50 protein-coding genes and 1 CRISPR repeat array (1 of these 51 running past the window's edge) are annotated in these 57671 nt (G+C 40.7%); of the genes, 17 read left to right on the top strand and 33 right to left on the bottom strand.

All coding sequences use genetic code 11. The annotated features are described in order from the left end of the window. Positions 1-281: 281 nt before the first annotated feature. The 3 genes from CDG77_RS09590 to CDG77_RS09600 form a co-directional block, all read right to left on the bottom strand. The gene (locus CDG77_RS09590) at positions 282-1196 is read right to left on the bottom strand and encodes a DUF1338 domain-containing protein (protein ID WP_094329163.1); all 915 of its coding nucleotides are present in this window, start codon (positions 1194-1196) and stop codon (positions 282-284) included. Between the two features lie 98 nt (positions 1197-1294). After that, positions 1295-2614 (bottom strand): acetyl ornithine aminotransferase family protein, encoded by a 1320-nt coding sequence (locus CDG77_RS09595; protein ID WP_094329164.1) that lies wholly within the window; start codon positions 2612-2614, stop codon positions 1295-1297. 922 nt (positions 2615-3536) lie between these two features. After that, entirely contained in the window at positions 3537-5540 is a 2004-nt protein-coding gene (locus CDG77_RS09600) for an amylo-alpha-1,6-glucosidase (protein ID WP_094329165.1), read from the bottom strand. Between the two features lie 184 nt (positions 5541-5724). Here CDG77_RS09600 and CDG77_RS09605 point away from each other — a divergent pair, with 184 nt between their 5' ends. Then, positions 5725-6237: a hypothetical protein gene (locus CDG77_RS09605; protein ID WP_094329166.1), complete on the top strand. Its 513-nt coding sequence runs from the start codon at positions 5725-5727 to the stop codon at positions 6235-6237. A 145-nt stretch (positions 6238-6382) separates the two neighbouring features. Here the strand turns inward: CDG77_RS09605 and CDG77_RS09610 are convergent, their stop codons facing one another. After that, the gene (locus tag CDG77_RS09610) at positions 6383-6880 is read right to left on the bottom strand and encodes a quercetin 2,3-dioxygenase (RefSeq protein ID WP_094329167.1); all 498 of its coding nucleotides are present in this window, start codon (positions 6878-6880) and stop codon (positions 6383-6385) included. A 340-nt stretch (positions 6881-7220) separates the two neighbouring features. On the opposite strand from CDG77_RS09610, the gene CDG77_RS09615 reads away from it, so the two are divergent. From CDG77_RS09615 to CDG77_RS09625, 3 genes are all read left to right on the top strand, one after another. Then, on the top strand, positions 7221-8498 hold the full coding sequence (locus CDG77_RS09615; protein ID WP_094329168.1) for a GAF domain-containing sensor histidine kinase: 1278 nt from the start codon (positions 7221-7223) through the stop codon (positions 8496-8498). Between the two features lie 87 nt (positions 8499-8585). Beyond that, positions 8586-9149, top strand: a complete 564-nt coding sequence (locus CDG77_RS09620; RefSeq protein ID WP_094329169.1) for an HD domain-containing protein — start codon at positions 8586-8588, stop codon at positions 9147-9149. A gap of 82 nt (positions 9150-9231) precedes the next feature. After that, positions 9232-9672, top strand: a complete 441-nt coding sequence (locus tag CDG77_RS09625) for a thermonuclease family protein (RefSeq protein ID WP_223269758.1) — start codon at positions 9232-9234, stop codon at positions 9670-9672. Between the two features lie 98 nt (positions 9673-9770). Here the strand turns inward: CDG77_RS09625 and CDG77_RS09630 are convergent, their stop codons facing one another. Next, positions 9771-10814 carry a threonine aldolase family protein gene (locus CDG77_RS09630; RefSeq protein ID WP_094329171.1) on the bottom strand — a complete coding sequence of 348 codons (1044 nt, stop codon included), beginning with the start codon at positions 10812-10814 and terminating at the stop codon, positions 9771-9773. A gap of 624 nt (positions 10815-11438) precedes the next feature. On the opposite strand from CDG77_RS09630, the gene CDG77_RS09635 reads away from it, so the two are divergent. Together CDG77_RS09635 and CDG77_RS09640 are read left to right on the top strand one after the other, a co-directional pair. Continuing rightward, positions 11439-12221, top strand: coding sequence for an ABC transporter ATP-binding protein (locus CDG77_RS09635; RefSeq protein ID WP_094329172.1), 783 nt, complete (start codon positions 11439-11441; stop codon positions 12219-12221). Positions 12222-12433: 212 nt separating this feature from the next. Then, entirely contained in the window at positions 12434-13873 is a 1440-nt protein-coding gene (locus tag CDG77_RS09640; protein WP_094329173.1) for an MlaD family protein, read from the top strand. A 254-nt stretch (positions 13874-14127) separates the two neighbouring features. After that, positions 14128-15604: direct repeats of the CRISPR family, unit length 36 nt; unit sequence CTTTACATAACCACTTCCCCTAACGGGGATGGAAAC. A 62-nt stretch (positions 15605-15666) separates the two neighbouring features. Here CDG77_RS09640 and CDG77_RS09645 read toward each other — a convergent pair. Next, positions 15667-16260, bottom strand: a complete 594-nt coding sequence (locus CDG77_RS09645) for a TetR family transcriptional regulator (RefSeq protein WP_094329174.1) — start codon at positions 16258-16260, stop codon at positions 15667-15669. A gap of 12 nt (positions 16261-16272) precedes the next feature. Next, positions 16273-17268: an aldo/keto reductase gene (locus CDG77_RS09650; protein WP_094329175.1), complete on the bottom strand. Its 996-nt coding sequence runs from the start codon at positions 17266-17268 to the stop codon at positions 16273-16275. A gap of 43 nt (positions 17269-17311) precedes the next feature. Between CDG77_RS09650 and CDG77_RS36365 the strand changes: the two genes are divergently transcribed. The 7 genes from CDG77_RS36365 to CDG77_RS09680 all read left to right on the top strand — a co-directional run bounded on the left by CDG77_RS36365 (position 17312) and on the right by CDG77_RS09680 (position 22372). Beyond that, positions 17312-17449 (top strand): hypothetical protein, encoded by a 138-nt coding sequence (locus CDG77_RS36365; RefSeq protein ID WP_181154269.1) that lies wholly within the window; start codon positions 17312-17314, stop codon positions 17447-17449. A 320-nt stretch (positions 17450-17769) separates the two neighbouring features. Continuing rightward, the gene (locus tag CDG77_RS09655) at positions 17770-19080 is read left to right on the top strand and encodes a Tudor-knot domain-containing protein (RefSeq protein ID WP_094329176.1); all 1311 of its coding nucleotides are present in this window, start codon (positions 17770-17772) and stop codon (positions 19078-19080) included. Between the two features lie 371 nt (positions 19081-19451). Next, complete coding sequence (locus tag CDG77_RS09660; protein WP_094329177.1) at positions 19452-20570, top strand: phosphotransferase enzyme family protein; 1119 nt, start codon at positions 19452-19454, stop codon at positions 20568-20570. Next, entirely contained in the window at positions 20567-21106 is a 540-nt protein-coding gene (locus CDG77_RS09665) for a DOMON-like domain-containing protein (protein WP_094329178.1), read from the top strand. The genes CDG77_RS09660 and CDG77_RS09665 overlap by 4 nt, the downstream gene beginning before the upstream one ends. A 73-nt stretch (positions 21107-21179) precedes the next feature. Beyond that, positions 21180-21854: a hypothetical protein gene (locus CDG77_RS09670; protein WP_094329179.1), complete on the top strand. Its 675-nt coding sequence runs from the start codon at positions 21180-21182 to the stop codon at positions 21852-21854. A gap of 74 nt (positions 21855-21928) precedes the next feature. After that, positions 21929-22174 (top strand): DUF1902 domain-containing protein, encoded by a 246-nt coding sequence (locus CDG77_RS09675; RefSeq protein WP_094329180.1) that lies wholly within the window; start codon positions 21929-21931, stop codon positions 22172-22174. After that, positions 22175-22372: a type II toxin-antitoxin system HicA family toxin gene (locus CDG77_RS09680; protein ID WP_094329181.1), complete on the top strand. Its 198-nt coding sequence runs from the start codon at positions 22175-22177 to the stop codon at positions 22370-22372. A gap of 99 nt (positions 22373-22471) precedes the next feature. On the opposite strand, the gene CDG77_RS09685 is transcribed toward CDG77_RS09680, so the two are convergent. From CDG77_RS09685 to CDG77_RS09795, 24 genes are all read right to left on the bottom strand, one after another. After that, positions 22472-23593 (bottom strand): glycosyltransferase family 4 protein, encoded by a 1122-nt coding sequence (locus CDG77_RS09685; RefSeq protein ID WP_094329182.1) that lies wholly within the window; start codon positions 23591-23593, stop codon positions 22472-22474. Positions 23594-23650: 57 nt separating this feature from the next. Beyond that, positions 23651-25081 carry a glucose-6-phosphate isomerase gene (locus tag CDG77_RS09690; protein ID WP_094329183.1) on the bottom strand — a complete coding sequence of 477 codons (1431 nt, stop codon included), beginning with the start codon at positions 25079-25081 and terminating at the stop codon, positions 23651-23653. A 154-nt stretch (positions 25082-25235) separates the two neighbouring features. Continuing rightward, positions 25236-26165, bottom strand: coding sequence for a glycosyltransferase family 2 protein (locus CDG77_RS09695; RefSeq protein WP_094329184.1), 930 nt, complete (start codon positions 26163-26165; stop codon positions 25236-25238). Next, the gene (locus CDG77_RS09700; protein WP_094329185.1) at positions 26083-27303 is read right to left on the bottom strand and encodes a glycosyltransferase family 4 protein; all 1221 of its coding nucleotides are present in this window, start codon (positions 27301-27303) and stop codon (positions 26083-26085) included. Before CDG77_RS09700 ends, CDG77_RS09695 begins: the two co-directional genes overlap by 83 nt. A gap of 131 nt (positions 27304-27434) precedes the next feature. After that, entirely contained in the window at positions 27435-28430 is a 996-nt protein-coding gene (locus CDG77_RS09705) for a glycosyltransferase family 2 protein (RefSeq protein WP_094329186.1), read from the bottom strand. Between the two features lie 63 nt (positions 28431-28493). Then, the gene (locus CDG77_RS09710) at positions 28494-29696 is read right to left on the bottom strand and encodes a glycosyltransferase family 4 protein (RefSeq protein WP_190233938.1); all 1203 of its coding nucleotides are present in this window, start codon (positions 29694-29696) and stop codon (positions 28494-28496) included. Between the two features lie 68 nt (positions 29697-29764). Next, positions 29765-30604 (bottom strand): hypothetical protein, encoded by an 840-nt coding sequence (locus CDG77_RS09715; protein ID WP_094329187.1) that lies wholly within the window; start codon positions 30602-30604, stop codon positions 29765-29767. A gap of 82 nt (positions 30605-30686) precedes the next feature. After that, a complete protein-coding gene (gene hepA, locus CDG77_RS09720) occupies positions 30687-32528 on the bottom strand; it encodes a heterocyst formation ABC transporter subunit HepA (RefSeq protein WP_094329188.1) in 1842 nt (613 codons plus the stop codon). 106 nt (positions 32529-32634) lie between these two features. Next, the gene (hepC, locus tag CDG77_RS09725; RefSeq protein ID WP_094329189.1) at positions 32635-33354 is read right to left on the bottom strand and encodes a heterocyst development glycosyltransferase HepC; all 720 of its coding nucleotides are present in this window, start codon (positions 33352-33354) and stop codon (positions 32635-32637) included. Between the two features lie 640 nt (positions 33355-33994). Further along, the gene (locus CDG77_RS09730; protein ID WP_094329190.1) at positions 33995-36223 is read right to left on the bottom strand and encodes a GumC family protein; all 2229 of its coding nucleotides are present in this window, start codon (positions 36221-36223) and stop codon (positions 33995-33997) included. A gap of 159 nt (positions 36224-36382) precedes the next feature. Beyond that, on the bottom strand, positions 36383-37483 hold the full coding sequence (locus tag CDG77_RS09735) for a glycosyltransferase (protein WP_094329191.1): 1101 nt from the start codon (positions 37481-37483) through the stop codon (positions 36383-36385). A 287-nt stretch (positions 37484-37770) separates the two neighbouring features. Continuing rightward, entirely contained in the window at positions 37771-39084 is a 1314-nt protein-coding gene (locus tag CDG77_RS09740) for an NAD(P)H-dependent oxidoreductase (RefSeq protein ID WP_094329192.1), read from the bottom strand. A gap of 109 nt (positions 39085-39193) precedes the next feature. After that, on the bottom strand, positions 39194-40435 hold the full coding sequence (locus CDG77_RS09745) for a glycosyltransferase (protein ID WP_094329193.1): 1242 nt from the start codon (positions 40433-40435) through the stop codon (positions 39194-39196). A gap of 157 nt (positions 40436-40592) precedes the next feature. Continuing rightward, positions 40593-41147 (bottom strand): dTDP-4-dehydrorhamnose 3,5-epimerase, encoded by a 555-nt coding sequence (gene rfbC, locus CDG77_RS09750; protein WP_094329194.1) that lies wholly within the window; start codon positions 41145-41147, stop codon positions 40593-40595. Next, positions 41144-41317, bottom strand: coding sequence for a hypothetical protein (locus tag CDG77_RS36370; protein WP_190233939.1), 174 nt, complete (start codon positions 41315-41317; stop codon positions 41144-41146). Before CDG77_RS36370 ends, rfbC begins: the two co-directional genes overlap by 4 nt. A gap of 53 nt (positions 41318-41370) precedes the next feature. Beyond that, positions 41371-42222 (bottom strand): phytanoyl-CoA dioxygenase, encoded by an 852-nt coding sequence (locus CDG77_RS09755; protein ID WP_094329195.1) that lies wholly within the window; start codon positions 42220-42222, stop codon positions 41371-41373. Between the two features lie 49 nt (positions 42223-42271). After that, positions 42272-43279, bottom strand: a complete 1008-nt coding sequence (locus CDG77_RS09760; protein WP_094329196.1) for a glycosyltransferase family 2 protein — start codon at positions 43277-43279, stop codon at positions 42272-42274. A gap of 200 nt (positions 43280-43479) precedes the next feature. Beyond that, a complete protein-coding gene (locus CDG77_RS09765; RefSeq protein WP_094329197.1) occupies positions 43480-44748 on the bottom strand; it encodes a class I SAM-dependent methyltransferase in 1269 nt (422 codons plus the stop codon). Positions 44749-44858: 110 nt separating this feature from the next. Next, the gene (locus CDG77_RS09770) at positions 44859-45887 is read right to left on the bottom strand and encodes an NAD-dependent epimerase/dehydratase family protein (RefSeq protein WP_094329198.1); all 1029 of its coding nucleotides are present in this window, start codon (positions 45885-45887) and stop codon (positions 44859-44861) included. Between the two features lie 278 nt (positions 45888-46165). Then, positions 46166-47380 carry an L-2-hydroxyglutarate oxidase gene (lhgO, locus tag CDG77_RS09775; protein ID WP_094329199.1) on the bottom strand — a complete coding sequence of 405 codons (1215 nt, stop codon included), beginning with the start codon at positions 47378-47380 and terminating at the stop codon, positions 46166-46168. A 137-nt stretch (positions 47381-47517) separates the two neighbouring features. Next, positions 47518-48291, bottom strand: coding sequence for a glucose-1-phosphate cytidylyltransferase (rfbF, locus tag CDG77_RS09780; protein ID WP_094329200.1), 774 nt, complete (start codon positions 48289-48291; stop codon positions 47518-47520). A 327-nt stretch (positions 48292-48618) separates the two neighbouring features. Beyond that, positions 48619-50787: a tetratricopeptide repeat protein gene (locus CDG77_RS09785; protein ID WP_094329201.1), complete on the bottom strand. Its 2169-nt coding sequence runs from the start codon at positions 50785-50787 to the stop codon at positions 48619-48621. 56 nt (positions 50788-50843) lie between these two features. After that, positions 50844-51626 (bottom strand): PP2C family serine/threonine-protein phosphatase, encoded by a 783-nt coding sequence (locus tag CDG77_RS09790; protein ID WP_094329202.1) that lies wholly within the window; start codon positions 51624-51626, stop codon positions 50844-50846. A gap of 52 nt (positions 51627-51678) precedes the next feature. After that, positions 51679-52353 carry a vWA domain-containing protein gene (locus CDG77_RS09795; RefSeq protein WP_094329203.1) on the bottom strand — a complete coding sequence of 225 codons (675 nt, stop codon included), beginning with the start codon at positions 52351-52353 and terminating at the stop codon, positions 51679-51681. A 737-nt stretch (positions 52354-53090) separates the two neighbouring features. Between CDG77_RS09795 and CDG77_RS09805 the strand changes: the two genes are divergently transcribed. From CDG77_RS09805 to vapC, 3 genes are all read left to right on the top strand, one after another. Beyond that, positions 53091-54497: a response regulator gene (locus CDG77_RS09805; protein ID WP_094329205.1), complete on the top strand. Its 1407-nt coding sequence runs from the start codon at positions 53091-53093 to the stop codon at positions 54495-54497. A gap of 91 nt (positions 54498-54588) precedes the next feature. Continuing rightward, entirely contained in the window at positions 54589-54789 is a 201-nt protein-coding gene (locus CDG77_RS09810) for a type II toxin-antitoxin system VapB family antitoxin (protein ID WP_094329206.1), read from the top strand. Beyond that, a complete protein-coding gene (vapC, locus tag CDG77_RS09815; protein WP_094329207.1) occupies positions 54786-55190 on the top strand; it encodes a type II toxin-antitoxin system VapC family toxin in 405 nt (134 codons plus the stop codon). Before CDG77_RS09810 ends, vapC begins: the two co-directional genes overlap by 4 nt. 56 nt (positions 55191-55246) lie before the next feature. On the opposite strand, the gene CDG77_RS09820 is transcribed toward vapC, so the two are convergent. Both CDG77_RS09820 and CDG77_RS36375 read right to left on the bottom strand, forming a co-directional pair. Next, positions 55247-55915: a leucine-rich repeat domain-containing protein gene (locus tag CDG77_RS09820; RefSeq protein WP_094329208.1), complete on the bottom strand. Its 669-nt coding sequence runs from the start codon at positions 55913-55915 to the stop codon at positions 55247-55249. 49 nt (positions 55916-55964) lie between these two features. Continuing rightward, the gene (locus tag CDG77_RS36375; RefSeq protein ID WP_181154271.1) at positions 55965-56114 is read right to left on the bottom strand and encodes a hypothetical protein; all 150 of its coding nucleotides are present in this window, start codon (positions 56112-56114) and stop codon (positions 55965-55967) included. A 60-nt stretch (positions 56115-56174) separates the two neighbouring features. Here CDG77_RS36375 and pheT point away from each other — a divergent pair, with 60 nt between their 5' ends. Next, on the top strand, positions 56175-57671 hold the 5' portion of the coding sequence (pheT, locus tag CDG77_RS09825) for a phenylalanine--tRNA ligase subunit beta (RefSeq protein ID WP_094329209.1). Its footprint extends 954 nt past the window's final position; the window shows 1497 of its 2451 coding nt (coding positions 1-1497); it begins with the start codon at positions 56175-56177; its stop codon lies off the right edge, out of view.

Here is a 57671-nt window from a genome sequence, read left to right on the forward strand (position 1 = left end):
AACCTCTAGCTGGCATGGCAGTAAATGCAATACTTATCCAATTTCTATTTTATGCAAATTAAAGGTACAGCAGCTTATGTGCGATCGCAATATCATCTTAAACTATAAAGCCGATCGCACTCTCTAAAATTAGAGCAAAAGCGATCGCACCATCATTTGAAATGATACAGGCGATCGCAATAATACCAAATCAATTAATGATTACACACATCCTCCTTGAGTAGAGACGGCGATTTATCGCATCTCTTGCCTTAACCGAACCTATGAAACATTACTCTGGGCTATTTAGATAGACGAGTCATTTCAAACAATTGTTGGGCATTACTTCCTAAAAAAGCATCGAAAAGTATCTGCTTCCCAGATTCAACTTCCACTAAATAGCGCTGGGCAATTTCATAATAAGCGTAAGTCCAAGGAATCTGAATTTCTTCGCCACTGTTATCATCTAATACTGTCACCATTTCTGTTACTGCTTGAGTTGCAGTTTGCCGCAAACCACAAGCAACATTTCCCTCTATCTCTGCTTTCATTGGTACACCCAGTTTAGCCAAACCACTAGCGGTAGTATCAATATCTGGATATTCTGGGGTGTTCTGTCTGTTGATATAGCCTGTAAAGTGGTTGACAGCATATCCGTGTAGTAACACCCAAGCCCCATACTGAGTAACCTGATTCACTTCTTCGACAACTGAACGCTGTGGGGTTTCCCAAGGACGGGTGAAGACTGGCTGGAGTTGTTTGGCGATGGTTTCAATGTTCCCGTCTTTTTGTAGAAGAGTAAGAGGTAAGGTTAGTTCCTGTGGGATTGCAGATACTGTTTTAGAGATGAGTTGGGCAATATTAGCAGGCAATTCATCAACAATCAACTCGCTAATAAAGAGTTTGGGTAAGTTAAATTCCTCTTGCTGCGGATGGCGATAATGACGGGCATACAGATGAGTTTGAGCAAAATTATACTCTCCAGCCGCCACATAACCTAAAGCTTCTGCAAGTTGTGCGAGATAGTCAATTCCTAAGTTAACTTGACCCTGCGGACTATCTACTAATAAACGTAAAGACCGAAAGGCGATGTGGTCGTTGGCGACAGTCCCACCCGCAGCAGTAATCATTTGCTGGTAGGTACGGGCATGATTTACTCTGGTAATGTAATTTTGCCAAAGTAATTTCCATAAATTAAGGGCTATTTCGGGTTTCATAAGGGTTGGGAATTGGGAATAGGGGATTGGGTATTGGGTATTGGGTATTGGGTATTGGGTATTCTCCTTGTCCCCAGTCCCCTATTCCCCGTTATCTTTTAAGAACTTAAAATCTCGCTAATAATTTGAAGGGCGATTTGAATTTGGTCGCTGTCGATAACTAGAGGGGGACAGAAACGAATTGCTGCTTTACCGCAACCTAGTAATAATAAACCGCGTAAAAAAGCTTCTTGAATAATGCGATCGCGCAATTCACGATCTAGATTACCTTGTTCATCCAATAAATCCACCGCAACCATCAAACCTTTACCTCGTGGTAACGATACTCTGGGAAATTTTTGATGCAACTGGGTAAGACTAGCTTGTAAAAATTCTCCCATCTGGGTAGCGTTTGCCATCAAACCACTTTCTAACAATCGCAGTGTGGCAATACCGGCAGCACAAGCAACGGGATTACCGCCAAATGTGGTAGCGTGAGAACCTGGAGGCCAAGTCATTAACTCAGGTCTGGCAAGTATCGCACCTAATGGCAAACCACTGGCGATACCTTTAGCAGTAGTAATAATATCAGGCATCACTCCCCAATGCTCGATCGCAAATAAGCGACCAGTCCGCCCCATTCCCGCTTGCACTTCATCCACTACCATCAGAATACCGTAGCGATCGCAAATCTCCCGAATCCGTTTTAAGAAACCATCCTCTGGTACGATATACCCGCCCTCTCCTTGAATCGGCTCAACTACGATCGCGGCTACTTCTTGCGGTGGTAAAATTGTCCCAAATAGCTGTTGTTCCAGATAATCTAAACTGGCGTGAGTGCCGTAGGGTATATGAGTTACCCCAGGAACTAAAGGGCCAAAATTCGCTCGTTGCACTGCTTTGGAACCCGTCAGAGACATTGCGCCATAAGTGCGTCCGTGAAATGCACCTAAGAAGGCCACAATTAGCGATCGCTTGGTGTAATATCTAGCTAGTTTAATCGCTCCTTCGTTTGACTCTGCCCCAGAATTGGTAAAAAATATTTTTGCGGGAAATGCACTGTTACTGTGTAGTTGAGGAAAAGGGGCGCGAATCGCTAATTGTTCCGCTAATTCCACCATCGGTTCATAATAAAAATCCGTCCCTGACATGTGCAGCAGACGCGCCGACTGTTCTTGAATTGCTTTGACGACTTCCGGGTGGGCGTGTCCGGTGGCGGTAACGGCTATACCTGCGGTCATATCGAGAAATACATTGCCATCCACATCTTCTACCATACAACCCTGACCGCGAGATACAACTAACGGGTAATCGCGGGTGTAAGAAGGGGAAGTTACGGCGCGATCGCGTTGTACAATTGCTTGAGCGCGAGGCCCAGGTAAGGAAGTTATTAAATTGGGTGTACGAGGTAAATTTAAGTTAATAGGTATACTTAACATTATTTTTCTAATTTTTAAAGATTACTGATGATTAAACGCTAAAGCTTGATTGGTTACAGTAGCATTTGATTCCATTAGTGGAGAAATTACGCATTTACCGAAAAAGCTTCATAGTCAAGATTTTGGTATTTTGTAAGACTTTGCCCGTGTTTATAACACAACTTCTGCGATCGCGTCATATTATATTTTTTGAAGCATAACAGCTTCACTATTTAGCGCTCTTCTATGACTCTCACGAGATAAAAATCAGAAACCTTTGTTGTCACTATTTTCTATAAATCTATGGGTAGGTTGGGTTGAGGAACGAAACCCAACGCCAATAATCCCTGCTTCTGTTGGGTTTCACGTTGTTCAACCCAACCTACAAATATTTTATTTTTTCTAAAGTAATAAAAGAGCGTTAGATGTCAGACTAGAAGCTAACGCTGTGTGCAACTTTCTCTCAAATATAACCCCCAACCCATACTAGGGAAGAGGTTGGGGGTTAGGTCTGTATTTAATACAATTGAGAACCGCTATATCCCACCTTCGGCAGGTGCGATCGTAAATGCTGTATTTTTGAAAATGACTTAAATGCTGCACTTTAGAAGCATGACAGTAAGCTAAACCACATCTAGTTTGCATATCTAAAATTTTTATAACTCTTGTGGGGTGGGCATCTTGCCCGCCCTAATTATGCAATTTAAATGTGGAACAGCTTATCACCATGTTTTATGTCGATTCACTTAGTCACTGTTGCTCAAACCAAGCAAATTACTAATTAGACTCCCGAAAGACACTGGATTCTCAACTTTTTTGGTTCCCCCTGTCGAAAATATTATCTGCTTTGCTAACCAACCTGCGGAATGTGGGATGGACGGCTGAATGTTTTGCTTAACTTTGGGTATGGTGAAAGGTAAGCAGTCCATAGTTATTCCCCGCATCAACTCTCTGTTGCAAACCAAGCGCGTAAAATCTCTGCCACTGTCCACGCTTGGGCAATACATCCGCGTGGAGTCATCGGGGCATCACCATCAAAAATTTCGCTAAGACTACCAAGACCATGTGCAGTAAGATGATTAGCCATTGGTTCTAAAAATTGACGAGAGCGATCGGGATTTTTGTAAACGCGCAGGTGTGCTAAGACAAACGGCCCCAACAACCAACCCCAAACTGTCCCCTGGTGATAAGATCCATCGCGTTGATACTGATTGCCACCATATTTACCTTGATATTTAGGATGGTCTGGGGCAAGCGATCGCAACCCATGAGAAGTTAGCAACGTTTGCCCGCAAGCTTCCACCACACCCCTTTGCTGGGCGGGTGTTAGCGGGCTTTCTGGTAATGAAACAGCAAATATTTGGTTAGGTCGCAATGCCGCATCATCACCATCAGGACTATCTAGAACGTCATAGCAATAACCTGTCTCCTCATTCCAGAAACGAGAAAATCTATATTTAGCCCGTTCTGCCATAGCCTCATATTCTTGGTGTGGTTTACCAAGGTGACGGGCAAACTTGGCCATTGTCCGTAAAGCATTATACCAGAGGGCATTAACTTCAATCGGTTTACCAATTCGGGGCGTAACTACCCAATCGTCAACTTTGGCATCCATCCAAGTCAGTTGTAGACCTGCAACACCTGCAAAAAGTAAGCCATCCGCCGGATCGAGATGAATGTTGTAGCGCGTACCGCGACAGTGCCAATCGATGATGTCTGCAAGTACTGGAAAGAATTCAGCAAGCAAATTATCATCATCCGTAGCGCTGTAGTAGGCGCGGACTGCTTCAAAGTACCAGAGAGTAGCATCGACAGTATTATATTCTGGTCGATCGCCTGCATCGGGAAAGCGATTTGGTAACATTCCTTGGTCTACGTACTTAGCAAAGGTGCGGAGAATTGAGCGTGCTACCTCTGGGCGACCAGTCGAAATTGTCAAACCAGGTAGACTAATCATCGTGTCGCGTCCCCAGTCGCCAAACCAGTGATAACCAGCGATGATGGTTTTGCCGTTGGGGTCTTCTGGCATTGGACGGTCAACAATAAACTGGTCAGCAGCTAGTATTAGTTGCTTGATCCAGATAGGTGATTCTTTCGTCTGGAGTGGTTGATTAGTTTTCCAAATTCCTGTGAGCTTCTGCTCTTGAGCGCGACGTAACTTAAGTGCAGCTTCGGCATTGAGATTTGCTTGCTTTTCTGTGCTGGCTACAAATACGTAGGTGCAGCCCGTCGTAGACATCGCTTCCCCAGGATTCAGTATAACTTCAAAAGTCGCAGCATGGAGATGGTCTTCTTTATCTCTCAATCCCCGATAGCGTTCAACAGCCAAGTCAAAGCCATAATACCAATCGCGAGCAACAGATGCACTCCCGCCATCGCTCAGTAGATACAGTGGTACAGCACCCGGATAAGCAGTTACACAAATCCCCTGTTCCACTTCCTCGACAGACATCTGCCAACCATTGCTTTGGGTATCGCTGTGATAATCGCGGTAGTTGACCATTGCTTTGAGTCTCAACTTCAGAGGTTGCGTAGCACGACGCAGAGTATATTGAACATAAGTTGTGTTAGCACCTTGTTGCATCCACACCCGTTTTTCTAACAAAGCATCGGCAACAGCAAAACGCCATAAGGGAATTGTACCTTCCAGAGAAAAACGTTCAATATTTTGATAACCGTGGGGGCTGACAACCCCATCTGCCCAACGATTGCTGTCTAGAGAATAAGAGCGATTGTCATACAGGACAGTTTCATCTAGTTTTGCCAGCATTAAGGTACGACCCAAAGGTGGTTTCAATGCTGCTACCAGTAGTCCGTGATAGCGGCGCGTCAATAAACCAGCCACAGTTCCAGAAGCGTAACCACCAATACCATTAGTAACTAACCATTCCCGTGACTCTGCCGTGTCGAGATTGCCGCAGATTTCCCGCCCAAATTCTATACACATAAGTCAACACTTTTCCTTGGAAGCAATATTTGGATTATCGATTATGAATCCTCTAGTGTGCTGAGAATGGTATTAAGAGTTCTAAAATCTTAACTGGCGATCGCGGTTAAATAAAATCTCCTATATTTAAGTAATATTAAATACTAGTATCTGGGGTAAGATATTTCTGGAAATAGAAGCTAAAATGCCTCTAAACCATTCTTTGACATTATCGAGTCTCAAGGAAGTAGGGAGATCAAAAGATCGTATTCATTTATTGCCACCGAGTTTTTTTATTCTGGCAAATCAAAAAGGGAAAAGTAGAGTGTTGAAAGATGTTGAACGTTATATTCCTTCAGAGGAAAAATATTTAGAGGCATTTCATTCAATTTATGAAGAATTGACTCCGGGACACAAAGCTATCTTGAATAAGTTGTATCAGCATTGTTACTTTATGAAAAACAATCGCAGATTACGCACTTGGGAGTTATCTGAAGCGGCAGGATATGATGGTGATTCTTCTGGTCAAATTGGTCATTTAGGTGAAAAGTTCTGCAAATTCTTTGGAGTAAAAGATGATGAATTTGGGCAACCAGCACTTGCAATAATTAGTTGGTTTCCAGATGAAATAAATGGGTATTGGTATATTGAGCTAATTCCTGAAGCAGCGAGAGCATTTAACCGTTTTCATCATGAAACTCTCCAATATAAATGTTAATTTTGTAATATTTCCGGGCTATAGTCATAATTTTAGTTACGAATTATTTTAATTTGGTTAATTCGTTTAGTTAGCGATCGCTCCTCTCAGGCTTTCCAGTACTGTTGTTTGGTGTCCAACTGCGATCGCTTGTAGTTATATTAGCTTATATCTGCAAAGATGCAGCAGACGGTGGAATAATTTTCAGACCATATTTTGAAGCAGCTGCCAACGCTTTTTCCATATCTGCGGGACTAACGCTAGGTAATCGCATTGTCTCTGAGACTGGCACACCTACTTCCATAAAAAACTTTTCTAACCCTGCTGGTGTGAACCAGCAAAGTAATTTTGCTGGCTTTGTACCGACATTTGAAAACCTGTGGAGTTGACCTTTAGGAGAGTGGAGAAAGGTTCCAGGAGTTGCTAAGATAATTTGCTCATCAAGCTGAAATTTTAATTCTCCTTCTTGAATATAGAAAGCTTCGTCTTCATGACTATGAATGTGGGGAGGTGTACCGTTTTGTGGTTGAACAGTAATCTCAATTAGAGCATAAGCTTGACCAGTTTCTTCACCTACCGCCTTAAAGGTATACAAATCGCCAAGCACCCAGTATGAAGAACCTTGTCCTGGTTGCTGCAATATTCCTTGCAGATTGATTGTCATAGAGATTCCCTTGTAAGATGTTTTCTATTATAGGATTTATCAGCAAAATCTCAATTTTTACTCTGTAATTAAATAGACATAAATAAGCGTAACTATATAACCGTAAATGGAGCAGACTGAAGTCAAGCAATATCTAAGATGAGTGAGTTATGCCTACTTATTCTTGCCTATTTAATTTTTGTATAGATTTAAATTAAATCAGGTAAAAATTCATCAGTTTTTTGTATATAAATAGCATATCTCTCTAGTAAAATATTTCTAGCAAATTAGTGCAACGCAGCCCAAATAACTATCCAGTCGCTTTTTGAAATTATTTTCACAACCCATGTTACAGGCATTCATGAGCAAAACCAGTGATGACGAAATATTGTTGCACAACCAAACTTGGCAGAGGGAACGGCAAATCATAATCCGTTTGTCTTCTTTAAACTATCGAACTGGCGAACTAGGCAGCTATTTGCACAATATTGCCTGCGGAGTCAGCGAACTTATTAGAGTTGATTGGACAGTTGTTACCTTTTGCCAAGAAGGGTTTGAAACTGTTCTAGCTAGTAGTCTTGAAATGGGCGAGGGTGAACATGTTTATTCATTACATGGTTTACTAACTGGTACTGTTATTAAAATGGGTCACTCATTAGCCGTGAAAGATGCTCAAAAAAACCCAGAATATGGACAAGCTCCAGAAGGTTATTGTGCATATTTAGGGATACCATTGCGGACTGCTGAAAATAAGGTAATTGGTACTATCTGCTCTTTTAATCATCAACCACGTGATTTTACAAAAGAAGACATCCAAATTGTGGAATTATTTGCTGAACGAGCTGCAACGGCAATTGACAACTATCATCTTTATCAACAACAGTGCAAATTTAATCATCTTTTAGAAGCCGAGGTAGAGAAACGTACCGCAGAACTGCAAACAACCCAAGCCAAGCTTTTAGAACAAGAACGACTGGCGGCTATTGGTGAATTTGCTGCCATGATTGTGCATGAAATTCGTAATCCATTGACTACAATGATTATGGGATTAAAGTATTTCCGAAAAACCATTTTAACTGAATCTGCTCAAGAACGATTAGCGTTGGCATTGAGCGAAGCTAGTCGTTTGGAGCGTTTGCTAAGTGAAATTTTGCTCTACGCCAAGCCCCAAGTATTAGAGCTTTATGAATTAGATGTGAATGAACTAATTTATGAGTTGTTGCTATGCATTCATGAAATGCCAGAAGCTGTGGAAAGGCAAATTGAATTTATTCCGGTGTTGCCTACGGTAAAAGTTTTGGGGGATAAGGACAAACTAAAGCAAGTATTTATCAATATTATTCGTAATGCTTGTGAGGCAGTTACAGCAGGAGATATTGTTAAGTTGAAAGTAGACTTTACCCATATAAATAAAGTCTGTATTAATGTCCATAATGGCGGCGAACCAATTCCATCAGAAGTTTTAACTAAGCTTTCTCAGCCATTTTTCTCCACAAAACCTGGTGGGACTGGGTTAGGTCTTGCTATTACCAAACGTATCGTCAATGCTCATAATGGGGAACTGTCAATCTGTTCTGACCTATTAACAGGTACTACCGTGAGTGTTCAATTACCTGTAGTTACTTTTCGGAACTTTTAATTGATATCAAGTGCTTCTTCTGCTATGGGTATATAATTTATGATTATGATATACAGTATTACATCACTTCATCAGAAAAATCGATAAATGGAAAGACATCAAATTAGTCCAATAAACTGGTCACAAGAAACTTACATTAAAGCTTTAAAGAAAGCAGCACGCGCACATCAAGGTCAGAAAATGGCAGGTTCCGAAATACCTTACCTTATGCACTTGAATCTTGTGAGCATGGAAGTAATTGCAGCCCTAAGTGTAGAAATAGAAAATGACGGAAATCTTGCCATTCAATGTGCTATTTTGCATGACACAATCGAAGATACTAATACAACTTTTGAGGAAATAAAAACTGAATTTGGTGAATCAGTAGCTAATGGTGTACTTGCACTGACTAAAGATGAAAGTTTAGCAAAACATCTCCAAATGGCAGATAGTTTACAAAGGATAAAGGAGCAACCACGAGAAATATGGATGGTGAAATTAGCAGATAGAATCACTAACCTCCAAGCACCACCACATTATTGGACTCAAGACAAAATTATTCGATATCGAGAAGAAGGTATTCAGATTTATGAAGCTTTGCAGGATGCAAGTCTATTTCTTGCTTCCCGCTTGGCAAAATTAATTGAAGATTACAAAGCGTTTATTAAGTAAATAGACTTTTGTGAGTCAAATCACACTAGCAATCTAAGCACTGCAATAACATTATCTACATGCATAAATTCTTACGTAGAAAATGATGGAATTACTTGAACTAATCTTGGTGCTAGCTACAGTAGTTGGTGTTACAGATGGAAACACAATTTTGGTTAAAGATAATGGCGGACAAACAATTCCAGTCAGGCTAGCGTGTATTAAAGCACCAGACGCGACTGGACAGGCGTATACTTTAGCGGCAACTCAAAGGTTAAAACAGCTACTACCACCTAAAACTCCTGTCGTGATTAGAAGCACAGAACAACTCGATGATGGTCGTACAGTCGGTGAAGTGTTCGTGGATAATCGGTCAGTAAATCTCCTTTTGGTACAGTCGGGTAATGCTATCGTTGACCGAGAATCTTTACAAAATTGCTACGAGAGCAAAACCCAGTTTTTAATTGCAGAAGCTAATGCTAAAAATAAACACCTGGGATTGTGGCAGCAATCAAAAGTTAAATTAAATTTTCATGCCAAGTAATATCAAGTCCAGTTGTTTGGGGCAACCTCAGATGTAATCGATATTATATACTCGACTTTTTAAATAAGTCGAATATCTGGACAAAGCGAATTTACCAATCACATAGCTATTTTGGCTTTTTTTATATCATCAATCAATTCATCAATCCTTGATTGAGTCGTGTTCCAAGAACACATAAAACGTACTCCTCCCACACCAATAAATGTATAAAACTGCCAGTTATTTGCTTTTAAGCTGTGAATAACTTGTTCAGGTAACTTAACAAACACGGCATTGGCTTCTCTGGGAAACATCAAATCAACGCCTTCTATATTTAATAGTTTATTTTCTAAGTATTCAGCGCATTGATTGGCATGTCTGGCATTTTTTAGCCAAGCACCAGTTTCTAATAAACCTAACCAGGGAGCAGAAATAAACCGCATTTTTGAGGCTAACTGACCTGCTTGCTTACATCGATAATCAAAATCTTCTGCTAACTGTTTGTTGAAGAAAAGAATCGCTTCACCTAATGCCATTCCATTTTTAGTCCCACAAAAGCACAATACATCTACTCCAGTTTTCCAAGTAATTTCAGCAGGGCTTTTATTCATCGCAGCAACTGCATTTGCAAAACGAGCGCCATCCATGTGAATCTTTAAGTTATACTTTTTCGCAACTTCTTTAATTTCTAGAAGTTCTTCAATAGAATATAAAGTTCCTAATTCTGTTGATTGTGTAATACTAATAACTTTAGGCTTGGGATAATGGATGTCAGTCCGTCTAGTGACAATTGCCTCTACCGATTCTGATGTTAACTTGCCATTTTTACCTTGAGCTAGTAACAGTTTAGAACCATTGGATGCAAATTCAGGTGCGCCACATTCATCTGTTTCTATGTGAGATGTTTCATGGCAAATGACGCTGTGATATGACTGACAAAGGGCTGCCAAAGATAAAGAATTGGCGGCTGTACCATTAAAGGTAAAAAATACTTCACAATCAATTTCAAAGAGTTCCCGAAAATAATCTGTTGCCTTTTGAGTCCATTCATCATTTCCATAAGCTGGAACACTACCTTGATTTGCCCTAATCATATATTCCAGCGCTTCTGGACAAATTCCAGAGGAATTATCACTTGCAAATTGCTCTAACTGGTTACTCATAATTTCTGCTTTGATTTTTCTTAGTACTTGTTACAATATTAGTGAATAATTTTAGTAACTGCCAACTTTAAGATTGAGTAAGAATGTTATTAGTTTCTCAAGTTATACAATGAATATGCTAATTAAAATAACTTCCAATGGGAATGAAATCAATTTTATCGAATAATTATAAATTACTTACAAATAAATATCAGCCCAGATATTAAGGTAAGTTGTTAGTCTGATAATTTTTATTTTTTAAACAAAATTTCTCTACTCACATCAGATGGCTAAATATTTTTTCTGTAGCTTTTTTCTGAGTAGTTATAGCCTCTCATAGGATGAATATATTATTAAATGAATCTGCGAATGTCCACAGAAAACTGGAGTTTTAGTTTGCATTTACTGAGACGTTAAGTTACTTCGGTGTATTCCTCAGCCTTAGGTTCAGGGGATTCTGGGACATCAAGAATGGCAAATAACTAAATATTATGCTAGAAAAATAAAGTTTGCTAATTAAAACGCTAATCATATACTTATAATGTACTATACAATGCCCTGCCAGTAACTTACTTCCTGGTAAGAGTACAAATTGGGGAACCCGCCCAAGGCACTGGCTCACCAATGACTAATGACTAATAACTAATGACTGAACCATTGATTGAACTGAAAGGTGTTTCTAAGTCCTTTGGTAGCCATAAAGTTCTAGATAATGTAGACTTAACCATTTACCGGGGAGAAGCACTGGGGATTATTGGGCCATCAGGGACTGGTAAATCAACAATTTTACGGGTAATGGCGGGGTTACTTAGTCCAGATGAAGGAGAAATTTATGTGCAAGGGGTGCGGCGAGACGGTTTGATTGAGGATGGTGGCCAGCAGGTTGGCATTGGTATGGTGTTTCAGCAGGCGGCGCTATTTGATTCGCTGACGGTGGAGGAGAATGTGGGATTTTTACTTTATCAAAATTCAAAGCTGCCGCGATCGCGTATTCGAGATTTGGTACGAGAAAAATTGGAGATGGTAGGTTTGCCATCAATCAGCGATCTTTATCCAGCCGAACTTTCTGGGGGAATGCGAAAACGGGTAAGTTTTGCCCGTGCAATTATGTCTAACCCTGATAATCCCTCAGAAGGCCCAGAAGTTCTACTATACGACGAACCGACAGCCGGACTCGATCCCATTGCCTCAACAGTAATCGAAGATTTAATCCGCTATTTGCAATGTCTACATGGAGTTTGTAGTACCTATGCTGTTGTTACTCACCAAGACAGCACTATCCGCCGGACAGCTGATAGACTTATATTTCTCTATGAAGGCAAAGTGCAGTGGCAGGGTACAGTTAGTGAGATATACAACACAGAAAATCCGTTGATCAAACAATTTATAAGTGGAAGTGTGAAAGGGCCGATTCAAGTTGTCGGTTAGAAAGTGAGAAGTTAGGAGTGAGGAGTTAAAAGTGAGAAGTTAGGAGTGAGGAGTTAAAAGTGAGAAGTTAACAATGAGGAGCGAGGGTTAAATTAAACTCATAACTCATAACTCATAACTAATAATTTCCAATTCCTAGCCCCTGACTCCTAGCTCTCAATTCATAACTCCTAATTTCCAACTCATAACTAATTATTGGGTGGAGGAAAAAAATGCGAGGTCTGATGACAAGCCGCTTCGCGTCTGGGCGAACATTTAGAGAAGGCTCTGTGGGGTTGTTGCTCCTGCTAGGAATAGGGGTATTTGGGTTACTCTTTCTGTGGTTAAATAGATTTACTGCTGCTGGCCGTTCATACAAAATTATTGTAGAATTTGCTAACGCTGGCGGAATGCAAAAGGGAGCAATAGTTCGCTATCGAGGTGTTAAAGTCGGAACTATTGACAAGATTCTACCAAAGGCGAATGCTATCGATGTAGAAATTGAAATTGCCCAAACTGACTTAATTATGCCCCGGAATGTACTGGTGGAAGCTAATCAAAGTGGATTAATTAGCGAAAGTATTATCGACATCACACCAAAAACAACATTACCTACTGGGGGTGTGCTTGCTAAACCCCTAGATAGAAGTTGTGATACCAGTCTCATTGTCTGTAATGGCTCTCGCTTAAAAGGTCAGATTGGCATCAGTGTTGATGAACTAATTCGCAGTTCAACTGAGCTATCTGCTGCATACAATAACCCCAAATTTTATAGAAATGTCAATAGGGTTCTAGAAACTACCACAGGCGCAGCATCGAGTTTTACTGAACTAAGTCAGGATTTACAAGGTTTGACCAAAAGCTTGCGACAACAACTAAATACATTTTCAAGCACTGCTAATTCAGTGCAACGAGCGACAAATCAACTTAATACATCCGCAAATCAAACAGTAAATAAATTTGGTGATACTGCAACTCAAGCAAATCGTTTGATTAAAAATCTGGATAATCTGTTGACAACAAATCGTTCTTCGCTGGTTGGCGCTTTAAACAATATTACCCAAACCAGCAACCAACTACGTGTTACAGTCAGTAGCCTATCACCATCGATCAATCGATTGACTCAGGGAGAATTACTCAACAATTTAGAAACTCTTTCAGCAAATGCAGCCCAAGCCTCAGCTAATTTACGCGATGCTTCTAAAACTTTAAACGATCCCAAGAATGTGGTGTTGCTGCAACAAACTTTAGATTCAGCACGAGTCACCTTTGAAAATACCCAAAAAATTACATCTGATTTAGATGAATTGACAGGCGATCCTAATTTCCGCAAAAATTTACGGCAATTGGTAAATGGTTTAAGTGGTTTAGTCTCTTCTACACAAGATATGCAGCAACAAGTGCAAGTTGCTACTACTCTAGATTCGGTAAAAGCTGCTGTGAACAAACAAAAGAATCTAATTCCTACCCCAGTACCAACCAAACAGGCGATGTCCAATGACAAGTCGCTACCTGTCTACACAGTTAATCCTTCACCTGCTAATTTTGAAAGTGCTGAAATCACCCTTGAACCAACCCCCAGTCCGTCTATCCCTAACTCATCTCAAGAAGTTCTGTTGAAACAGCTGCGGGAGTATGGTAAGCAACGGGAGCAACTAGAGACAGGAAAATAAGCAATACAGCTTGACAATTTTAAGTAACATATTTTACTGTTTATACAGTGTGTTGCAACTCATCGACACCACTCATCAGAACCTTGAAAACTGCATAATTCCGTTGACTGGTGTCGATTGTTTGCACAGTAAGGGTTTCAGGCTGTAAAATTAGTCGCTTATTGATAATTAATTAATAGTTATTGAGAATTCAAAAAGTGGTGTCGATTTGGGGGTCTCAAACCCTTGCTCTGTAAGGTTTCCAAAAGGTAACTCTTTACATAACCACTTCCCCTAACGGGGATGGAAACAACAAAGCTAATGCGGTTTGGGTTAATCCTCTGGTTCGACTTTACATAACCACTTCCCCTAACGGGGATGGAAACTCCGGGTAATACTTTTAAATGAATTTTTTCCTTTACATAACCACTTCCCCTAACGGGGATGGAAACGCTTAATTGGCTCTTGTAGAATTGAACAACGAGTTGTCTTTACATAACCACTTCCCCTAACGGGGATGGAAACACTAAATGTCCTAAATGCAAAGAAAATAAGTAGCACTTTACATAACCACTTCCCCTAACGGGGATGGAAACACGAACTTCAGCAACTGGGGTAGCAACTACCTTTACATAACCACTTCCCCTAACGGGGATGGAAACTTTTGACATCCAAAATTCTAACCTGGAGATCAATTGCCTTTACATAACCACTTCCCCTAACGGGGATGGAAACATACCGCGCTCCGTTCTAAATTCAACTCCGCCATCGGGGGCTTTACATAACCACTTCCCCTAACGGGGATGGAAACTCTAGCATATTCAGAATCTGTCAAACGAATCTGACGCTTTACATAACCACTTCCCCTAACGGGGATGGAAACCTTCCTACTCTAGACTCTTTAAGCAAAATTGCTAAAAGCTTTACATAACCACTTCCCCTAACGGGGATGGAAACTTTTTAATAGCATTACTTTTCTTTTTCGCTGTATTAAACTTTACATAACCACTTCCCCTAACGGGGATGGAAACTTTTTGTTTGCTCTGCACTCAATGGCAGAGCTGTAGACTTTACATAACCACTTCCCCTAACGGGGATGGAAACGTGCTAGTTTCTGTGTACTTGTTTCCGACTATTTGCTGTCTTTACATAACCACTTCCCCTAACGGGGATGGAAACCGTAAGTTATAATTGTCTGTAGCATGAGGACTTTACATAACCACTTCCCCTAACGGGGATGGAAACAACACATTCTTGCCGCCTTATCACCATCATCATACTTTACATAACCACTTCCCCTAACGGGGATGGAAACAAAATGAAACTGTCTTCATCTTGAGGCTCGTAATACTTTACATAACCACTTCCCCTAACGGGGATGGAAACTAGTTGGTTGACCTTGTGACGCGGATGCAGATGAGCCTTTACATAACCACTTCCCCTAACGGGGATGGAAACTTTATTGACTCATTTTACCGAAACCTGTTTGGGATAGAGGCTTTACATAACCACTTCCCCTAACGGGGATGGAAACTAAAATTCTTACCATCAACCACGGTAGATGATATACCTTTACATAACCACTTCCCCTAACGGGGATGGAAACCCGCTAGCTCCCTTTGTAGGTTGTTTTTTGCAGTCAGCTTTACATAACCACTTCCCCTAACGGGGATGGAAACACGAAATTGCTTCCTCATTATTGCAACCAAGAAAGGACTTTACATAACCACTTCCCCTAACGGGGATGGAAATATTTTCGAGACCTTTCTTTTCTTTGCTTCATTTAGGCGCATCTTCTGATTGGTATTGAGTACTCAAAACTGCTGAACCACTACAAGACCAGCAAGTACCAAGCGCCATACTTGGGCAAAGTCCCTATCGATATCTGGATCGCTCCATTCGGATGCGTGGGCTGGATGGTGAAAGCGAACTGTCGCTTGAAGGACTGCTTTAGCTGCTACTTGCGGATCGGTTACTCTAAACTCGTTTGTGGAAATACCGCTCTCTACGATCTGAGCAATCTGCCTAAGCAGTTCAGCAATGTGAGCTTCAACTACCCCTCGCGCCTCTTGGGTAATCGCTGAATAGGTTGCAAATAACTCTGGCTCTTTTAAGACTTTTTGACGTTTCAGAGTCATGAGTTGCTCAAACCATCGGTGCAACCGTTCTTTGGCGGAACCTGGCTCTTGGGCGATCGCTGCTAGCGGTGTGGAAACCCGATGCAGCCACCGTTCTGCCACTGCATCTCGCAGGGCAGCTTTGCTGGGAAAATGCCGATAAATCGTGCCGTGGCTCACCTCTAAAAAGCGAGCCACATCGACCACTGTTGCCTTTGCCAGACCGTAACGACGCAAAACTTCTTCTGCTGCATCGAGAATCCGCTCCGGTGTCAAAGGTGAATCATTCATGCGATAATTTTTTTACCTCTTTTCACTATTGAGCATTGCCATTTGTTCTGGGCCATAGCGATCGCCTGCGACGGCATTTAGTGGCACGGCTGCCTCAATCCGGGCGATATCATCCTTATTTAAGTGTAAATCCAATGCACCCAGAGCTTCATTTAAGCGATCGCAACGCCGTGCGCCAATTAGCGGTATAATGTCGTTTCCTTGCGACAGCACCCAAGCAATTGCCACTTGAACAACCGTGGCATTCCGTTCTTCGGCAATCAGGCGCAGGGCTTCGACTAGCAACAAATTGCGATCCAGATTCTCTCCAGAGAAGCGGGGTAGATGTACTCGATAGTCTTGCGCTTGCTCAGAGCGTTCTTTCGACCAGTGACCGCTCAACAATCCCCGTGAGAGAACTCCATAAGCGGTGACAGCAATGCCCAATTCCCGGACGGTTGGCAGGATCTCATCTTCAATGCTACGACTCAGGAGGGAATATTCAATCTGAAGCGAAGCGATCGGATGAGTCTTATGAGCGCGGCGAATTACATCTGCACCCACTTCAGATAAACCAATCTGGCGAACATATCCAGCTTTCACCATTTCGCTAATCGCCCCAATAGTCTCTTCAATAGGCACTTTCGGATCGAGTCGGGCTGGTTGGTAAAGGTCAATGTAATCGGTTCCCAGTCGTTTCAATGTATAGGCAAGTGAAGTCTTCACGGCTTCAGGGCGACCATCGAAGCCAAGAAAGTTGCCATCAGGAGAGCGCAGCGCACCGAATTTAACGGCAATGAATACATTTTCCCGCCGTCCTGTCAAGGCTTCGTTTAGCAGCATTTCATTGTGTCCCATGCCGTAAAAGTCGCCTGTATCCAGTAAGTTAATACCTGCATCAAGCGCTGCATGAATTGTTGCAATACTTTCCTTGCGATCGGCTGGCCCATAAACATCAGACATACCCATACAGCCAAGCCCAAGCGCCGATATCATTGAACCGTTTTTTCCGAGTTGACGCGACAACATAGCAACTTCTCCACTGTGGTGATAAAACTATGATACCAATCAAGTGACAAAAATCAATATCTGTCATTCAATCTTTGTTAAGAAACTATTCGGATCGTGTCTGATTAGCGGTGCTGTAGTAGCGATCGCTCATGAAAAAACGAACCGCAAAGGACGCAAAGGACACAAAGAAATAAGCTAGAGCGGCAAAACTAACTTGAGAGGTGAAACGAAAGGCTTAATTGCGTTTGCGCGAAAGAAAATCAAAAACGATTTTTCTAGGTTTCCAAAATATCTCTAGCAAGTTTTACCACACTAGGAAATAAGAGTTTCAGAGAGTTTTTGCGTAAGTCCTATATTTGTTATTTTTTGCTCAAGTCAGGGAACTCTATGAATACAATTCAGTACTTCACGCAGCATTAACCACAGAAAGGCTTCCCGTAGGGTAGCAACTTGTATTGGTTGTTGTGGGTTTAGTTGAACTGTGTTGTAAGGATAATTTAGAGTTTTGAGGAGCGGCTAATGGATAAATCAATTATTCAGTTGGTTGACGAATTACCGACTGACAATATTACTGTCAAAGTTTTAAAGGCTCTTGATTACGTAGCACCAGGTGAGTGGAGCAATTTGACGGGGTTTGATAATAGTATTCGCAGCATTACCGGAGAAACCGATGCTAAGGTAATTCAGAGAATCCGCGATCGCGCTGCCGTCTTATACCAAGATCCTCAAAAAGGCTATGAGTTTGCAATCAAACTTTATCAAACAATTGATAAGGCAGATACAGCTATGGCAGCAGCAGCTTTAGCGAATAAAGTTAGTGAGAAAATCGGCTTTCTGTCTTTTTTAGGCAACATTACTCCCAAAGCTGATGTCACTCAATCCATTGACTTAGCACTGAAAATCGCCGTCGAAATCATCGCTTTTTGCAAACTAAATGGTATTCCTCAACCTAACCCCCAAGAGTTTGCTAATTCCCTTGCGAACAACTATCAAAATGCATCCTTAATGCGGATGGTAGCTTTGGTTTGTATAGACGGAATACTACCATTAGGCCCCGACTTTCTTAGCAAAATTCATAACGTTATTAGTGGCGCTGATACTAGCGCAATAACTCAAAATCCGGTTTTCTCGGCTATCAATAACTTTCTTCCTGGTAGCAATCCCTCTGATAAAGTTGGTTTTCTCAGTCAGAGTTTTAACTCCGTCCAAGGCTGGATGAATGATTTAGTATCTAAAACAGGCATAACCCCGCAATCAATTTCTAGTAGCTTGGGTAATTTTATTCAGATTGCTGATGATAATTTAGATTTTGTTGCAGCATTCCTAGATCAAACTACCAATTACTACGAACATACAGGTACTCAAACTGTCGCTCGTGGATTGATTTTGGAAGCATACACTTTAGTAAAAGAAGAAATTAAACAAGAGCAAGAAAAGCCGATTCAAGATGTTTCGTCTGCTTCTGCTGTCAAGTCAGATAACAATCAGTATGAAGTCAGCAAAACTGTAGAAGTTTGGGATAGTGAAGAGGAAGATTGGTATCAGGGAACAATTGAAAAAATCCAAGAAGACCAATTCTTTATTCATTACCTTGGCTACGGTTCATCTTATGACGAATGGGTAGGCGAAGATGACATTCGGACTCGCGATCTTCGCGCTGCTGATGACAATGGATATGCAGTAGGTCAAAAAGTAAAATGCTGGGATGATGAGCAAGAGGCTTGGTATTCTGCAACGATTCAGCAAATCCAAAATCAGCAATACTTTGTTCGCTATGCTGGTTATGATTCATCTTATGATGAGTGGGTTGATAGCGATGAGATTTCTTAATTATTGAATTAGCACGGGGGCGGCGATCGCAATATCTCTGATGGGCTATTCGGTGTCGCGCCCTGTGCTAGTGGTCTATCTAATTCATTTTGACGGTTAGAGAGACGCGATAAATCGCCGTCTCTACAAGGATTTTATCTATCAATTATTTATTGACAGACTACTAGTGGTCTATCGCATTAATTTTGCTGGGTTGCGAGATCCCCGACTTCTTTAATAAGTCGGGGATCTGAACACCTTAACCTTTCAGAAATAATGACATGAACCACTAGCTAGCATATAGTACTTTTAAAAATTACGAATTATTTTGACAGTTGCGCTACTATATCCCCTATTGCCTTCGTGCAATAGGAGTAGTGCAGGTTAAACAGATGACAGAAGAATTTAATACACAGGGCGCACAGAATCTGGTGGCGATCGCAGATCAATTCGCTCAACAGGGAAAGGTTACAGGCATTAAAGCATTTGGTAGTGGTAATATTAATGACACCTTCTTAGCAACTCTAGATGACTCAAAAGAACAACATTTTGTCCTGCAACGCATCAACACGCAGGTATTTCGTCAGCCAAAACTGATTATGCAGAATATGCGTACCTTCACTGACCATGTTCACAAAAGGTTACAGCACAGCCCCTTGAATCGTCGTTGGGAAGTACCGCGCGTACTATTAACTAAGGATGCAGAAGACCACTTTCAGGATGCAGACGGCTCCTTTTGGCGGGCGATTAGCTTTATTGAAAACTCCCAGTCTTTTGATACTATGGGCGATCGCTCACAAGCGCAAGAAATTGGTTATGCCTTGGGGATGTTCCACAATTTAATCAGCGATTTGCCACCAGAAAAACTCGCTGATACCCTTCAAGGATTCCATATTACACCACTTTATCTCCAGCATTATGATGAAGCTTTAGCGACAGCTAGTATATGTAACAATGCTGAGGTTGATTATTGCTTCCGATTTGTTAGCGATCGCCAAGCCTTTGCACATATCTTAGAAAATGCCAAAACTGAGGGTAAATTACCTCTGCGTCTGATGCATGGCGATCCAAAAATCAATAACGTCATGTTCGATATTGTTACCCAGCAAGCCGTGAGTGTGATAGACCTCGACACCGTTAAACCTGGTCTGGTACATTACGATATTGGTGATTGTTTGCGATCGGGCTGCAATCCGGTTGGAGAAGAAACAGAGAATTGGGAAAGTGTTTATTTTGACACCGATCTATGTCAGGGAATCTTACAAGGCTATCTCTCTGTAGCAAAAGCCTTTCTTACCGAGAATGACTATGCATATATATATGATGCCATCCGTCTCATCGCCTTTGAATTAGGATTGAGATTTTTTGCGGATTATTTAGCTGGGAATGTTTACTTTAAAGTGAAGCACCCAGAACATAACTTAGCAAGAGCGATCGTGCAGTTTAAGCTTACCGAAAGTATCGAATCTCAAGAAATGCAGATTCGTAACATTATCAAAGATATGAAATGAACGAGCAGACATTTTCCCTACAACCCTTTCCTTCTAATGAATCGCCGCCTAATTTGAAAATTGCAGGTAATATTGCCCGAAATGGTAATAAACTTGCCATCCGCTATATGCTTGAAGGCGATTTAAAAGAAATTGCGATTTTTCCCATATCAAACACACAATCACGCAAGCATGAGTTGTGGAAAGACACCTGCTTTGAGTTCTTTCTTGGCATCAAGAATTCTGCACAATATTGGGAATTCAACCTCTCACCCGCAGGACACTGGAATGCCTATCGCCTTGATGGGTATCGTCAAGGAATGCAAGAGGAAACAGCTTTTGAAAATTTGCCGTTTAATGTTCAAAATCAAGGCGAAGATTTAGTACTTGTGTTGGATCTTGATTTGGGTAAAATTATTTCTGTAGAGCAAGCCATTGAAGTTGGCATTACTACTGTTGTTAAAGATAGAGGCGGTGAGGTGACTTACTGGGCGTTAACTCATGTAGGCGCGGAGGCTGATTTTCATTTGCGGGATAGTTTTATTATTGAATTGTGAGTTATATCTTACTTAAATTGGGAATAATAGTATGAGCTAAAATATAAAAACTCAGGATTAAAATTTACTCCTAATGTTCGCTAATAAAAAGCTTATTGCTAATATTATTTCTAATATTGGAAAAGTAGAAAAACAAACTCTGGAAGCTATGCGTGATGGAAGAATTGAACAAGAGCCAGCAATTACTGACAGATTATTAGGAGTTATGGAACATGTACTGAATAATAAAACTACAGCAGGAGTGAGATGGACTGTTAAGACACTTACAGATAGAGGACGAGGAAGCCAAGAAAATGAATTTGGTGCTGACTTCTTAGCTGCGTTGGAGCTTGAAATTGAGGGTTATCAAATTGCAAAAGGATTTTTAGCCCAGTCGAAGCGGATTGAACCAAGTCAGACTTTTAGTAGGCAAGAATTTTATCGACTTCAAGAACAATGTAGGAAGATGTTATCACATTCCTCAGCCTCTTTTGTTTTTCTCTATTCTCAGCAATCGATTGTTGTTGTTCCTGCAATAGAAATTATTACAGCAAGAGATTGTAACCCCCATGAACTTATAAGCAAACCTATGAAAAAGTTTTATCAAGAACACTTCGAGTGCTTTATTGGAGATCAAAACATTCGTAGTGCAAACCCCCAAGCTTTGGAAGAATTACGCAATCTACGCAATCGTTATGAAGCAAGGCGATTGGTTATACTTCATGGTTATAATGAGCCTGTTCAACTGAGTTTATTTGACAGAACCTAGAAGAATACCTTTGAATGGCAGCTTATTGTTTTAAACTTAAATTACCGTCGTAAATTTGTGTGTAACGCTTGATAATGACACAAAACACATTGAAGATTGATGCATTTTGGGATAAAGATGCAGAAGTTTGGGTTGCAACTAGTGAAAACGTCCCAGGATTGGTAACAGAAGCTTCTACGATTGAGTCTCTTACGCAAAAGCTCAGAGAAATGATACCAGAACTCCTTGTTCTAAATCGAATTGTACCTTCTGATTATGTGGGTTCTATTAGCTTTGAATTAACCAGCCATCGACAAGAGTTGATAGAGGTGGTTTCATAAATGGGTGTGTCTTTAACCCCTGAGTTGAAAAAGATACTTTCGGAAGCTGGTTGCTACTTTGAAAGACAAGGAAAGGGAGATCATGAAATTTGGTATAGTCCAATCACAGAGCGTCGTTTTGTGGTAGATAGCTCTATAAAGTCACGCCATACAGCTAACGCAGTTTTGAAACAAGCAGGACTGTCTAAAGCGTTTTAATTTTTTTGATAATTTTTGTATTAAGAACCTGGATAATGTACAAAGCGATCGCACATGATTGTAGCTTTGGTTGAGCAACAGCGATCGCAATCCGATAACTTAAGAAACACTTGGTATTGCCGAACGAATTGCACTAATAAAATTTTCGGCGTAATTCTGCGTTGAGAAATCTAAGGCGCGTTGTCTAGCAGCTATTCCTGCACTTTGGGCAAATTCTTGCTCGTCAAGATAGCGGAGAATTGCGATCGCTAATTTATCCGCATCGCCGTAAGGTGTTAATAGTCCATTCATCCCATCGGTAATAATCTCCGTCGGGCCGCCTGCATCGCCAGCAATCACAGGTTTACCCAACGCCATCGCCTCAATAATCACAATTCCAAAGGGTTCCTTATCCGAGGCATGAACGAATACATCCATCGCCTGCACCCACTCCGGGATATTACGCTGTAGTCCAGCCATAATTACTTGCTCTTTCAAGCCCAAGCTGGCAATTTCGGCTTTTAAAAAGTCTTCATAGTCGGGTTCAAAATCGTGCTTACCGCCAACTACCACACAATGGGCATCAGGATACTTCTGTAAAATTTTCGGCATTGCTTGCACCAATACGTGCATTCCCTTCCATCGTTGCAATCGTCCCACAATTCCAATCAACGGGCCGTGTAAGGGTAAGCCGAGTTTGCGCCGTGCTTCTTCAGGAGTTGGCAAAGCATTAGGCTCAAATCGGTCTAATGCTACACCAGGATAAACCAAAGGTGTTGGCCTGTGAGGCCAAATCTCTGCTTGTGCTTGCTTGCCATCCTGGGAAAGAGTGATAATTGCGCGGGCTGGGATTAAAGTAGCGAGTCTTACCAACCAAGTTTTATCGCTAGGTACTTCTAGTTGATACCATACAGCAGGTAAACCCGCCAGCATCGCGGCCAAGCCTCCAGATATATGCGTAATCCACATCCAATTGACAATTATATCTGCATGTTCGCGGCGTGCGATCGCAGCTATCTGAAAAACAGCGCCAATAAAACGGTGGATTTGGCGTAAACGTCCACTTTCCACAACTCGCACATCAATACCGAGAGACCTTACTTTTTCTACCATCGGGCCGTGTTCTAAAAATATCACCAGCCACTCAACACCAGCATTACGTCCTTGTTGCACCAAATCCCAAAGCATCATTTCACCGCCGCCTCGTTGCTCGGCTAGTGGCATTACAATAATTGCTTTCATAATTTATATCATTCCTATTTAAGTTGTAAAATTTTGTTTTTTTAGCTCAATTCATATTTATGAATTATTGGGATTGCTATAGTATTTATGTCCTGCCATAGCCATAGCTAAAAATCCCCAAAGAATCATCCCTGCTACACTCAACATTCCGCTACCAATAACTAGCTGTGTAGCAGAACTGATGCCAATGGCGCGGGCAGCACTAATAAAACTATCAAAACGTCCCTCACCATAACTGCTAACACTAATAATTAACAAGATTAATCCACCCATATAAAAGATGGCTCCAAACCAACCAAGGGTGAAAAACATATCTAAAATGCCACTATCAATCACCACTACTTCAATTTGACCAGTTTTTTCATTAACTTTCCAGATATTTCCTAAGCCGTTACCTAAACCATTAGAAAGGGCTAGACCAAGGTTTTTGTCATAACTTCCCGATCTATCTTTAAAACTTGTATCATCTTGAAGATTAGAAAAAGTTTCCAAACGGGCTGATACAACTCCAGCAATTGGCTGGATAGTTGTCAACGGTACAACGCAAATTGCCATCACCACAATTATGGTGATTAAGCGCATTTGAATCCGGGCTTTCACTGAACCCACAATCATAATGATTCCAAATAACCAACCTCCCCAATTAGTCCGCGCTTGTGTTAGTAGGAAGGATAAGTAACCAACAGCTGAAGCCGGAAAAATTAAATTTCCCGAACTGGTAAATAACAACAGTAAACCAGCTTGCATGACGGAACCAAAGGGGCCAACTGAGTGCAATGTACTCCAGACACGCATCCCGAAAGGTACAGGGTTTCCAGAACTCATAAATAGTTTTGATTGGATGAGCCAATACCTATCCCACTCAGGAGCTACTACGAATTGATATATGCCATAAGTTCCTAAAATCAACACACACCACAGGAATGTTCGCTGAATATTCTGGCGATAGCTAGGATAATCTCGCCAGTTTATAAATAAGTGAAAAGCGAAAATAATCGGACTGAGCCAATCCATCAGTCCGCGTGCTACAGGGATTGGTGGGTTATAAATCAGACCGATGAGAAAGCCATAAAAGACTCCAATAAAAGCCATAACAAACGGCAAACCCCCTTGACGAGAGGCGCGGGGAAAATGTCGCAAGAATGTTGCGATAGTTACAAACACCACCAAATAGGGTGCTATGAGCATCTGGCGGGTAGCATCCCAACCCACCTTATAGTCAACTAAGCGGGTAGCTAAGGGCGTGAGAAACCAAATCCACCAGGTAAAGCTGATGTAGAGAATGGGATGCCGCAAGTATAAAAACACGGCTACTGCTAAAGCCGTCACTGGATAAATTAGACGCAATGCAGCAGTAGCACCAGCAAAATAGCAAACTACAGTTAGTAGTATAAAGCCTGCGATCGCCATCCACCCCTGTTGCGATCGCTCTTCAGGAGAATAGTTTTCTTGTGAAAAACTATTGAAAAGTATCTGCTTAGAATTCATTCAATTTTAGATTTTGGATTTACCAAAGGTTTGTAGTAAGCACTTCAGTGCTTAGAAAATAAGGACTAAAGTCCTTACTACGAACTTGTTTATCTATCAATTTCAACTTGACAGATATAATTAAGAAGAAATTGAATTCATTTTTAATTACAAATTACGAATTACGAATTACGAATTCTTTATATCCTTGCCAACGCCCCCGCCAAGATGCCAGCAACTTCTTACCCGCCAACTGTCCTTGACTAGGTAAAAATCTCAGCCATTGTACGAAACCCAAACTATCGCACGTACCCACAAAAACTGCCCAGAATAAAAATACAATCCGGCGGATAAATGGCAAATGCTCTAGTAAAACTAAAGTTTCATTATGGACTAAATTAATAAAGGCAATCTCGTTAAAATTATTTCGCTGATCTTCATCAAAACGTTTTGCTGGATAGTGGTCTACAGCAACATTAGGATCGTAAATTATCTTCCAACCAGCCCGTTTTAATGTCAGAGTAAATGCCATTTCAAAATGTACTTGCGCCCCAGTACCACGCATCCGCTCGTCAAAGCGCAATTGTGCGATCGCCTCTTTACGAAAACTCATGTTTACGCCTTTGAGAATATCGACTTCACGCGGTTCTCCCACTCCCAGATGATGGTTGCCAATCACTCGCCCAAACCATTGCAACTGTCCCACTACTGGGCGGGATTCGTCTTCTAATTTGCTGCCGTGATATATCCAATCACGCCCTCCCAGACCGCCAAGGCGACTATCTGAGGTAAAGTAAGCAGCGATGCGCTCTAACCAATCGGGATGGGGTGCAGCATCATCATCAGTAATGGAGACAATATCGCCCTCCACTGCTGCTAGTCCGGCGTTGAGGGCTGCTACTACACCCGGCTGTGTAACTTTCACAGTATGCAGAGGTAGATTGGGGGCGTTTAATTGCGCCAGAAATTGCCAAGTTTCTGCATCCGTATCGCGGACAACCACTATTACCTGATCGACGGGTTTAATTTGCTCCTGTAGCGCCAAAAGGCAGCGTGATAGGTCTTGTGGACGGCGATAAGTTGGTATCAGAACGGTGTTCCGCATTGCTTAACTCCTCGAATAAATCCACATAAGTTTGTGCCATAGTAGTCCAGCTATGTTTTTCTGCCACTGAACGAGCAGCTTTCCCCATCTGTTGGATGAGGGCGGGACTGCTCACCAAAGTCAGCAACGCCAAAGCCAAAGCATCACTATCATCTGAGTCGGATAAAACGATGCCACATTCTGGTGTCACTAACTCTCCGCCCCCAGTGGCTGTGGCAGTAATTACTGGCAGTCCTGAAGAAAGTGCTTCTAACAATACGAGGCTGCAAGCTTCGTATCGGGAAGGAAAAACAAATAAATCTACTGCTTGCATAATTTGGGGGATATCACGGCGAAATCCTACAAAATGCACGCGCTTACTTAACCCCAAAGAGGCTGCTAACTGAGGGAAAGGGCTATTTTGAGTGTGTCCCACTACTACCAGATGTAAATCGGGGGCTTTCACCAAAGCGTGCAGTACAGTGTCTAAGTTCTTTCTGGGTGTGCGGATGTCTCCAGCGAATAATGCTAGGGTGACGTTTTCCGGTAAACCTAATTTTTGGCGTAGGCGTAGCCCGCCGCAGGCATCGCTTTCACCAGGGGCAAACTCTTCTAAGTCAACGCCATTGATAATTACACGAATGCAAGAACGCGGTACACCAATATTGACTAATTCCTGAGCTACTTTTTCGGATACAGCCACGACAACCTGCGCTTTTTGGAAAGCCTGTTTTTCCCAACGGGCATTAAAAGCCGTAAATAGCCATTGGTACAAACCATAAAAATCTCGGCGATTGCGAGAAATATGAACAGGCGATCGCAACCATGAACTGTGGACAAAATGTACAGCATTCACATCAGCCGCAGCCAAATTAATTGCGCCATTGACTTTAACTAAATCAATATCAGAGCGGTGTTTCCGCAACCAATCTGCACTTTTTTGGGCAAATATGAAATTTCGCACAAATTCTGTCGGGTAGTCTTTGACTGGAATTCTAACCCATTTAACTTGACTATTATCTTCTAATTCTGGTGCAACTTCACTCGCTAATAATGTCAGTTGATGACCACGACGAATTGCTTCATTAGCAACCTCATAGTTTACCCGTCCCTGTCCATCACCTTTCTGAATTTTATGAGTAACAATACAAAGTTTCATTCACTACCTTCTTGAGTAATCTAAGCTCGCCCAGAGCCGCAGAAAAAGAAATTAAAATAATCTTCTTTTCTTTCTTTCGCGTTCTTTGCATTTTGTTAAAAAATATCTTTTATAACTCAGACCTAATTGCTCTATTCTTTCGACATTTTTATTAATTTATTTGCCAAAATTTCTGGAGTAAAACTAAGACTGAGTGCTACTATAGTTCGGGTGTTAAACTTTTGTCTTCTCAATGTCTGCCAAAAATAAGAACGTGCTGCCGCTATCTGTTCGCTTCGGAGCAAACCAATTCCGAAGGTTGTATTAGCTTCTAACCATTTCTGTTGAAAATAGTTTCGAAACTGCTGTAGACGAGTATCTTCCATAAAGACTTGATAACAGAACATTTCGCTTTTAGCCTTGCGGATTTTTGCCTGTACATCTCGACTTCCACTGAGCATAGTATCAGTTTGCTCGTGGGCACGATATCGCGTCAATCTTTCTGGATAGTAGTAAGCAGCATGACCAGATATAGAGCAGAGGTAGGTCAAATATAAATCCCACATTCCCCCAACTTCTGAAGGAATACTATCCCAATCAACAAATTTATTCCGAATTACACAAGATGCGGCAGTTGGGATACTTTTATCTATCAACCCAATTTTGTAAAAAGGTTGATGAATTCCTTTTGCTAATTTGTCTCGCTTATAACCGCGTGTATTTTCTTCAGTTCCAAGATTATTAATAATACCATTGGCATCTATAATATATTGGTCACAGAAAGCAATAATTAAATCAGGATTTTCTTCTAGTGGTGGTATAAGCTTTGCTAAAAAGTCTTCATTCCACATATCATCATCATGAAGGCTAGCAACGTATTTACCTTGAGCCATTTTGAAAGCGTGTTGCTGATTAGCAAGCATACCCACATTTTGCTCATGTCGCCAAAATCGAATGCGTAAATCAGCAAAAGATGCAACAATAGCTTGGGTATCTTCTTCACTACAATTATCTGAAATAATAATTTCGATATTTTGATAAGTCTGTTGAATAGCACTAGCGATCGCTTGCTTGAGATATTCTGGTCGATTATATGTAGGGATAATAACGCTAACTAGAGGCTGTTGGTATTCTTGAAAAAATGACATATTTTTTCCCTTTATATTTCATAGATAAAAGATGCACTATTTGAAATTTTGACCAAAATTAGCTTATTTCACTTGAGGATTGCTATATAAGTTTCTCGCTCTCGAAGGAAATTCAGCTATTGTTTGTGCATAAATTGTTCGCAGATTATTTACATGAGCAGCCATTGTAAATTCTTTCATCAATAAAGCATGGCCTTCTTCGCCCATCTGTCGGCTTTTTTGATGATCTCCATACAACTCATGAATAGCATCAACCAGCTTTTTGATATCATTACCTGGAACCAAAATACCTGTTTCTCCATCTCGTAAATGTTCTGGAATACCTCCGACTGCACTACCAATTACAGGTCGATAATTAGCATAAGCTTCTAGAGTTACAAGACCGGCAGGTTCAGGCCAGACACTAGGGAAGATGACTGCAAAACACTGTTGATAAAGTTGATTTATTTTTTCAGCATCACACCAACCATGCCAAGTAATCCGCTTACTTAATCCGAGTGTTTTTGCTAACTTTTCTAACCGTGGTCGTTCCCAGCCTTCACCTGCAATATCAAGTTGGATTTGCGGATTTGTATGTATTAAGCTTTTAAGCAGCCATTCTAAACCTTTATCAGAAACAATCCGTCCCGCAAATAAAATTCTATGATTTTGGTGGATTTCTAAACTCAGGGGAGCGGTTGTTATTTGCGGTACAGAGATACCACAGTGGAGCGTCACAATTTGCTCCGGGGGTACACCGTTTTTAATCAACTCTTGACGCACATATTCGCTATTAGCAACAAAGGTAATTTTTACCTTTTTTAAGATATCTAATAACTGATGAGTATTCTGAAGTTCTTTAAGAGTTTTTAACGGTCTACGACTACCGCATTTATCTACTAGTTTACCCCAGGTACAACCTAAGTAAGAAAAGTTGCGATCGCAGATTGTTCGTTGCCCTGCTAAATACTTTGTGCCACTAGGACAGTACAATGAGTGATTATGAACGCTGAAGACAGCAGGACATTCGCCCGTAAGCTGCAATAGTAAATCTGGGCTGTGGATGTGCAGCAGCTTGAATTGACTTTGGTCAACACCCTTGAGTGATTTTATCACGCGATCGCTAACTTCAGGTGGTCGATGTTCAAACAGAGAAGCTAAATAAGTTTCAACACCTCCACCCTCACCTACATCAAAATTCGAGCATTGATAAATTAGGTCTTCTTCAAAAATCCCTTTATGCAATTGTTTATCATTTTGCTTGGTATCACTGATTAAGTTAAGCATTAATTACTACTTTCACCACGTTATTACTAATTATATTTCTCATATAAATGGAGGCTATTTTCATCAATTTATATGCCAACATTAAACCAAAGCTTGTGTCTAACATCACTCACATAATGCCTGAGAGCAATGTTTTTACTTGCAGATCGATCTGGATAGATGAACTGGTCTTCTACATTGAGAACATATTTTTTTGTACATAAAGGCTGACCATGATTGTGGTGCATTGTCAAATGTACAATCGTTTGTTCAGTAAAATAAATAGGAGTCTCTTGAAGATTTGCTAAACGTTCGATAGCAAAACTCCAGTCGAATTCATGCCTAAATAATATAAATCCACCATTAACTGGATTTGATTTTTCAGAATCATCATAAATAATTCGTTCGTCAAGCGACAAAGAACAATCAGGTAGATAAAGAGAGTATTTTTCCTCCGACTTACTCAAATCTATTAAGTCAATCCCGCCGGGAAAAAATAAAATATCTGAATCAGTGTAAATCGTAGTACCATTAATAGGAATTGACATTAATGCCGACAACTTTTTGCCCAGTGGATGCAATTGAGCATAATCAAGAACACATTGAGGTAAATCCGTTCTCAGGAAATTTTGTAAAAGTATTACCTTAACGCAGGGATGGACGCGGCGGAGTAAATTACAACTAGACTCGGTGTAACTGCCATCAGAAATTACAGCAAATGTATCTGGAATGCCGACATGACGAATGAATGAGCGAATACTTGCCACTTGTTCTGGTAAATCGCGTTCGCATGAGAAAGCATAGACACTTATCGGAACTTGCCGAGTTTGTTTGATGGGGATACTGGCAATCTGAGAAATAGCTGCTTTATATAAGGAGCGATTAAATTTACCCTGAACTTTAGCAGCATGATAGCCTATATTTACCATTTATTTTTCCTGATTAGAATTATAAATAATTAGCTAGGAGAATAAACTCGTAATTCGCAAATTACGAATTACGAATTACGAATTACGAATTATAGTATTGCATCTGGTGATATTCCCAAAGCTTGCCTTGGCGTGCGAGTAATTCTTGATATTTGCCCTGTTCTACTATCCGTCCTGCTTCTAGAACTACGACTTTATCTGCTTTAGAAATAGTAGAAAGACGGTGAGCGATCGCAATTACTGTTCTACCCACAGATAGCTTTTCTAATGAATCTTGAATTAATCGCTCTGATACAGAATCTAGGGCGCTAGTTGCTTCATCCAAAATCAAAATTTCGGGGTTCCGTAGTAGTGCCCGCGCGATCGCAATTCGCTGTCTTTGTCCTCCAGATAATCTAACACCCCGATCTCCTAATTGGGTATTAAAACCTTCGGGCATTTCTAAAATAAATTCCAACGCATTTGCTAATCTAGCAGCTTCTTGAATTTGCTCATTAGTCGCTTGTGGAGTCCCATAAGCAATATTTTGCCAAACATCAGTATTGAAGATAAAAGTATCCTGACTGACGACAGCTATTTGACGACGGAGGGAGTTAATTTCAAACAGCTTTATATCAATTTCATCGATATAAACATTTCCCTCTGTGGCATTGTAAAATCGGGGAATTAAATCAGCAAGGGTAGTTTTGCCAGCGCCAGAAGCTCCAACTAGTGCAGTCATTTTCCCCTTTTCAATGGTTAGGGTAATGTTATGCAATACTATATTTTTGTCATCGTAGCCAAAATCTACGGATACTAAATTTATTGCCCTTTCTAATGCCTTAAATTCAAGCTTTCCATTCTGAAAATAATTTTTATCATCACTTTTCAACAGATTTTTAATGTTGTCTGCCGAGCCATGTAGGGTACTGAGAAATGCCCGCGTGCCATTAATATCTTGAACAAAGGGAATGAAGCGAAATAGCACAAAGAAAAATGTTAGTAAAGAAGCAACTTGTAGGGTTCCATTACTAACCAGGCTGGTGAATGCCAAAATAATCATTCCCACCAATACTGTAGTAGCCACACCTTCAGCAATTGGCTTAACAAGTGTCCAAGTAAATACAACTTTAGTTGTAGTACTTACTACCTTGTCGCTGGCTTTGTAGTAACGTTGGCGCTCAAATTCTTGAGTACCACAAGAATGAACAGTGCGAATGCCATTAATAAATTCTATGGCTGTTGATGTAAAATTAGCATTAGCAGTTGTCATGCCAAAACTTGATTCTCTGACTCTGGCATTCAGATTAGATAACCCTACACCTAAAAGTGTAAATAGCAATGCGGAAATTACAGTTAGTTGCCATGATATCAAGAACATTGATATTAAGTAGACAAAAGTTGTTATTCCCCTAGTTACTAAAAAAGCTGCGCCACTGAAACCCTGTCTGATTCTTTCGATCTCTGTGGTGATTGTGTTAATGAGTTCACCAGAACGAGTTTTGGCAAAATAGCTTAACGATAAGGATTGTAACTGTTCAAAAATTTGTTTGCGTAAGCGATCGCCAAAATGCAGTTGAGATAATTCAGTATAGACTTGTCCAAAATAATTGAAGGCAACACGTAACCAAGTACTCAATAAAATCAGCGAAGAGATGCGGTATAAACGATTAATTGCCGATGTCTTAGATCCCAATACTAAAGTATCAAACCATTCTACTCCTGTTTGGACAGGTTGAGCGTTTGGACTAGTTAAGCTTTGCAAGAAGGAGAGTAAAAAACCAATACTCACACCTTCAAAGGTTGCTGCTAAAATTGAGAATGTCAGAGCTAAAATTACTATTTTGCGAAAGTGTTTAAATTCTCGCAATAGCAAATAGTTATCTTGCCAAAAGCTGGAAGCTTTGAGCAGACTACGGAATTTTTGAGGAAGTTGAGAATTCATGGATTTTATAATAATAGTTTGGCAAGGTAGATAGACCGCTATAGATGCTACGTAAGCAATTTTTGGGTTAGCTTCAGTGCGGTAGATGAAATACCGCACAGATAAGTTACAGTGTTTGGCTATCTAGATGTAACAGGTGAGACTGTGCCTCTACTTCCCATGAAGCTTTAATTTCTGGTAGTTTATTTAGCTGTACCGCATCTTCTAAAGTCCAACCACGAGATCCCGTCAAACTCATGTCACCCCGCAGTACGTTAAATAACTGGGGCAGATTATCGAGACTGTATTTACTCATCCAACGCCCTAGTGGTGTAATGTTGTGCGGGCAAAACTTTATTGATTGAAAGAGTTTACCCCGTTCTCCAACACGCCATTCACGACAAAAAAGCGATCCTGTCGAGTCAATCTGCATCAACACAATCAATCCCAACATTACTGGACTTACTAATAGCAGCAAGACGAAAGCAGCAATCCAATCAATTAATCGCTGCAATTGTCTCCAGGGTTGATTAGGCAGTTTATTGCCGGTAGGTATGCTGAGGAATATTGGTTTATCTGCTTCTTCACACGCATCTGCCCAAAACCTGAGCAAAACCTCACCCAGCTTTGGATCTATACTTACCAAAGTTACAGGAGAATGTTGTAAGCATTCTACTAGCGATCGCTTACTATCTAATGAAGGCAGATAGGGTTGTTTCACTCGTCCAGGCTGCTTTACCAATAACTGACCCCGCCGCCATTGGAGTGTGCAGTACCCACGACGATCTTGGTGTTCCTGGGTTACATCATATAAATTCTCTAGAGTTGGAATTATTGAAGCTGTCATAATGTCTTTGGGTTTATACAGGAGTGAATTAGTGAGGCGTTATCAAAGGCTATCAATGCCAAAGACCCAAATCCGAATCTTGTTGTAAGTCCAAAAAGTTGGAGATAATTGAGGGCAAAAATATGTTATTGCTATTTGCCACTCAGCCAAGCACATATCGTCCAGAATTCCGGTGGTGTAGAGGTGTACAATCAACGTTACTATCAATATTCATGGACAATCGGTATTTTCCGGTAACTACTGAAAGTAGAAATATGTAGAGGGAAATTACCCATAAATCGATATTTACGTTTAATTGCACTGAGGTGTTTATTGTATCGATAGATGTAAAAAAACCAGTCTGCTCTTGTCTTCTAGCCTTTATGAATGTGCTTTCATCTCTAGAATATAAGACTATCTAGAAACAGCGATCGCTCAACTAAATTCTTTATTTACTCTTTAAAGAGCCAGTGATTTCTCTGAAAACTCATAAAGATAGTATAAATATACTAAAATTTTCCCGATCGCAATAAAATTAAATTTTGTTCATAAAAAAGCAAGGTAGCACAGCTGTGCTACCTTGCTTGGTTTGTAGTGAGCGCTTTAGCGCTCAAATCAAGGACTAAAGTCCTTACTACAAACTCTTGAAACTAAGTACTAGTTACTTTTCTACAGCTTGACGCAGGGCCAATTGCTGTTGTTTTACATAAGGTACGTAATTACTGCTAGAGTTTGATACCCCGTTAGCCACAACCCCAATCAGATTTAACTTACTTAGCATGGCTGTAGCCTGAGTCAGCTGGCTTCGTGTCACAATACCAATGCTTGCCACCATGACCACACTACGACAAGATGAAGCGGTAAGCATGGCATCCACCAAGCCAAGAACTGGGGGAGCATCTATGAGTACCAAATCATAGTTTTCCTCAAAAGCTGCCATCAATTGCATCATCCGAGGGGAACTCAACAGATTAGCTGGGTCAGCAGGTTTGGGGCCAGCAGTCAAAATATCGATGTAGGAGGAACCTGAATATTGAAGACTAATCTGGTTTGGTAGAGTTGCATCACTCGCTAATAGAGTTGAAAGCCCCTGTTCATTAGGAAGATTCAGTTGGTGGTGCAAGCTGGGATCGCGTAAATTGGCATCAATCAGTAACACTCTTTTGTGTAAACGGGCAGCACTCATCGCCAGACCAAGCGCCAAAGCTGATTTCCCCTCATCGGCTAAAGCTGAGGTAATCATCAAAGATTTTAAATTAGCAACAGTATTTAAAAGTTCAATGTTTTTGTAAATCAGATCCAGCGATTCCCAACGCGGTGGAGATTGTAATACCTGAATTGTCCAGGGAGCGAGAACTTCTGGCTTCCCAAAAGGCAACTTGATCATTGATTCTTTGGGTTTGGCTGGCGGTAATTTGGGAGTTGTTCCCAACAACGGCATGGCCATTTGCTTCTCTAATTCAGCAGTGGTGTGAACTGCATCATCAGCCGATTCTCGAATAAAGGCAGCAATGCCTCCTAACATAAATCCAACCACTCCACCTAACAGCAAATTCTGCTGAAGATTGGGGCCTAATTGGCCACCTTTTTGAGGTTCTTCCACAACTTCCCAATTAAAACCACCCTTGGAAAGTTCTTGCCGTAATTGCTGTTCTGCTCTTAAAAGTTGCTCTAACCTTTCACGACTAAATTGTAACTGCGGTAGCATCCGATTGTAATAAGCTAACAGAGGCGGAAAGCGTTTTATTTCCAAACGCAGATCGTTTTCTTTCTGAGCTAAAGTTTGATCGCGAGCAGTTAAAGCAACTATAGTTGTCTGCGTTTCCACTAACTGACCAGCAAGGCTAAGATCGATTTGGCCAAGTTGTCCTTTTTCGAGAAGAGAGTCTCCAGAAGTGAATCCACCAGCAGATTTTTCGCCTAAAGTTCTTCCTACTTCTTGTTGCAATAATTCCTTCTGACTCTGAAGCTGTTCTTTGAGCTTTTGCACACTCGGAGTCTGATCTGTAAAGCGTAAACGTTCTTGTGCTAGTGCTAGTTCTGTTTTTTGAATTTCGTTCAGTAAGCCTTGATAGCGAGTAGACTGACTCAGACGAGAAGCAACTAAAGCATTTTGGGGAGAACGGTTAAGTTGTTCTTCCAGAGATTTTTGGCGTGCTAAAGCTTCCCCATATTGAGCGCGAGTTGTCTGTCGTTCTTGGGAAATATTGTTCAAAGCTGTTTCAATCGCCTTGGCCTGTGACTCTGGATCGATTAAGTTCTGATTTCTACGAAACCTTTGTAAATTTGTCTCAGCCGCGTTCACTTCTTCACTGGCTTTACTTAACTGTTCCCTAATAATTTGCAGACCTTTTTGTAAACGCGAATTCTGTTGGTCTTTGTTATATTCGACATAAACTTGTCGAATTGCACCCAGAACTTTTTGTGTTTTTTCTGGATCTCCAGCCGTGTATTCAACTTGAAATATTTTAGTAGCGACATTATCTTCTTTGCTCCTTAATTGAGTTAAGACCAAAGAAGCTTTGATTTCACTTGCACTTATATCTGGATAACTAGATTGAAGTTTATCAACTGCTTTTTGAATGAGTCCCGAACTCTGCATCAAGTTAAGCTGGGTTGCAGTATCTATCACAACATTAGAGTCGGTAAACTGGTTGTCTAACCCAGCACCTTCTGTCTTGCCTTGATAGTTAGGTTCTACTAGCAGTTGCATTGAACTTTTATAAGTAGGTTTGGTCTTTAAAGTTACTATACCTGCAATAGCAATAGAACTAATTAATACTGCTAAAAACCAAGGAAATCTTCGTACAAATACGGCAAATAACTGTCCGTAACCTGGCTCACTTTCAGAAGCTGGAGTTATCTGAGGATTTAGACTAGTTTGAACCACTTTTATTATCCTTGTCTTCAAGACTTACGCTAAGAGATATCCCGAAGAATACCTATTGTTTTTACGAACTACCTTTAGAGAGCGCATCGCTAGAGAAGTACGCCAAAGAGGAGAGAGAAAAATAAATAGGTAATCTTATAGTAAGAAGAGATTCAGAAATCAAATGAATAATTGATGCCCACCACAAGCCTGATTAATAATTTGCTCAACCTTCCCAAAAAAGGCATTTTCTGAAAAGTTTGCTACCGCATGATTTCGGATGCGCTCGTAATTCCAAGAAATGCCATTGGCTTCTAGTAATGCAACTTGTAAAGATTCGGGTGTTTGTCTTTTGAAAAAGACTCCTGTTTCACCTGGTATTTGAGTATCTAATACTCCACCTGCTCCATAAGCGATAACTGGTGTGCCGCTAGCATTAGCTTCTACTGGAACTAACCCGTAATCTTCTAAGGCTGCGACAATAATAGACTTGGCTTTGGAAAACAAGTCTTTGCGGGTTCTATCACTTACGTGTCCCAAGAACACAATATTTTTTAATGCTTTAGATTTTAACCGTTCTAATTCTGGCCCGTCACCTGATATTAATAATTGCCATCCCAGCCAGTTAAAAGCTTCGACTATTATATCAAGGCGTTTATAGCTAATCATCCGGGCTGAAGCCAGATAATATTCATCTTTTATATCTGAAAAAACAAATTTACTAGTATCAATTGGATAGTTTACCATCATTGCCTTTTTGCCATAAATATTTTCAATCCGGCGGGCAACAACACTAGAATTAGCTATGTAAAGGTCAGGTTCCTGTGCATATTTCAGGTCTACCTTTCTCATTACTTGAAATACTTGTTCAATTAAAGGTGCAAAATATCTATAGTCTCCGTATTCTCTTAAATAGGTTGCTGTATCCCATAAGAAACGGGTGACGTTATGACAAAAGCAAATGTGGCGGGCATTGGGATTTTTTCGGACTGCTTTGGCGAAGCTGGTGCTACTGCTAATAATTAGATCGTAGTCTTGCAGATCCAAGGCGCGAAAGGCAGGAAAATATAGAGGAGCCATTGCCCTGAAATATTTTGCTGCACCAGGGATTTTTTGTAAGAAGGTTGTGTTGACGATGCGATCGCCTAAATCGATAGTTTTTTGGCGATCGTACAGAGATGTGAAAATGTCTGCTTCGGGATAACGCTTACAAAGCAGTTCAAATACACGCTCTGCCCCACCTCGCTGGGTTAAATAATCGTGGACTAGAGCAATTTTCATCAATTTGACCTAAAGTTTCGATCGGGTGTGTTTCAACGCTCCCCAGCAAGTTACTATCAACAACTTTAGTGTCCCGCAGTATAGCTTCCTTTTCTCTCTGTTTACGAAATTCTGGCGACAAATACATTGGTAGGGCTTCGGAGATCCCCCCAACCCCCCTTAAAAAGGGGGGCTTTTTCTCCTCTTTACCCCCTTTTTAAGGGGGTCGCCGTAGGCGGGGGGATCTGATCCGAAACCTATTAGGGGCGTACAGCTGTACGCCCCTACAGCCGATTTATTTGTTGCTATTACCCAACTGCTACCAAGATTTTTTCTGTGGCGAAATAATTGTTTTGCTCAGTTCTTAGTTGGTCGCAGAGTCTGCCTTCAGGTAATTCTACATCCTCATAAGTGAGGACTTGATCCTTAGAAATATCCCGTTTTAGGCGACACCCTTCAGCTAAACCAATTGGTAGAAGATTTTGCTGTTGGACAATGGGGGAATTTTCACATTGTCCGTAGGTCATGTAGTAACCGATGCCATCTAGGGTTTCTCCTGCTTTCAGGTCGATTTTGGCGGTGGTGACAACATCTACTAATGGACCTGCGAGTGGAGACATAACGGCATCACCGAAGAGGACAGCACGCGCTACGGACAAGGGAACTTCAAAATGACAGAGGTGATAAGGAGTATGGAAGCTGTAAAGTGGGCCTTCGCCTAATTTGTATAAGTTGAGATAGTGGCGTTGCTTGGGGTCGTCGTGAGTGGCAAATACATATACGCCTGGGCCTGGTTTTGCTCCAACTACATAATCGACAATGCCGCCCAGTTCTTTGAGTTGTTCAACATCATATAAATGGGTCATTTCATCGACATAACCGTTGAAGTCATATCCCAACATTCCCCGTTTGGCGACTTTCATCCCTGTGGCATTGGCAACGATCGCTTGCTCGAAGGAAATTTTGGTTCCGTCGGCGAAGCTAGCCACCATGTGGGGCTTTTGACCCCAACGTTTAGCAAATCCTTCCTGGGTGGTGGGATTGCGATAGGGGTCTTGGAGTCCTTTAATGTTACCGCATAATAATGGAGTTAGACCAATGCTTTTGACAAAGCGGTAGAGGTTCATTTGCACCCCTGGCTGATCGCCATCACAAGCAGTAAGAATGACACCTGCTTTGTCAGCATAGACTTTCAGGATGGGGCCAATAGTGCCGTCGAGTTCGGCATTCATCATAATCACATGTTTGCAATGGGCGATCGCTTCCATGATGACGTGAGCGCCAAATTCCACTGCACCTGTGACTTCGATTATGGCCTCGATGCCCTCAGCCTGACACAGTAACTTAGCGTCTTCTGTGACTGCATATTTACCATTTGCGATCGCATCTTCTAATTCGCTGACAGTTGCAACAACTTGAATATCTTCAATTCCTGCTTCCGAATAAGCTTGTTTAGCTGCGTCAATCTGGCGATTGGAGATTGCAACTAACTCCATTCCTGGCACTGAATTGACAATTTGGTTGGCAATTCCTCGACCCATAAAACCAGCACCAATCATTCCCACTTTAATAGGATTTCCTGCTGCTGCACGGGCTTGTAAGGCGCGATCGATAATAATCATGAACTAAACTCCTTTTTGGAACTGTTGGTTGTGATACAAATTCTCTATAAACTTGCACTTAATGATTTTTTACAGCTAAATATTAAGTACATTTTCATCGGAATTAAGATTAGTGATGGCTACTAACTGTTTGTTTGCTAGATGCCATAGAACCAATGTGTTTTTTCTGGCTGTGATTTTCGATAATTTGCTCCACAACATTTCTGTAGACTTGAGCAAACTTATCTTTAGTATGATTTGCTCTTGCATATTCCCAAGCTTGACGAGACATAAACTTTAAGTCTTCTACAGGCAAATTAGAAATACTTATAACTTTCGCCTTAATTTCTTCAAGGGAAAGATTATCAAAAATCACACCAAAATCGTGAACATCTACACCAGATTCGTAGCTTAAAATAGGAATTAGCCCAGCTTGTAAGCAACTGATTACTGCTCCTGATTGTCCTTCGGAAACGGAAGGATAAACAAGCCCTAGACAGTTATTTGTCACCTCTATAAAGTCAGGGCTACTAACATCAATCCACCCATAAGTGTGGATATTGGGTGTTTCGTACAGTTCTTTATAGAAAGCTTGCTCAAATTCTTTGTCATTACTTACCGGGCCACAAACTGTTAAATGGTATTCCGGCATTTGGGCAAAGGCATCTAAAACTAAATCTAATCCTTTAAGGACTAAAGCACTACCACCAAACCACAGAAAACGTTTTCTTACCGCTTCAAAATCTTTCTTGTCAGGATAGGGATAAACGACAGGCGAAGAAATTGGAATCCGATACATTGGTTTATTAGCATACTTGAATGTATCGGTTGTGAAATCGTTACCCAACACAATTGCACAATCGGCATATTCAATTCCCAAGTTAGGAACCTCAAATCGCTGTGGTTTTAAGGTTACACCTTTGCGCTGTTGTACTTCTAGAAGCCTGTTGCATTCAGCTGCATTACGAAACACCATATTTGCAATGTCAACGTGGAAAATTTTGATGCAATCTTTATTGAGTTTTGGTGCAAGTGCTTCCATCCGATGACGGATATCAATGAAAAATGCGTAGTGCTTTTGCGGAACGAATTTATCATTGTGGAACTGGATAACATCAACGTTATAGCCCAAGTCTAAAAAAGTTTGGGCGATTTGCCAAACTTCCCAGTACCAAGTATGGTCATTAGGCATTGGTTGACCAGGTTTTAAGAGGAATGGCTCAATTCGATAAGAAAGAAGTACATTCCCCTTAGAAGGTTGTTTTGGCTTTAGATAAACAACCTGTAATGTTTTCGCATAATTAATCCGAGCTTGGACTTTTTGGGAGACAAAAGAGATAGTATTTCCCACGCGAGATAGAATATTTGACATTTATTTCTACCTAATCCCATTAAGTTAATAACTCAACTTTGAATTAGTAATTGATAGTTACGTATACATCAATCCTAATTTATTTCTTTACTTCGCGCTCTTTGCGTCCTTTGCGGTTCGTTAAAAAATAATTATCCGAACCATTCAACCCCCATATCTATCTAGAAGTACCGCCAACAGTCATCATTCTTAACAAAGGCCAACTTAAATCTTTCTCAGAGATTTCAGTCACATCTAAAGGCCAATCAATGTTAAAAAACGGGTCGTCATAGCGTAAACCTCTTTCATACCCTGGCGTGTAAAATTCACCTACTTGATATACAACTTCAGTCTCATCTGTAAGTGCTTGATAACCGTGAGCAAACATTTCTGGAACATACAAAGCGCGGCGGTTTTCTGGGGTAAGTTCTACACCAATGTGTGATAAAAAGCTGGGAGATTCAGGACGCATATCAATAATTACGTCATAGATAGCGCCTTTAGTACAACGAATTAATTTCGTTTCTGCTGCTGGGAGAACTTGATAGTGCATTCCCCGAATCGTGCCTTTTTTGTAGTTAAAAGACAAGTTACATTGGGCAACTGTTGGCTTTAATCCGTGGGCTGCAAATTCTTGAGCGCAGAAAGACCGAGCAAAAAAACCACGGTGGTCTGGCTTTTCTTCTAAGTCAATAATGAATGCGTCTTTTAGTGCGGTTGTGGTGAAAATCATGTGATTCCTTTGAGATGAATGTTGAGTAAAGAAAATAAACGAACCACAGAGGCAATAGAGTTGCCAGTGCGCCCTTGCGGTTCCCCGACTTGTAGTAACTGGCGCGGCACAGAGATATGAGAGTTTGAGAGATATTTTGTGTCAGTAATAAACCTACAAATTTGAAGCAACGCTCCTTCTCTTCCTGTGTGTTCTCTGTGCCTCTGCGGTTAATTAAATTAATTTAAGTCGAAACTTTAACTGCATCAGATGCAGAACGTAACTCTACTCTGTGATAAGTATCATCCCAGTATTGGGTGCAGAGGTCTGGCCGTTCGGGGGGATTGGCGGTGTAACAAAAGAATAATGCTGACCGGTCTTCTGTGCGGACTGTGCCGTGATGCAGAGCGTTTTTCGTATCTACAATAATGACAGTACCTGCTGGGCCTGGGCAGGATTTCCAAGCTGATTTGGGGATGACTGGTTTTACTTGTTCATCGTTGATACCCATATAGCCTGACTTCCAAAGTTTGTAGTAAAGCCGAAAATAATTCCAACTAAATAAGGAAGTTAAAGAGCGAGGAATGTATTCAAAAGGCCCTGTTTTTTCTTCTACATCATTCAAGTAAATGAAGATTTTGATAATGCGACGGTCTTCTGCATCACTATGCCATAGTAGCGTTCCAAACTGATATTTGCTCTTGAAATCTTTGCGTAAATGTACACCATGAAAAGCAATAGGAAGACCGATATAATTTTCGATGATGTTGAGTAGCCTTTTCTCTACGCCCCAGGCATAAAATTCTGGTAAACCTGTAACTGTGTAAATTTGTGGCAACCTTTCATCTAGATGGTCGTTGTTGGGATTTTCCATCTGAGACAATTGATGGTAGGCAGCTTTGAGCAGTTCAGGGCTAGAGTTTAACCCTAACTCTGCCAGTGTTGTGACGCAAACGCCATCTTTTTTGAGAGTATTAAGGATGTTGCGATCGCGCCCTTCCAATGCTGGCAAATTTCTGCTATGCTTCCAACGAGCTACGTAATATTCAAAGTCAGACGAAAGTGTAGCTATTTTGTGTTTAATAGCGTTAAACATGGCGTAAATCCTTCTCTTATTGATATATCTTTTTTAGTAGTTTCGTAGCCTATGGTTTATAGTTACGCACTTCTTGAGTAGAGATTTCACTCGTTTCTGCTAACCCAAACTCTTTAGAAACCATCACATCAAAAGCACACAAGCTGACTAAAGCCAAAAATGGAACTACTGTTTTGATGGCGGACATCGGCCATCTTCTTAAAGCACCCAAGAAAACTTTCAAGTTGACTTCTTTACCGTTCTGCAAAAGCATCCGCCTACAAAACTGCTTAGAATATCCACTCTGCTCTAATTTCAAAATTACTTCGGGGATATGTTTGTATTGCATTAACAGTGCTGATTTTGGTTCTTTCTGCCAATAACTCACACCAACAACACATTCTAAATAAGTCTCTTTAGTGACAATTACTCTGCCATTAGCAGCACAATATCCGGCTAAATATGCCAAAGATATCCAGTTATTCTCAGCATCTTGCCAATTTTGGAGAGCGCGTTTTACTAAGTCAGTGCGATAGACTGTAGCAGTTAGAAAAATGACTGCACCGACACTTTTTGAAAAACAATGTTCAAATATAGCTTTACCATCACCATCGCCATCTTCACTATCTATATCAAACCAGCGATTACCAACAATCTTTGGTGGATGAACTGGCTCACCAGTAATTTGGTTGCGACCAGAAAAATTAAGAAACAATAATGATAAATCTTCATATTGGCTAAGTTTATTAATTACATAAGCAATAGCTCTATCTTGAATTGGATCGTCATCACCAATTGTCCAAACATATTTTGTTTTAGTATAATTAAGGCAATACATAATATTTTTAACTACGCCTAAATTTTTAGGATTTTTATTTGAGTTAAATGTAATATTGCTAAGTATGGTTTGCCATTTTTGGATTACCTCTTGAGTATTATCTGTTGAACAATTATCAGATACTAAAATTTCACATTCATCTTCAAAGCCTTTGATAGCTTGAGCCAACCAACTCAGTTGTTTATCTAGAAGCTGGGCCCGATTGAATGTAGGAATAGCAATAGTCAGGAGTTTATTCATATTAAGCTCAAATCTATAGTTAAGAGGCTACTAGCAGCAGCTTATTTATGAACAAGCTGCTTTCCAGTTTATTTTTTTGAGATTTGACAACAAAAGCTTTATAGAACTACGCCTTTTAATTACTTCTTACCTATTGTCTATATTCATAATGACAACATAAAAATAGTAACAAAAGGCGCTTTTTGGGTTATATCTAGTAATTACGACGCTATTAAAAGCCTATCCGGAATCGGACACGGATAAATTTTGACTTCAGGAATAGGCACAACAAACTGTCCACCCCATTCGCCAATAAATGCCATTTGCTCCATAATTTCTTCCTTGAGATTCCAAGGTAAAATTAGGACATAATCTGGTTTAGTTTCGCGGATTTTATCTGGTTCAAAGATGGGAATATGAGTCCCAGGTAAAAATAAGTCTTGTTTGTAAGGATTGCAATCGACTGTGTAATCGATAAAATCTTTCCCAATCCCACAGTAATTAAGCAATGTGTTACCTTTGGCTGGTGCGCCATAGCCAACAATTGATTTCTTTTCTGCTTTGGCACTTATAAGGAAACTTAAAAGCTTATGCTTTGTTTCTTTGACTTTTTCAGCAAATGTAACATAAGTCTCCATTAGATGGAGTCCAGCAGCAATTTCCTTTGCTTTTAGATGGTTAACTCGGTCATTGATGCTAGGATTATCAGTATTGTCATGTTTAGCATAAATTCTTAAAGAACCGCCGTGAGTTGTTAATTCTTCTACATCGAAAAGTTGTAAATTATGCGCTGCAAAAATCTTTTCGATAGTGAGGAATGAGAAGTAAGAAAAATGCTCATGATAAATAGTATCGAACTGATTTTGTTGAATCAGTTGTAAAATGTGAGGAAACTCCATCGTCAAGATCCCATTTGGTTTGAGGATGAGTTTCATCCCAGCGATAAAATCATTTAAATCTGGTACATGAGCTAAAACATTATTGCCTATCAAAAGATCGGCTAGTTTTCCTTGTATCACGAGTTCTTTGGCAGTTTCAACCCCAAAAAACTTGTTGATACTAGGAATGCCTCTGTCTTGAGCTATTTTGGCTATATTTGCTGCTGGTTCTATTCCTAAAACTGGGATTTTTTTCTCTACAAAATATTGCAGTAGGTAGCCATCGTTGCTGGCAATTTCAATAACTTGAGTATTGCAATTAAAGCCAAATTTTTCTACCATCATATCGGTGTAATCTTTGGCGTGTTTTAGCCAACTTACCGAGTAAGAAGAAAAGTAAGCATAGTCGCTAAAAATCCGATCGGGAGTTTCAAATTGTTCTAATTGAACTAAAAGAGTATCTTCAGAAACATAAGCATGGAGTGGATAAAATTTCTCGGCATGATTTAGCTGTTCTGCTGTTAGATAAGCATTGGCTAAAGGTGACATTCCTAAATCAATAAAGGTTTTGTGTAGAGGTTGTCCACTAAAACGGCATTTTGCGATCGCCATAAACTTCAACTCACTAATTGCAAATATTTTGATAGATTAAATAAGTCCGAATCAAACATTGTTGATTCGGAACTTTAGAATATTTCTTTGCTGCTGTTCGGCAAATCTATCTACTTTTTATTCCAGAAGAAATCTTTGTCAATTTGCTCGGTACGAATGAGATACTCTAGCTGTTTTAAGCGAGTAAATCCTCTAAATAAGAAAGTATCTTCAGCCATGTCTATTTGACTGAATAAATCAAATAGCTGCTGGGCACCAAGTCGGGCATTCCAATCACATTTAAATCCGGGGAGAATTGTGTTGATTTTCTCGAAAGATACCCGATAGCTGCGGTTATCTGAGCCGTTGTCACCAAAGGACAATTTACAATCTGGGAAAATATCAGCAATAATTTCCGCGATTTCTTTAACGCGATAGTTGTTTGCTGTATCTCCCACGTTGAAGATTTGGTTATGTACAATGTCTCGTGGTGCTTCTAAGGCGCAGACTATTGCTTTGCAAATATCCAGTGCGTGGACTAATGGTCGCCAAGGTGTACCATCACTGGTCATTTTGATTTGCTTACTAGTCCATGCCAACCCTGCTAAGTTGTTTAAAACAATATCAAAGCGCATTCTGGGTGAAGCACCAAAGGCTGTAGCATTCCGCATAAAGGTGGGAGAGAAGTCATCGTCAGCGAGTGGTCTGACATCTCTTTCTACGAGAGTTTTGCATTCTGCGTAGGCTGTTTGGGGATTAATTGGGGATTCTTCTGTGACATCACCTGCGGTAGCAACGCCGTAGACACTGCACGAAGACATATATACAAAACGACGCACACCCATAGCTTTAGCTAGGCTAGCGAGACGAACTGAACCGATATGATTAATTTCGTAGGTAATATTCGGTGCTAATTGTCCGGCTGGGTCGTTGGAGAGTTCTGCCATGTGAACTATTGCTTCAACACCTTCCAAGTCATCAGGGGTAATGTTGCGGATATCTTTGTTCAGGGTTTTAGGTGTCACCCCATTAGCGTTGTATAGCCAACCAACTTTATAGAAACCAGTATCTAGACCAATAACTTCATGTCCGCGTTCAATTAACAGAGGCGGTAATAATGAACCAAGATAGCCTTCTGTTCCAGTTACTAATATTTTCATTGTAGTTAATGCCTTTGTATTGATGAGTTAAATTCTTTGTTTAGTAGGGGCGCATAGCTACAGCGTGTTGCCCAAAATCCCTGGTAGGCACACACATAAATTATTTTCGGAGGTGTTTGTTGGGTATCAGCGCTTTATAGCGGTTCTTAATTGATGCACTACACTTTTTCTGATGGGATGGGCCGAAAAGCTCATCCCTTTTATTTCCGGGCGCTGATGTTGCTCACCCCACAAGATTCATGCCTTAATTCAGCAGCACCGGAAGTAACTATAGATATCTATGCAGTTACTACATTATCTAGATGCGAGAGTTGGGGAATTTCTGCCACCAGCGCTTTACCGATTTCTAGAGAAGATGTGGCAGCAGGAGAAGGAGCATTGCAAACATGGATGGAGTTTTGACCGGAAACAATCAAAAAGTCGTCTACAAGCTTGCCGTCGTTCATCAAGGCTTGAGCGCGGACTCCTGCATGGGTGGGAACTAAGTCTTCTGCTTGGACTTCGGGAATTAGTTTTTGCAAACTTCTGGTGAAGGCTGCTTTACTAAAGGAACGAATGATTTCTTGGATACCTTCAGGGGCGTGTTTGGCTGCCAATTTCCAGAAACCAGGATAGGTGACGACTTCAAGAAAATCTCGTAAATCGAAGTCGGTTTTTTTGTAACCTTCGCGTTTGAGTGACAGAACTGCGTTTGGCCCTGCGTGGACGCTACCATCAATCATCCGGGTAAAATGAACGCCCAGGAAGGGAAAATCGGGATTGGGAACTGGATAAATTAGTGTCTTAACCAGATGGCGTTTTTCTGGGGTCAGCTCGTAGTATTCTCCCCGGAATGGGACGATTTTGGCTTGGGGTTCAACTTTACCTAATCTGGCGGTGCGATCGCTATGCAATCCCGTACAATTAATTACAAAGCGGGTTGTAAAGTTACCTTTGTTTGTTTGCAGTACCTGATTTTTACCACTTGCGGAGATTTTCAGAACTTTTGTATTGAGATGCAAATCCCCACCCTGCTGTTGAATTAGCTGGGCATATTTTAAACAAACTTGCTTGTAATTAACAATACCAGTTGAGAATACCCGAAGTCCACCTACACATTTTACGTGAGGTTCAATTTCCCTGACTTCTTCGGGGCTAATTCTCTTAACTTCTATGCCATTGTCTAAGCCGCGTTGATAGAGATTTTCTAGGCGTGGTAGTTCTTGTTCTTCAGTTGCAACAATTACCTTACCACAAACTTCATGTTCTATTCCATGCTCTTGGCAAAATTCTACCATAGAGCGCGAACCGTCACGACAAAATTTAGCTTTGAAACTCCCTGGTTTGTAGTAAATACCAGAATGAATTACGCCGCTATTATTTCCGGTTTGGTGAAATGCCCATTGACTCTCTTTTTCTAGTACTAAAATACGCGCATTGGGATAGCGTTTTCCTAAAGCTAATGCTGTAGAGAGTCCAACTATTCCCCCACCTATAATCGCAAAATCATACATTAGTATTATCGCACTTGAAATTACAGTAAATCCATAAAGTTATTTGGGAGTGGCTACTGGGTATATTTGGATATTGGATATTAGGTATTGGCTAGAAAAACTCTTCCCCAGTCCCTAGTCCCCAATCCCCAGTCCCCTTACCATACCTTCCAAGGAGCCTGACTGTTCTTCCATAGCCCCTCTAGATAGTTTTTATCGCGCAAAGTATCCATCGGTTGCCAAAAGCCATCATGTTTGAAGGCAGATAGTTGTTCCATATCAGCTAGCTTTTCTAATGGCTGTTGCTCCCATACTGTAGAGTCATCAGCAATCAAATTGATTACTTCTGGTTCTAACACAAAATAACCGCCATTAATCCAAGCTCCATCACCTTCAGGTTTTTCTCGAAAGCTGGTAATTTTAGTTTGCTCATATCCTAAAGAAATGGCTCCAAAACGTCCGGCTGGCTGAACGGCTGTGAGTGTTCCTAATGTTTTTTGTTCTTTATGAAATCTAACTAGCTCGGTGATATTAATATTACTTACACCATCACCATAAGTAAAGCAAAAAGTTTCATTACCAAGATGTTCGCTGATTCGCTTTAAGCGTCCGCCTGTCATGGTATTATCGCCCGTGTTTACTAAGGTAACACGCCAGGGTTCAGCATAACCAGAATGCACGTTCATCTGGTTAAATCGCATATCAAAGGTAACATCTGACATGTGTAAGAAGTAATTAGCAAAATACTCCTTAATTATGTAACCTTTGTAACCGCAACAAATGATGAAGTCATTAATGCCATGAGCAGAGTAAGTCTTCATTATGTGCCAGAGAATTGGCTTACCACCAATCTCAACCATCGGCTTGGGTCTGATACTAGTTTCTTCACTGAGGCGTGTACCAAGCCCTCCAGCCAAAATCACCGCTTTCATGCAATTACCTCGGAGATTTGTAGGGATATTCTTATTTGACTTTATCGAGATGAAGAGGATGCACTTAGATAGAGAAAAATTGATTTCTAATTTGTTTTTCTCAGTCAATAATCTAACTGTAATTTCCGGCAAAATTATGAAGGAAAGATAAATTAACATCTTTTCTATATAAAAGCTCTATGAATATCTATAAAACTAAAAATAAGTTACTTAGTTAAATAAAAACTTTACCTATAAAATAACTAGGGTTAGCTGGCGCTAACCCTAGTCTGGCTGGATTTATTCAATCAAAACTAATAATATGTAAGTAAAAAAACTTACTTATTTTTAGTTAGTTTTTTCTAGATTACTTGAGCCTTGGAATAAAGGATCGCATTTGTTTTCTACGACTACACACATATTACTGAGTGCTTGCTGATAATTATCCATATCATCTTGCTCAAGAAAGATTTTGGCAGATGCCTGTATATCTTCGATAGCTTTCGTCTGGTTCTTGTTAGATTCACTACCGCCATATTGTGCTAGTTCATAGCGAACCATACCTCGTTTGAGATATGCTTTTGCTAGTTTGGGGCTAATAGTTAATGCTTCGTTAAGATCGGCGATCGCTAGTTTATATTCTTGCTCATAATTGCTGCTATATTGAGCAATTTGATAATAGACAACACCTCTCTGAAAGTAAGCTTCTGCTTTGGATACATTAAGTTTTATCGCTTGAGTAAAATCTGCGATCGCTCTTTTGTAATCTTGTTGAGATTCACCGCTATATTTAGCCATTTGGGTGCGGACAATTCCCCGTCTGATATGAGCTTCAACTTCATTATTATCCAGACCGATAGCCCGATTATAGTCTGCGATCGCTAGGTTATATTCGGTATCAGGATCGTTGCTATATTCGGCGAGCATATAGCGGGCATTGCCCCGATTCACCAGAGCTTTGATTTGATTGGGATTGATTTTGAGAGCTTGGCTATAATCCGTGACTGCTCCTTCGTAGTCTTTCAGGTTATAGCGGGCATTGCCACGATTTACAATTGCTCTAGCATGTGTTGGCTCTTGTACAATTGCTTCGCTCAAGCTGGCAATTGCTTTTTCATAGTCTCGGTTTTTGTAAGCTGTATAACCCTGCTGATAGTAATCAGCGAAGCTGAGTTTGTTAATTGTCTGGCGAGACTTCAAGGTTTGTTGGGTGTAAGCATTTTGGGAAACTAACGGCTGAGTAAATTTAATCATTACGTCCGCATATCCCAATAAACCAAAGCCCATCAAGCAACAAATAACTGGGTATAATTTTGACCTCTTGGAACGTTTATAAGATGAACCGCTTGGGGTAATTACTGGCTGCCAATAATTAGCTAAGTGCGGTGACATACTGCGCTGTGGAAAATGCGGTGTCTGGGTGTAGCGCTTTTTCGCTTTGATTCGCGGTTGGAGATGTTCTCTAGCTTCTATAGCCCGATGTGATGGGAAGGGGTCGCGTCCGCCTAATCGCACTGTCCGTTCGCACCAGGGACAGCTACGCATGTGGTTGTTGTAGCGATGCTGGGGATTTGTAGTGCAGGTAATTAAAGAATCTTCGGCTTCCGCGATTGCTGAGAGCCAAGTCTGGGCACTGGGGCGGAGTTGTGGGTTGTTGTGACCCTCTTCAAAACAACGGACAAATAGTTCTTGTAAGCTGGGATGAAGAATTTCCCAAGGGGGTGCAATGGGGGTAGGTAGGTAGGGTACGTAACGCTTTTGGCTGTAAGTGAAATGACCCGATGCAATGCGGGCTTCGTAGGGCGGTGGCTCAATAGCGCCTTGAAAAATCCCCGAAAATGGGTGAGTGCCTTCCATGAGGAGTTGGAATACCAGCACCGCTAACCCAAATAAATCGTGAGAAATTTCGCGATCGTGCTGGGCAAAAGTTTTATTCTGTAGTTCTGGTGGAGTAAACTCTGGTTTACCAACTGGGCAGCGATAAACAACATTGCTGTTGGGGTCGGTTACTTGAAAAGAGTCTGTGTCTATCAAAGTCACCAATGCCGTATCACTGACGAGGATATTTGACTCGTTCACATCACCAATACAATATCCACTAGCGTGCAAAGCTGCAATTGCTGCCGCCAAGTTACGAGCCGTGCGGAGCAGGTACTGATAGTTGAATAGGGGACAGTGTTGGCGACGGGTTCTGGGGTTGTAAAAGTCGATGATTGGACGCATCCCCTGAATCCGTGGCATCAAAAAGCCCAGGATGCTGTTTTTGCCATCTGCTGCCCGCAATACATCCTCTGGCCAAGCGATAGAAATATGCCCCAAACTAGCCGTAGGGTTTTCTGGGGGGTTGGCAAGCATCGCCTGTAATTTATCAGCATGGGCAGTCGTTGGCTTGTGGTAGATTTTCGCCACCAAATGGTTATCGGATGGCACTGCATAAACACAAGCTTCACCGCCACGCCCCAAACTGACATTGAGGCTGAGGATTTCTTTTCTAGGGGAACAACGTAGTACCTGCATAATGAAATTACCGCTAACGGAAGTTATTTAAGATGTGAAACCTGTAAATTGATTGCTCATGAGTCGTTGAATGCAGCTATAATGAGTGTCAAATCATCATCAGTGCGTTGCGTAATTCGGTCTGAGCGTAAAAACTTTACCAACTGCTCCTTTGCTTCTGTCTTATCCTCGGTATTGGCGACAAATTCAAATAGCGGAAAAAAGAAGGGTTTGTGAGGTTCACCAACAACCATATTCAAAGCCAGCATTTGTAGTCCGTCAGTAATAATACCAACATTAACTATGTCAGTGCGCCATAATCTCATCTGCGCCGTATCTAAGGCTGTAGGCGAAGTTAAAAAAGTGGTTTCGTTGATGTATTCGCCGCTATCAGGTATAGTCAGTGCGACCAGATTGCCTGTGCGATCTTTTGCCACTGCCAAACCATCACCTATTTGCACTACAGCTACAACTTCTGGGGTGGCAACCATCATAATTAAGGTAGTTGCTAAATCTTGAGGCTGTTTGTCACAAGTAGCCGCCTCATCCTCCACAGCTTTTTTGGCGGCTAGTATGGCATCATTTAAGAGCGATCGCACTAAGGCATCATCACTCAAAATCTTTCGGGTGATTCCTTTGCCAGAAATGTTTTCTATTGCTGTCTCCACAGCAATCATTGCTCCCACTTTCCCAAGGCTAGCAGAACCCGCGCCATCTGCTGCGGCTGCCACTAAAACATTATCAGACAATATCTGCCAGTGATGAGCATCCTGACATAACTGCTTGTTTTTTAAGTGACTTGTACCACATACAGACGCAGCCACAATCCGCCATTGAGCAATCTGTTTTGATATTTTCATAAGATTTTTTTCCCAACAGCTAGCTGTGTCAACATCAAGCTGCGATTTTTAATTAAACAGTCCCCCAACCAATGGGCGGTAGTGCTACCTGTTCGTCTACCTGCGAATGAGATACAGCTGACATACTAGTTGATAGCCAGACAAACATTTCGATAAAGTTTAATCCTTTCAGTTTCAGTGGTGTACGTACAGTTATTTGATTTAAACGCGTCATATTCGCATTCTCTACACCTACTGTAAAAAATGCTACGCGCTTATTAGCTTCATCACCCTGTAAACGCTGGGATGCTTGCTCTACTACATTCTCTAACTCGCCTTGCGGTTCTCCATCGGTAATCATGAATACCCAAGGACGATAGTAAGCAATTCCATTGGTACGATACTGAGATTTCCGCTCTTGAATTATGTCCAAAGCTTTATGAATTCCTGCACCCATTGTAGTTAAGCCCTGGGCTGTCAAAATGGGCGGGTTGAATTGATCGGCAGTCACAAAGTCTTGTACGACATTGACATTACTATCAAAAGTAACAATCGCCACTTCCACTCGCCTGGCGGCTAAGGAATTTTTGACTAATTCATCTTTTAAACTGAGTAAACCTTGATTTAAAGCCTCAATCGGATCTCCCTGCATTGAGCCAGATGTGTCTAGTAACAGCACACAAGGACAACGTGGTTCTGGGTTCTCAGCAAATTCTACTACTTCATCAAGTCTTAAAGTATCGTGCATAACTTTTTGTGTTATGTTAAAGTCCAAAGCGTTATTTCCCTTTTCTCAGAGTATGTAATTCCAGTCGACTCGGCGACTACAGACATATAGTATCTAGTGGTAGATGCTCTAATCTTTATTAAACAAATTATTTTCATGAAGTTCTCTATATATTTTAATAAGAACTTGAGTACAGCTTAGTTTAGCAAAAAAGAGTTTATCAAAACCCAGCGTTACCTGTTGTAATGTATCTACCAAAAATTTATATCCATTAAACCTACAGTACAATAAATACGTAAACTTTCCTAGATAAGTTTTTAAAGATTTTATGTAGGAAGGATATTCCTTTATATAAAAATTATTAACCATAATTTAGGATCGTTAGCTCTAGAAGTATACCAGTGGAACTGCGGGAACTTGGAATAAAATTTGCCTCTTAAGATGAAGAGACATCAATAAACGTCGTTATTAAAGTCTTCAGCCAAGAATTGTCGGTAGTGAGTAAAATCTAAAATTAACCAACATCTTCTGATAGTCTAGCTACGATAATTGTTTACCTTTATTCATACCCACCCACCTACTTGTTTTTTGAGATAAATTAAGTAAAATGTGTTAATTGTAACGAATGGTTTACAAAGCTTATAAATTTTAATATATATACACATTCTAGAAATATTACAAAGAAGAAAATACTTCATAGTTGATATTTTCAATCTTCAAATGTTCGGTTGTTGATTCCGCAAAAAAACTTGAAAAATATGAATAACTCAGGTGCATTCACCAAATTACGTCCTTTAAGTTTGTTAAGACAGTTATCTAATTGCTCTGATAGTACTTATTTACAAGCATTAAGTAACTCAGTATCTTGGTCGATTTACTTAGAACAGGGCAAAATAACTTACGCTACCCATTCGGTGGAACCGTTCGATAGACTAGAACGCCATTTGCGCCGCCTCAGCCACCAAATTCCAATGCTTACTAGCGAGGTTCGCGTTCAAGTCCGTCTGATGTTTGAACCAGATTCCCACAGTCAGCTAATCGAAGATGACAGCAATTCCAGAAGCCACCCTCCTGAATATCAGGCGATATCTTGGCTTGTTAGTCAACAACATCTACATTCTACCCAAGCAGCAGTGCTGATTCAAGAATTAGTGAAAGAGGCGATTGAATCATTTCTACTCATTAAAAAAGGTACTTATGAATTGACAGAACCAATTGATAGAATGCCAAGAATTTGTCGGCTAGATGTAGAAAAAATTCTAGACCGTTGCCAAGTCAGATTACAGAATTGGCGAGCTTTTGTTCCACAAATTTCTTCTCCATATCAACGTCCATATCTGTTGATTAACAGCAAATTTGAGGAAAAAGACTTACCAAAACTTCAGCCAGATTTAATTAATTGGATGAAGGGTTTCAGCCTGTGTCATCTGGCGACAATTTTGAATCAAGATGAAATCCAACTGGCTCGCAATTTATACCCTTACATACTGAAGGGTGCGATTATTTTGCATGAACCCGATCCACCTTTTGATAAATTACCAAAGATATTTGAAGATCAATGTCTACAACAGGCTACGCCTACGGTTTTCTCAAAATTAGTTACAGAAATAGTTCACACCACAAAAGAGCTAAGTAACACCGTCAACTCTTACCCCGATATTTATGAAGAGAATATAGCTCCTGTTCAACAATTACCACAGATTTCTCCTCCTCTCCAAGAAAACTTTCAGGAACCAACAATATCAAATAACATAAATCCTGCTTCTCTAAGAGTAGCGGCTGCTACTGTAACTGCACAAAAAGTCCACAAAATTGTTTCTGTTGATGATAGCCCTACAATTCTTAAAGAAATTAGTTATTTCTTAGAAAATGAAAATTTTTCTGTAGTGACCATTAACGATCCAGTAAAAGCAGTTTTGTCAATTATAAGGCATAAACCAGACTTAATTTTGTTGGATTTAAATATGCTAGGAATTGATGGTTATGAGTTGTGCCGAATTATACGAAATAATTCCCTATTTCAAAACACTCCTATTATCTTTGTTACTGGCAATAAAGGGATTGTAGACAAAGTAAAAGCGAAATTAGTCGGGGCTTCTGGATATCTGACTAAACCGTTTACCCGTGCTGAATTACTGAAAATAGTTTTTATGCATTTGACTTAAATAAACCATAAAATCTTTCGTAATTTGTAATGACGCTCGTACGGACGTTCGAGTACTTGCTAACGTAATTCGTAATTAAAAGAATCTGCACATGGTTACTAATCTAGAAATTGACGAAAACTTAATTAAGGAAGCTCTCGAACTTGGTGGCCATCCAACTAAGGATGCTGTTGTTGAAGAGGCATTACGAGAGTATGTGCAACGTCGAAAACAACTGAAAATTCTGGAGCTATTTGGCACGATTGAATACGACGATGATTATGACTACAAGCAACAGTGCCGGAGTCGATGAAAGTCATTGTTGATACTTCAGTCTGGTCTTTAGCTCTCAGACGCAATTATAAAGTTGATGAATCACCCTATGTTGCAGTGTTGCGAGAATTAATTACTGATGGTCGAGTTGCTTTGCTTGGCGCTGTTCGGCAAGAGATACTCTCAGGTATTCGTAACGCCAACCAATACAATCGGCTGAAAAATTATCTTCGCGCATTTCCCAATCTTGAGTTAGATATGGAAGACTATGAACTTGCTTCTGAGTTTTATAACACTTGCCGAAGCAATGGTATTCAAAGTGCAAACACTGATTTTCTCATTTGTTCCGCAGCCGTTCGGAGAAATTACACAATAGTAACCACAGATAAAGATTTTGATAATTTCAGTCAGCATATTCCGATAACCTTATTTCAATGCTAGGTCTACACTACTTCCTTGCACACATAAATCGTAGAAAAATTCAATATATTGGATTATTATTTATATATATTATCCTTGAGCAGTTTTAAATTGCAAATGCTTTCTGGCAAGGATCGGAAAAAATTTTCATGAGCATCTATGTATTGAATACTTTGTAACCTACCAATGCTTTCTGGTAAATATTCTAAAGCGTTCCTACTTATATATAGGTCTTCAAGACTTCCTAATTCACCAAGACTTTCTGGTAAAGATGTTAATTTTTCATTGCCTTCAATAGAAAGAGTTTTTAATTTTTTCAAATTAGCAATTGTATCAGTTAATTGGTGGAATTCCCAATTTCCACTAATTTCTAAATATTCCAGGTTATCGAGATTACCAATTGTATCAGGTAATGATTGTAGCGCAGTTCCGTGAATTCGAAGGTAGGTCAAGGATTTAAGCTCTCCAATAGTATCAGGAAGTTTATCAAAATCAATAAGATCGCTTATACAACCCCAAATTTTTAGTTTCTTAAGATTTTTCAACTTGCCGATAGTTTCTGGTAGTTCTTTAAGTCTTGAACAATCACAAATATATAGAGCGGTTAAACTTGTAAGATTGCCGATAGTTTCAGGTAGATACTCAAGTTGACGATAATCATAAATCTGAAGTTCTGTCAAACTACCGTACTTTCTATCGTTTTCAATAATTTGCTCAAGTTCTTCTAAAGTGTGCAAAGAACTCATAAAAATTCTCCGTAGATTTAGGTGGAACAAAGTGACCTGCATTCACAAGCTACATAATTTTTAATCTAGAAGTGTCGCGGCTTACTAGGGGCGATCGCACAAAATGTAAAGATAAAGTAAAAAAGCGATATTGTTCTGCCAGTCTAACGTAGTAGGATTGTTCAAGTGAAAGGGTACGCCTAGCGGGGCGAGTAGCCATCGAGCGCTTCTTGCACCCTAAAATAAGAACAAAAGACGATTCCTAAAACAAGCACACTCCATGCGTATTTCTCTAAATTGGCTGCGCGAACTAGTAGAGATAAAACTTAGTCCAGAAGAATTAGCCGAAACCCTGACAATGGCGGGGTTTGAGGTAGAAGAGATTGAAGATCGCCGCACTTGGGCAAATGGCGTGGTTGTAGGGAAAGTGCTTGAGCGTCAACCCCATCCCAACGCCGATAAATTGAGTGTTTGCCAAGTCGATATCGGTGCAGGTGAGACTTTAAATATTGTCTGTGGCGCTGCCAATGTGAAGGCAGATATCTATGTGCCGGTAGCAACTACGGGTACTTACTTACCCAATATCGATTTAAAAATTAAACCTGCAAAACTCCGTGGGGTCCCATCTCAGGGCATGATTTGTTCTTTAAAGGAACTCGGTTTGCCCACCGATGTAGACGGAATTCATATTTTTACCCAGGAAAATTTACCATTGGGTAGTGATGTGCGTCCGTTGTTGGGTTTAGATGATGTAATTTTAGACTTGACAGCAACTGCCAATCGCGCTGATGCTCTGAGTATGGTAGGTGTAGCACGGGAAGTAGCAGCTTTAACTGGTAGAAAGTTGAGTATTCCTGAACCTGGTGAAGTCTCTATTGCCAAAAAGGCTGGAAATTTAACTTTAAAAATTGCTGATACCCAAGCTTGTCCTGCATACATCGGTACGGTAATTGAACAGGTAAAAATTGCTCCATCTCCCGAATGGTTGCAACAGCGTTTGCGGGCGGCTGGGGTACGTCCTATCAGTAATGTTGTGGACATTACTAACTACGTTTTGTTGGAATGGGGACAACCACTACACGCCTTTGACTGCGATCGCCTAAAATCTGTTGCAAGTAGCGAAAATTTAACCATCGGTGTCCGCTTCGTCAATAATGGAGAATCCCTCAAAACTCTGGATGGACAAACTCGCACCCTAGCATCCCAAAATTTGTTAATTACCGCTAACGAAAAACCCGTAGCACTGGCGGGAGTTATGGGTGGAGAAGAAACGGAAGTCCATGAAGGGACTCAAAGCTTAGTTTTAGAAGCAGCTTTATTTGATTCCGTGGCAATTCGCCGTTCTTCCCGCAGTGTTGGGTTAAGAAGTGAAGCTTCTGGCAGATACGAACGGGGAGTTAACCGCGCTGAGTTGGAAATCGCTAATCGCCGCGCTTTATCCTTAATTAGCGAATTGGCTAGTGGAATTCTTGTCCAGCAGGAAATTGCCGACACTCGCCCCGATCCTTCTACCTGGAGTCGTTCGATCGCACTGCGTTTAGACCGAGTTAATCAGATACTAGGGCCAATTGATTTAGGAGAGGATACAGGTGAACTCCAAGAACAAGATGTTGAGCGCATCCTAACTGCATTGGGATGTCAATTGACTCCTTCAGGTGAAGATAGCAGCCATCAACCTACATGGTCAGTTTCCGTCCCACCCTATCGTTACCGCGACTTAGAACGAGAAATTGATTTAATTGAAGAAATCGCCCGTCTCTATGGTTACAACCGATTC

This window comes from Nostoc sp. 'Peltigera membranacea cyanobiont' 213 (assembly GCF_002245975.1).
Lineage (GTDB): Bacteria > Cyanobacteriota > Cyanobacteriia > Cyanobacteriales > Nostocaceae > Nostoc.

Coding starts and splice junctions, on each gene's coding strand:
- CDG77_RS09675 (WP_094329180.1), top strand. CDS start 21,929: ATGACACAAAACACATTGAAGATTGATGCATTTTGGGATAAAGATGCA.
- CDG77_RS09630 (WP_094329171.1), bottom strand. CDS start 10,814: ATGAGTAACCAGTTAGAGCAATTTGCAAGTGATAATTCCTCTGGAATT.
- CDG77_RS09660 (WP_094329177.1), top strand. CDS start 19,452: ATGACAGAAGAATTTAATACACAGGGCGCACAGAATCTGGTGGCGATC.
- CDG77_RS09765 (WP_094329197.1), bottom strand. CDS start 44,748: ATGGCGATCGCAAAATGCCGTTTTAGTGGACAACCTCTACACAAAACC.
- CDG77_RS09685 (WP_094329182.1), bottom strand. CDS start 23,593: ATGAAAGCAATTATTGTAATGCCACTAGCCGAGCAACGAGGCGGCGGT.
- CDG77_RS09745 (WP_094329193.1), bottom strand. CDS start 40,435: ATGTCAAATATTCTATCTCGCGTGGGAAATACTATCTCTTTTGTCTCC.
- CDG77_RS09760 (WP_094329196.1), bottom strand. CDS start 43,279: ATGAATAAACTCCTGACTATTGCTATTCCTACATTCAATCGGGCCCAG.
- CDG77_RS09600 (WP_094329165.1), bottom strand. CDS start 5,540: ATGTGTATAGAATTTGGGCGGGAAATCTGCGGCAATCTCGACACGGCA.
- CDG77_RS09670 (WP_094329179.1), top strand. CDS start 21,180: ATGTTCGCTAATAAAAAGCTTATTGCTAATATTATTTCTAATATTGGA.
- CDG77_RS09680 (WP_094329181.1), top strand. CDS start 22,175: ATGGGTGTGTCTTTAACCCCTGAGTTGAAAAAGATACTTTCGGAAGCT.
- CDG77_RS09700 (WP_094329185.1), bottom strand. CDS start 27,303: ATGAAACTTTGTATTGTTACTCATAAAATTCAGAAAGGTGATGGACAG.
- CDG77_RS09710 (WP_190233938.1), bottom strand. CDS start 29,696: ATGCTTAACTTAATCAGTGATACCAAGCAAAATGATAAACAATTGCAT.
- hepC (WP_094329189.1), bottom strand. CDS start 33,354: ATGACAGCTTCAATAATTCCAACTCTAGAGAATTTATATGATGTAACC.
- CDG77_RS09820 (WP_094329208.1), bottom strand. CDS start 55,915: ATGAGTTCTTTGCACACTTTAGAAGAACTTGAGCAAATTATTGAAAAC.
- CDG77_RS09615 (WP_094329168.1), top strand. CDS start 7,221: ATGAGCAAAACCAGTGATGACGAAATATTGTTGCACAACCAAACTTGG.
- hepA (WP_094329188.1), bottom strand. CDS start 32,528: ATGAATTCTCAACTTCCTCAAAAATTCCGTAGTCTGCTCAAAGCTTCC.
- CDG77_RS09610 (WP_094329167.1), bottom strand. CDS start 6,880: ATGACAATCAATCTGCAAGGAATATTGCAGCAACCAGGACAAGGTTCT.
- CDG77_RS09605 (WP_094329166.1), top strand. CDS start 5,725: ATGCCTCTAAACCATTCTTTGACATTATCGAGTCTCAAGGAAGTAGGG.
- CDG77_RS09590 (WP_094329163.1), bottom strand. CDS start 1,196: ATGAAACCCGAAATAGCCCTTAATTTATGGAAATTACTTTGGCAAAAT.
- CDG77_RS09810 (WP_094329206.1), top strand. CDS start 54,589: ATGGTTACTAATCTAGAAATTGACGAAAACTTAATTAAGGAAGCTCTC.
- lhgO (WP_094329199.1), bottom strand. CDS start 47,380: ATGTATGATTTTGCGATTATAGGTGGGGGAATAGTTGGACTCTCTACA.
- rfbC (WP_094329194.1), bottom strand. CDS start 41,147: ATGATTTTCACCACAACCGCACTAAAAGACGCATTCATTATTGACTTA.
- CDG77_RS09735 (WP_094329191.1), bottom strand. CDS start 37,483: ATGAAAATTGCTCTAGTCCACGATTATTTAACCCAGCGAGGTGGGGCA.
- vapC (WP_094329207.1), top strand. CDS start 54,786: ATGAAAGTCATTGTTGATACTTCAGTCTGGTCTTTAGCTCTCAGACGC.
- CDG77_RS09695 (WP_094329184.1), bottom strand. CDS start 26,165: ATGCGGAACACCGTTCTGATACCAACTTATCGCCGTCCACAAGACCTA.
- CDG77_RS36375 (WP_181154271.1), bottom strand. CDS start 56,114: ATGGCTACTCGCCCCGCTAGGCGTACCCTTTCACTTGAACAATCCTAC.
- CDG77_RS09770 (WP_094329198.1), bottom strand. CDS start 45,887: ATGAAAATATTAGTAACTGGAACAGAAGGCTATCTTGGTTCATTATTA.
- CDG77_RS09755 (WP_094329195.1), bottom strand. CDS start 42,222: ATGTTTAACGCTATTAAACACAAAATAGCTACACTTTCGTCTGACTTT.
- rfbF (WP_094329200.1), bottom strand. CDS start 48,291: ATGAAAGCGGTGATTTTGGCTGGAGGGCTTGGTACACGCCTCAGTGAA.
- CDG77_RS09635 (WP_094329172.1), top strand. CDS start 11,439: ATGACTGAACCATTGATTGAACTGAAAGGTGTTTCTAAGTCCTTTGGT.
- CDG77_RS09795 (WP_094329203.1), bottom strand. CDS start 52,353: ATGCACGATACTTTAAGACTTGATGAAGTAGTAGAATTTGCTGAGAAC.
- CDG77_RS09645 (WP_094329174.1), bottom strand. CDS start 16,260: ATGAATGATTCACCTTTGACACCGGAGCGGATTCTCGATGCAGCAGAA.
- CDG77_RS09715 (WP_094329187.1), bottom strand. CDS start 30,604: ATGGTAAATATAGGCTATCATGCTGCTAAAGTTCAGGGTAAATTTAAT.
- CDG77_RS09625 (WP_223269758.1), top strand. CDS start 9,232: ATGATGGAATTACTTGAACTAATCTTGGTGCTAGCTACAGTAGTTGGT.
- CDG77_RS09705 (WP_094329186.1), bottom strand. CDS start 28,430: ATGTCATTTTTTCAAGAATACCAACAGCCTCTAGTTAGCGTTATTATC.
- CDG77_RS09805 (WP_094329205.1), top strand. CDS start 53,091: ATGAATAACTCAGGTGCATTCACCAAATTACGTCCTTTAAGTTTGTTA.
- CDG77_RS09655 (WP_094329176.1), top strand. CDS start 17,770: ATGGATAAATCAATTATTCAGTTGGTTGACGAATTACCGACTGACAAT.
- CDG77_RS09640 (WP_094329173.1), top strand. CDS start 12,434: ATGCGAGGTCTGATGACAAGCCGCTTCGCGTCTGGGCGAACATTTAGA.
- CDG77_RS09665 (WP_094329178.1), top strand. CDS start 20,567: ATGAACGAGCAGACATTTTCCCTACAACCCTTTCCTTCTAATGAATCG.
- CDG77_RS09785 (WP_094329201.1), bottom strand. CDS start 50,787: ATGCAGGTACTACGTTGTTCCCCTAGAAAAGAAATCCTCAGCCTCAAT.
- CDG77_RS09595 (WP_094329164.1), bottom strand. CDS start 2,614: ATGTTAAGTATACCTATTAACTTAAATTTACCTCGTACACCCAATTTA.
- CDG77_RS09690 (WP_094329183.1), bottom strand. CDS start 25,081: ATGAATTCTAAGCAGATACTTTTCAATAGTTTTTCACAAGAAAACTAT.
- CDG77_RS09620 (WP_094329169.1), top strand. CDS start 8,586: ATGGAAAGACATCAAATTAGTCCAATAAACTGGTCACAAGAAACTTAC.
- CDG77_RS09790 (WP_094329202.1), bottom strand. CDS start 51,626: ATGAAAATATCAAAACAGATTGCTCAATGGCGGATTGTGGCTGCGTCT.
- CDG77_RS09650 (WP_094329175.1), bottom strand. CDS start 17,268: ATGTTGTCGCGTCAACTCGGAAAAAACGGTTCAATGATATCGGCGCTT.
- CDG77_RS09740 (WP_094329192.1), bottom strand. CDS start 39,084: ATGATTATTATCGATCGCGCCTTACAAGCCCGTGCAGCAGCAGGAAAT.